General features: G+C 35.9%; 33 protein-coding genes and 1 CRISPR repeat array. Of the genes, 16 read left to right on the top strand and 17 right to left on the bottom strand.

Annotation, left to right across the window (positions count from 1 at the left end):
* The first annotated feature begins 531 nt into the window (after positions 1–531).
* From E0946_RS04185 to E0946_RS04195, 3 genes are read left to right on the top strand one after another with little or no spacing between them, the layout of a single operon-like run.
* Positions 532–4425: a CARDB domain-containing protein gene (locus tag E0946_RS04185; protein ID WP_133201223.1), complete on the top strand. Its 3894-nt coding sequence runs from the start codon at positions 532–534 to the stop codon at positions 4423–4425.
* Positions 4426–4443: 18 nt separating this feature from the next.
* Positions 4444–7791, top strand: a complete 3348-nt coding sequence (locus tag E0946_RS04190) for a FlgD immunoglobulin-like domain containing protein (protein ID WP_133201224.1) — start codon at positions 4444–4446, stop codon at positions 7789–7791.
* A gap of 12 nt (positions 7792–7803) precedes the next feature.
* On the top strand, positions 7804–9366 hold the full coding sequence (locus E0946_RS04195) for a chitobiase/beta-hexosaminidase C-terminal domain-containing protein (protein ID WP_133201225.1): 1563 nt from the start codon (positions 7804–7806) through the stop codon (positions 9364–9366).
* A 1057-nt stretch (positions 9367–10423) separates the two neighbouring features.
* Positions 10424–12591: direct repeats of the CRISPR family, unit length 37 nt; unit sequence GTAAGAATTGAATTGACCCGTTTGAGGGGATTGAGAC.
* Positions 12592–12705: 114 nt separating this feature from the next.
* On the opposite strand, the gene E0946_RS07450 is transcribed toward E0946_RS04195, so the two are convergent.
* The 14 genes from E0946_RS07450 to E0946_RS04260 form a co-directional block, all read right to left on the bottom strand.
* Positions 12706–12837 carry a hypothetical protein gene (locus E0946_RS07450; protein ID WP_277997829.1) on the bottom strand — a complete coding sequence of 44 codons (132 nt, stop codon included), beginning with the start codon at positions 12835–12837 and terminating at the stop codon, positions 12706–12708.
* 360 nt (positions 12838–13197) lie between these two features.
* Complete coding sequence (locus E0946_RS04200) at positions 13198–14451, bottom strand: type II secretion system F family protein (protein WP_133201226.1); 1254 nt, start codon at positions 14449–14451, stop codon at positions 13198–13200.
* 24 nt (positions 14452–14475) lie between these two features.
* Entirely contained in the window at positions 14476–16185 is a 1710-nt protein-coding gene (locus E0946_RS04205) for a GspE/PulE family protein (RefSeq protein WP_133201227.1), read from the bottom strand.
* 99 nt (positions 16186–16284) lie between these two features.
* A complete protein-coding gene (locus E0946_RS04210) occupies positions 16285–18540 on the bottom strand; it encodes an Ig-like domain-containing protein (protein ID WP_133201228.1) in 2256 nt (751 codons plus the stop codon).
* Position 18541: 1 nt separating this feature from the next.
* Positions 18542–20029 (bottom strand): type II secretion system protein GspD, encoded by a 1488-nt coding sequence (locus E0946_RS04215; protein ID WP_243713745.1) that lies wholly within the window; start codon positions 20027–20029, stop codon positions 18542–18544.
* Positions 20030–20031: 2 nt separating this feature from the next.
* Positions 20032–20577: a hypothetical protein gene (locus E0946_RS04220; RefSeq protein ID WP_133201229.1), complete on the bottom strand. Its 546-nt coding sequence runs from the start codon at positions 20575–20577 to the stop codon at positions 20032–20034.
* A 1-nt stretch (position 20578) separates the two neighbouring features.
* Positions 20579–21124 carry a type 4a pilus biogenesis protein PilO gene (locus E0946_RS04225; RefSeq protein WP_133201230.1) on the bottom strand — a complete coding sequence of 182 codons (546 nt, stop codon included), beginning with the start codon at positions 21122–21124 and terminating at the stop codon, positions 20579–20581.
* On the bottom strand, positions 21121–21726 hold the full coding sequence (locus E0946_RS04230; protein WP_133201231.1) for a hypothetical protein: 606 nt from the start codon (positions 21724–21726) through the stop codon (positions 21121–21123). Before E0946_RS04230 ends, E0946_RS04225 begins: the two co-directional genes overlap by 4 nt.
* 9 nt (positions 21727–21735) lie before the next feature.
* On the bottom strand, positions 21736–22806 hold the full coding sequence (pilM, locus tag E0946_RS04235; RefSeq protein ID WP_133201232.1) for a type IV pilus assembly protein PilM: 1071 nt from the start codon (positions 22804–22806) through the stop codon (positions 21736–21738).
* 27 nt (positions 22807–22833) lie between these two features.
* Entirely contained in the window at positions 22834–24711 is a 1878-nt protein-coding gene (locus E0946_RS04240) for a hypothetical protein (RefSeq protein ID WP_133201233.1), read from the bottom strand.
* Positions 24712–24740: 29 nt separating this feature from the next.
* Positions 24741–25340, bottom strand: a complete 600-nt coding sequence (locus E0946_RS04245; protein WP_133201234.1) for a prepilin-type N-terminal cleavage/methylation domain-containing protein — start codon at positions 25338–25340, stop codon at positions 24741–24743.
* Between the two features lie 5 nt (positions 25341–25345).
* A complete protein-coding gene (locus E0946_RS04250; protein ID WP_133201235.1) occupies positions 25346–25801 on the bottom strand; it encodes a prepilin-type N-terminal cleavage/methylation domain-containing protein in 456 nt (151 codons plus the stop codon).
* Entirely contained in the window at positions 25801–26859 is a 1059-nt protein-coding gene (locus E0946_RS04255) for a type IV pilus twitching motility protein PilT (protein ID WP_133201236.1), read from the bottom strand. The genes E0946_RS04250 and E0946_RS04255 overlap by 1 nt, the downstream gene beginning before the upstream one ends.
* 17 nt (positions 26860–26876) lie before the next feature.
* Positions 26877–27323, bottom strand: a complete 447-nt coding sequence (locus tag E0946_RS04260) for a prepilin-type N-terminal cleavage/methylation domain-containing protein (protein ID WP_133201237.1) — start codon at positions 27321–27323, stop codon at positions 26877–26879.
* A 171-nt stretch (positions 27324–27494) separates the two neighbouring features.
* Between E0946_RS04260 and E0946_RS04265 the strand changes: the two genes are divergently transcribed.
* From E0946_RS04265 to E0946_RS04305, 9 genes are all read left to right on the top strand, one after another.
* Positions 27495–29519 (top strand): peptidyl-prolyl cis-trans isomerase, encoded by a 2025-nt coding sequence (locus E0946_RS04265; protein ID WP_133201238.1) that lies wholly within the window; start codon positions 27495–27497, stop codon positions 29517–29519.
* A 501-nt stretch (positions 29520–30020) separates the two neighbouring features.
* Positions 30021–31478, top strand: a complete 1458-nt coding sequence (locus tag E0946_RS04270; RefSeq protein ID WP_133201239.1) for an NAD(P)-dependent malic enzyme — start codon at positions 30021–30023, stop codon at positions 31476–31478.
* A gap of 1 nt (position 31479) precedes the next feature.
* Positions 31480–32367 (top strand): lysylphosphatidylglycerol synthase domain-containing protein, encoded by an 888-nt coding sequence (locus tag E0946_RS04275; RefSeq protein WP_133201240.1) that lies wholly within the window; start codon positions 31480–31482, stop codon positions 32365–32367.
* A gap of 10 nt (positions 32368–32377) precedes the next feature.
* On the top strand, positions 32378–33676 hold the full coding sequence (gene trmFO, locus E0946_RS04280) for a methylenetetrahydrofolate--tRNA-(uracil(54)-C(5))-methyltransferase (FADH(2)-oxidizing) TrmFO (protein ID WP_133201241.1): 1299 nt from the start codon (positions 32378–32380) through the stop codon (positions 33674–33676).
* Positions 33677–33732: 56 nt separating this feature from the next.
* Entirely contained in the window at positions 33733–35061 is a 1329-nt protein-coding gene (gene hflX / locus E0946_RS04285) for a GTPase HflX (protein ID WP_243713747.1), read from the top strand.
* Positions 35062–35137: 76 nt separating this feature from the next.
* The gene (locus E0946_RS04290; RefSeq protein ID WP_133201242.1) at positions 35138–35335 is read left to right on the top strand and encodes a hypothetical protein; all 198 of its coding nucleotides are present in this window, start codon (positions 35138–35140) and stop codon (positions 35333–35335) included.
* 70 nt (positions 35336–35405) lie between these two features.
* On the top strand, positions 35406–36068 hold the full coding sequence (locus E0946_RS04295; protein WP_133201243.1) for a CoA transferase subunit A: 663 nt from the start codon (positions 35406–35408) through the stop codon (positions 36066–36068).
* Complete coding sequence (locus E0946_RS04300; protein WP_133201244.1) at positions 36065–36712, top strand: CoA transferase subunit B; 648 nt, start codon at positions 36065–36067, stop codon at positions 36710–36712. The genes E0946_RS04295 and E0946_RS04300 overlap by 4 nt, the downstream gene beginning before the upstream one ends.
* Before the next feature lie 182 nt (positions 36713–36894).
* On the top strand, positions 36895–38382 hold the full coding sequence (locus E0946_RS04305; protein ID WP_133201245.1) for a PP2C family protein-serine/threonine phosphatase: 1488 nt from the start codon (positions 36895–36897) through the stop codon (positions 38380–38382).
* 70 nt (positions 38383–38452) lie between these two features.
* On the opposite strand, the gene E0946_RS04310 is transcribed toward E0946_RS04305, so the two are convergent.
* From E0946_RS04310 to E0946_RS04320, 3 genes are all read right to left on the bottom strand, one after another.
* A complete protein-coding gene (locus E0946_RS04310) occupies positions 38453–41002 on the bottom strand; it encodes a cation-translocating P-type ATPase (RefSeq protein WP_133201246.1) in 2550 nt (849 codons plus the stop codon).
* A gap of 410 nt (positions 41003–41412) precedes the next feature.
* Positions 41413–42078, bottom strand: coding sequence for a hypothetical protein (locus tag E0946_RS04315; RefSeq protein WP_133201247.1), 666 nt, complete (start codon positions 42076–42078; stop codon positions 41413–41415).
* A gap of 57 nt (positions 42079–42135) precedes the next feature.
* Positions 42136–43389, bottom strand: a complete 1254-nt coding sequence (locus E0946_RS04320; RefSeq protein WP_133201248.1) for a DNA methyltransferase — start codon at positions 43387–43389, stop codon at positions 42136–42138.
* 302 nt (positions 43390–43691) lie between these two features.
* Here E0946_RS04320 and E0946_RS04325 point away from each other — a divergent pair, with 302 nt between their 5' ends.
* The 4 genes from E0946_RS04325 to E0946_RS04340 form a co-directional block, all read left to right on the top strand.
* A complete protein-coding gene (locus E0946_RS04325) occupies positions 43692–44540 on the top strand; it encodes a polysaccharide deacetylase family protein (protein ID WP_133201249.1) in 849 nt (282 codons plus the stop codon).
* Positions 44541–45185: a class I SAM-dependent methyltransferase gene (locus E0946_RS04330; protein ID WP_133201250.1), complete on the top strand. Its 645-nt coding sequence runs from the start codon at positions 44541–44543 to the stop codon at positions 45183–45185.
* 252 nt (positions 45186–45437) lie between these two features.
* Positions 45438–46511: a DNA-methyltransferase gene (locus E0946_RS04335; protein WP_133201251.1), complete on the top strand. Its 1074-nt coding sequence runs from the start codon at positions 45438–45440 to the stop codon at positions 46509–46511.
* A gap of 4 nt (positions 46512–46515) precedes the next feature.
* The coding region (locus E0946_RS04340) for a hypothetical protein (RefSeq protein WP_133201252.1) at positions 46516–47360 on the top strand (845 nt) is incomplete at its 3' end.

Consider the following 47360-nt stretch of genomic DNA (forward strand, 5'->3'; position numbering starts at 1 on the left):
ATTATTAATAGCAAGCTCCTTCGGAGCTTCATAAACGAGGACGTTTATGACCCCGTTATGGGGTGTGAGACGTCCTCGTCTCACCAAGCCATTAGTTATTTATAAAGGGATATCAAATTCTTAGCTCTTAAAAATCAAGTATTTCTTCCATATATTTCAAACCTTGATAAATTGAACTAAAATTTTTAAAATAAAACTTGACAGGGAAGATAGATAAATTTAAAATACTTTTGAGAATTTTGAAGATAAAAGCTTTGTGTTTGAGGAAAACATTTATGCTCCTACAAAGTGAAGGTGTGGTTATGTATAAAACAGCGAGATGGGGAATACCATCTATCTTAAAAGCCAGCTTTAGTTTAAAGCATCCTCTCATCTCAATTAGTTATTGAACCGCCATTTTCTCCGTTCTTTTGTTATGTTCTCAAAGTTTTTATTCAGTTTATATAGAAGAGAGTTACGCTAAGGATACAGACAGTACCTGTATAACCTTGAGTTATTGATTAACTACTAAACAAGCAAGGGAGATTTAAGATGAAAAGGTCTCTATTATTTATTTTAATTTTAGGTTTTATCACTTTGGGATTGGCTTCTATAACCGAGTATTATACCTTCAATCAAACCAGCGGAACCTACAATCCTTTTAACCCTGAGGAAGGGAATTTGATACCAGAATTATCAGCTAACAATGTTCTTTCTTCTCCTATTTCTATTGGCTTTATCTTTCCTTATGGTACGAACTTATATACCGAAGTTAAGATTAGTTCAAATGGTTGGCTTGGCTTAGGTTCTTCGCAGACAAATAGCTTGAATTACAACCAACTCAATTACATCTATAATTGTCCTATTCTGGCACCTCTCTGGGATGACTTAAGTTTGCAAATGGGCACTTGTTATTATAAAATTGCTGGTACTGCTCCTCATCGTGTTTTTACCGTCCAATACACTAATTTAAAATGGAATTATACTGCCAGTTCATTTTTTAATTTACAGGTAAAATTATATGAAACCGGGAAGATTGAGTTTATTTATGGATTTGCTACCGGGTCACCAAATTCTCCTTCTGCTTCAATTGGAATCAATATGCTCCCTGGAGGTTCTGAATGGTTCTATTCTGTTACTCCAGGGAATCCTGCTACGGTTTCAACTACCACGGAAAATAATCAAATCTCTATTTGGCCCGGAGAAGGAACTATATATGAATTTAATCCAGTTATCCCATTTTCCAATGATTTAGCTGCACTCTCAATTTCAGGTAATAATGTGCTTACAGTCGGAGAAAATTCTGATTATCAGATATTGATTAGAAATAGAGGTAACAATAACCAAAACAATTATCAGATAAAACTTTTACTGGACGATGAGGAAATTGCTTCCCTGAATGGCAATCCTATTCAAGCAGGTGAATTTCAGACCTATACGCTTTCCTGGATTCCTTCTTTTAATTTTATTGGTCCTGGCAATTTATCTGGGAAAGTTGTTTTATCGGGAGATGAAAATCCAGTTAATAATCAAACCTCTCCGTTACTTATTACTATTCAACCTGCTGAAATCCAAGAAGTAACTATTGGCTCAGGAAATGAATTAGCCAGAATACCTATAGATTTTAACAAAAGAAACTCACTTTATGAATGCCTTTATTATCCCGAAGAGATTGGCTTTTCCAGCGGAATTATCTACTCTATAAATCTCTATAATTATTTTGTTAATTCACCAGCTAATGGTATGACCAGAATCTGGTTAGGAACCACAGATTTGCCCGACCTAAGTTTAAATTGGATTCTTTCTAATCAATTAACTCTGGTCTTTGAAGGAAATATTGATTATCCTGCTGGAGTCAACACCATCTCCATTCCCTTACAGACACCTTATTTACACTATCCAGGTAATCTGGTGATGATGGTGCAAAGACCCTGGGACCAACAATTTTATTCCGAGAATAACAATTTCTATGCCCAGACTATAGGTTCTCATAGAGCTCGTAAAACAAACATTGATAATCAAATTTTTGAACCTTCCAGTCCTCCACCTTCTACGGTTTCCGGTCAATTTCCTAAAACCACCTTTTTATACACTAATTATTCTTTGCTCAATGATCTGAGTTGCTTGAGTATTAATGGCAACCCTGCTCCATCTATTGGCTCAAACTATTATTATACCATAACCATAAAAAATAATGGAATAGAAACTCAGAATAATTATGTAGTCAGACTAATGGCTACTGATGGAACAGAACTGAGTTCTGTGATGGGTTCAACTATAGCTCCACAACAAACATTAGAATTTGATATACCCTGGATTCCTGCCTTTGAAGGCTCTGTTTCTATCTATGGAGAAGTTATCTTGGTAGGAGATGAAATTGAGACCAATAATCAATCTCTTCCTTTAAAGATTAGAGTCTATCCTGAAGGTATTTTCTATAGTCACATTACTATTGGTGAAGGTAATTTGTGGGAAAGAATGCCTATGGATTTCTACTGGAAGAACTCCTTATTTGAAACTGTATATCTTGCTTCTGAACTGAATACAAGCGGTCTATTAACTGACATTCAAGTTTATAATTATTTTTATTTGAATTCGCCTAACGAACCAACCAAAATCTGGATGGGAGAAACTACACTCAATGACCTTTCTCAAGGTTGGATTCCATCTACTGACCTGACTTTAGTTTTTGACGGAATGGTAGATTATCCTGCCTATAATAATGATATTTTAATCCATCTGGATACCCCTTATCAATATAATGGAAATAATCTGGTAGTAATGTTCAAGCGTCCCTGGGATCCAACTTATTTACATAGTGATGGAGTTTTTCGCAATCAGACAGGTGATGTAATTAATCGCACCCTTAAAGTTGCCAGTGATGTCATAGATTATGATCCTGCCAATCCTCCTGCTAATACTACGGCACAAGCGATATTTCCTATGACTACTTTTATGATTAAGTATACTGATCCTTTTGGTGAACCTGTCACTCTTCCATCCAGTATGAATGTAGCTTGTGCTGTAACCATTGATGGACTTCCTGCATCTTCTGGAGATATTCTGGCTGCTTATGTTGATGTTAATGGAGTTCCTCAGCTAAGAGGTAAACAAACTATTCAGTTAAGTGATAATCTTGCCAGTTGTATAATTCAGATTTATACTGAGAATGATGCTGAAATAGTCCGTTTCAGGATCTGGGACCCGAATAATAATCAGATTTATCTTTCTTCAAATACGCTCAGCACTTTAGTTAATGCCACCATTGGTTCCATCCCTGATAATCCTTTTATGATTTATGGAATTAGCCCTCAAACTCAATCCTTATCATTAGTAGGTGGCTGGAATCTTATTTCCTTGAATATATCTCCACCGGATCACCGTATAATTTCTTTAATATCTGCAATTGCAAATAATGTTCAGCAAATTAAAGGAACAGAAGGAGTGTATATTTTAAACAATCCTTTTTCTTCTTTAGCTGCTTTAACGGATGGTAAAGCTTATAGTATTCTGATGTCTAGTCCAGCTAACTGGACAGTAAGTGGAGCGCCCATTCCTGTTTCTACACCCATACCCTTATCTGATGGTTGGAATCTTGCTGCATATTATCCTACTACACCTTTAGCTGTAACGGAAGCTATGAGTTCTATTTCCGAATGGCTTATCCAGGTGAAAAGTACAGATGGAGTTTATATTCCGGGTAATCCTTATTCTACCTTGACTACTATGTATCCAGGTAAAGGTTACTGGATAAAGATTAATGGAGCTCATAATCTGATTTATCCAGAACCAGCCAGAACCAGAGATAGTTCTTTATCACATGTTACTCAGAATCAGGTTAAAGACGAAGAGCAGGTGCGGATACTATCCAATAGTTTAACCCTATTGGCGAGATGCAATGCTGCAGAAGAGGGAGATTATCTCTTAGCCAGAGTGGAAGGAGAATTAAGAGGTAAGGAAAAGTTCATTTTTCCTGAGGGATTTCCTGCAGTTCTTTTGCAGGTCTACACGGAAACTGCAGGTGAAGAGATAAGCTTTAGCCTCTTAAAACCAGATGGTAGAGAGATAGTTTTAGCCACCACTCTGATAAGTGAACCAGGTGCTATTTTAGGAGATTATCCTGAGTTTGTAGTTTTGGAATCAACCGCAATTGAGGACCAAGTTATAATTCCTACTCAGTTGAAAGGTTGTTATCCCAATCCCTTTAATCCGAGTACTACCATTGTCTTTAGTATAGGAGAAGAAACTCAGGTAAATATAGATATCTATAACTTAAAAGGTCAGAAAGTTCGTCATCTAACCAATGATAGTTTCAGCAGAGGTGAACATAAACTTCTCTGGGATGGCAAAGATGACCAGGGCAGGAAAGTTGCTTCCGGCATCTATTTTGCTGAGATGAGAACACCTCATTACAAGAAACATATTAAAATGATAATGACTAAATAAGGATTTTAAGGAGGAAAAATGAATTCCAGAATTTTAGTCTTATTACTATGTATCATAGCCTTAGCTACTATATTACCAGCTAAGGAGATGGCTCCTTATTCCTATCCCAATAAAATTGAGATAGAACCACAGACAAAAGTTTATTCCTCAAGTAGAATTGCTCCAGAATATACATTCACCAGGACACCAATTCCCATAATGACTTCTTATTATGACTATATGATTGGTAGCTATCACAGTTTACCCTTACAAATTATCCCTGATAATGCAGAGGGCGGCTATTTTATGACCTATCACGGAAGAAGAATGGCAAGTGGAACTCGTCGGGTTTTTTATTCCTATATTAGTCCACAAGGCGAAATTATAGCTAATAATGAGATTAGTGATCAAAATTTAAATGAAGGCTATCCCACTTTAGCGGTTGATCCCGTTTCTGGTAAACCATTATATGCCTGGCATGGTAATTTTGATGCCGATCTTGAGTATGAGATAAAGTTTGCCTCAGATGCGTTCCTGGATGGTATTACTGGTCTTTTTCATTATCAAATTATTTTTGATAATCCTATTATAATTGATCCTCCTGATGGTCCTATAACTTATGATAACGATTTTGATTGGCCTACCGCGGTAATTGGTCCTTCACCAATAGCAGGTAAAAGAAGAATCTATGTCGTTGCCACAAATTCAGTTACTCATAGTTCATATCCTGTTGAAAATCCCTATATTGCTTATGCTGATTTCAATGAAGAAGATATTGAAGAGGGCAATGACTTGGTCTGGAGTTACACCTCCATTCCGGAACTAAATCAATGGAATGTAGATATGAACTGGCGAAGACCTTTTCATTCTATTACTTGTGATAATTCGGGTAACCTCTATTATGCTGGTTATCATACCGCTTATGCAAATGATGGAATTACCCCTATTAATGAACCTGATTTGGATGTGTTTATCTGTCCTAATTATGGGCAGGGCACCTGGAGAAGAGTTAGTAGTTCCAGTCATCTGAATATGTGGAATCCTCCAACTTCACCTACTGATAACACTGGATATTTTGTTTCTCCCGTTACCGGTCAACCTTATGGTGATAATGGGGATATCTATTTTGGCATTCATAACTCCGGTCATTTAAATGCCTCTGTAGATAATGAAGGAAGAGTTCATGTCTTTGCTATTTGGGCATTTAAAAATAGTGATGATTATTATTACCCTAATTATCAATATGTTAAAGAATTTATTTTTAATCCTCAAACTGAAACCTTCACCATTAAAGACATTTGTCCCCAGAAAGACCCAGCCGATACCTTCAATACTACTTTTTGTCCCTGGGACCTTGAACCTCCTTTTGGAGAAGTGGATGAATTTAGTAATATAGCACCTTCAAATCCTTTAATAGTGAGCGATTGGCCCTATCCCCATTGGGATGATACAGCTCATAGTGATGCTATGCAGTTCCATTATAATAATTGCAAAATCACCAACGCCAATGAAGAAGGAATGATGGCAGCAGTTTGGCAAAATTCTGAGAGAGCTCGCAGGTTTAATAAATTTGGGGATATGCAATATTTAGCTTATGCAAATACTCCAGAAATTTGGATTGCTGTCTCACCAGATAATGGCAACACCTGGAGTGAACCTATTATCCTGAATAATGTAGATACTCCTCAATTTGCTGGTCTCAAACCTATGTGGGTCTATCCTGCAAATAAGATTAAATATATAGGTATGCAAGAAGGACATAAGGTTGGAAAATTAGCTCTGATGTTCTATAACGATTACACCTGGGGTTCCAATGTAATTACTCCACCCTATCATATGAACCCTGATGGTGGACAGGTTATGTTTACTGAACTCCAGATTGTATTTCCTGTTCAACTACCTACAGAAGATCCTTTTGGAGAGCCAATTGTCTTAAGTAGCAGTATGACAGTAATGGCAGGAGTTCAGATTAATGGAGTTATGGCTTCTGAAGGAGATGTAGTGGCAGCTTATGTCAATGTCAATGGGGTTCCTCAATTGCGCGGGAAGGAAACCGTACAGGTCATAGATGGAGTTGCAGGTTGTCTTTTGCAGGTTTATACAGAGACTAATGGAGAAATCGTCTATTTCAAAGTCTGGGATGCCAGTACTAATAGAGTGTATTTTGCGGAAGAAACTCTCAATAGTATAGTCAATGGAACTATTGGAGAATATCCCCAGAACCTTTTCTGGCTAAATTTTGGAACCTCTCAGCTTCAGATTATTAATCTCCAGACTGGCTGGAATATGATTTCTCTTAATGTACATCCTGAAAGTATGGATATAACTGATATCTTTAATGATATTATGTCCAATATAGTAATGATTAAATCACCCAATGGAGTTTTTATTCCTGATAATCCTTATAATACATTAACCAATTTAGCCGACGGGAAAGGCTATTTTGTCAAGGTTTCCAGTCCCTGTAACTTGCTTGTTAACGGAATTGCAATTGATGTTGCTCAACCTATTAATTTAAATCCTGGTTGGAATCTAATCGGTTATACCCCTCAAGTTACTTTGAATACAGGTGCTGCCTTAGCTAATATTGCTACTCATCTCATTCAGATTAAAGGTGAGGAAGGCGTGTATGAAACCAATAATCCTTTCAGCAATCTAAATGTTCTCCATCCTGGAAAAGCCTACTGGATTAAAGTTAATGCCTCTTGCAATTTAGTTTATCCTCCCTCTGGGAAACAAAATATAATCTTTCAGCCTGTTCTTTCCTGTAAAAAATATGGGACTCCCATTGTGAAGACCAATAGTCAAACTGTGCTTTGTTCACTGAATGAGCTTGCTCAGGAAGGTGATATTTTAGCAACTCTGGTGAATGAAGAATTACGAGGATTATCCTATATCAAGAAAAATAATGGCATTACTGGTGCTCTTATCAATATCTTTACTGAAGAAGCTGGGGAAATAATCCAGTTTAAACTCATTAAAAAAGATAGCGATGAAGTTTATAACTTTCTGCCAGATTTATTAAGTGCACCTGGTGAAGCGATAGGAAATTATGAACAGGGGATTTTTTATAATCTTATCCCTGATCAAAATCAAATCCCGGAAATTAATACTGCTCTTATTTCTGCCTATCCTAATCCTTTCACAAATTCCACTTCTATTTCTTTGATTATGGGGAAAGAAAAATCCCCGATTCAGCTAAATATCTATAACCTCCGGGGTCAAAAAGTAAAAACTCTTTTTGATGGAACTCTTGACTCTGGAAATCATAATCTCATCTGGGATGCAACGGATGATAATGGCAGAAAAGTAGCTTCTGGCATCTATTATTGTAAATTGCACTCAGCCGGTACAAATCAACTGATTAAACTTCTGCTACTTAAGTAATTGGAGTGTGTTATGAAACCTAAAATTCTCCTTCTACTTACCTTGATTGTTCTAATAACTTCTGCTTTTGCCACTGATCCCTGGGGAGAACCTGTTGTCCTGCCAGGAAGTATGACTGTTATGGCTCAGGTTTTTATAAATGGAATGCCAGCTTCAAGTAATGATGTGTTGGCGGCTATGGTAGATGTTGCAGAGACTACGGAACTTCGTGGTAAAGCCACTATTCAAAATATCAATGGAGTTGCTGGATGTCTAATCCAAATTTTCACCGAAACCAACGGGGAAATTATTCACTTTAAACTCTGGGATGAAAGTGCTCAAATGGTCTTTAATGCTTCTCCGACTCTTAACTCCGAAGTTAATGGTATAGTTGGTAGCTATCCCAATAATATGTATCAAATATATGCTGGCTCAAATATGATTACTGACCCCTGGACAGAACCTTTAATTTTAACCAGCAGTATGACCGTCCTGGCGCAAGTCGGAATCTCCGGTAATCCTACGGAAAATAATGATATTCTGGCTGCTTTTGTAACCGTTAATGGTCAACCAGAATTACGGGGAAAACAACACATCTCTATTGTAAATGGCATCTCTGGTTGTCTTATCCAGATTTTTACTGAAACCAACGGTGAGCAGATACAGTTTAAAATATGGGATTACAGTGAACAAGAAATTGTAAATTGCACCACTACACTTCTTACTGAGGTTCAAGGTATGATAGGTTCCTGGCCAAATGACCTCTTTCCAATTCTGGGAGGTGAAATTTATACTGTGGAAAATCCTATATTGTTCCCTCCTGGTGGAATCTATCAAACTCCTCAATTTGTTTCTATAACTTGTTCCACCTTAAATGCACAAATATATTATACCTTAAATGGAACTGATCCCACTCCAACCTCTAATCAATATTCAACTCCTCTTTATTTTGGCTTGAATACTACCACAGAAGTGCGTGCTCGTGCCTATAAAAATTATTGGATGCCCAGCGATGTTTCAGTTCATATCTACACTATCACCGGAACTGTTCCTACTCCTATCTTTAATCCACCAGGTGGAGTTTATAATGATTCTATTGATGTGGTGATAAGTTGTAACCTGCCAGGAGCAGTGATTCATTATACTATGGATGGCTCAAATCCTGATGAAAATTCACCCGTTTTTTCTATTCCAATTCATCTGGCTCAGGATACGCTCATTGTCATTAAAGCTAAAGCTTATAAAACTGACTGGAATCCCAGTGAAATTGCTTCTGCTACCTATGATGTACAAGTCCCTCTGTCCGATGATATTACCCTTCCTTTAATTCCTTGTATAGTTGGTTGTTACCCCAATCCTTTTATTGATTTCACCAGTATTAAAATTAATCTCAAAGAAAACCCTCTGAACTATCGTGTGGATATTTATAATATCAAAGGAGAAAAAGTGCAACAATTTAAAGGATGTGAACGAGGTGAATTTGAAATTAAATGGGATGGTAAAGATTTTAAAGGAAATAAACTAAGCTCCGGAATTTATTTAATTTCCCTGCAGACCAAAACTTTTAGCGATATCCGGAAAATTATACTGAAATAACCTATAGCAAACATACATTAAGGTGTGCGAGAACTCCTTGTATTACATAACTATTAGAATTTTCGCCAAGGAGGTAATACCTACTCGTTTGGCAAAACTATCAGGATTTTCTATGCTATATTAGATAGTTAAATAGAAACTTATCTCTATAGCAATTGTTAACCATAAGCTCCCTGGTAAGTGGGGAAATATATCTATTTCTTACTGTTTATTGAATTATAATGCTTTATAATGATTGCCCATCACCAAGAAAATATGGCATTAATAAAAATTACTTTAAAACAATAAAAAATAAATAATAAGCTCCAGTTATTATCATTCTGAGGTGAAAACTAATTAACCCACTTTTTAAAGTAATATATTTAATAGTTTGCTTGCTAATAACAATTTATCATTCTGAGCTTTAAACTTTTCTTTCTGCATCTCTTAATTGCTATTGGTAGTCTTAATATTCGTTTCTAATGAATTTATTTTTATTTGCCTATTAAAAAACTGCATTGTATTTTTGTCCATTTTTCCGCCCATCTTTGGCGATTTGATTAATGCCTTAAACTATCTTGGCTCTCCCTTAGCTCTTTTCTTTGTAAAGTGCTAAGAGAGAGACAGATAGGAGATTGTAAATTCTATATTTATTCAATTCTATACAGGTCAATACTTTCACCTTTTCTTCTGTCAATTTATCACCTTCTAAAAGGATTATGCAATAAAATTGATTATGTTATCTACCTCATTGTCAATTGAATACGAAAATTGTTAGACTTGCAGAAAAAAATCATTGACAACTAAAATTAAGTTTATTTTAAGGAAATTAGAAGATTAAAGATGGAGTTTTGGACTGTGATTTGTCAGAGCAAAGCAATATTTGGACAACTTATTAAAAATGAAGGATTTAAGTCCATTTCAGGACAAAATCACTGTCCAAATCATATCTCACTATCTATCAATCAATTAAATAAGGTCAAAAAAAATACCCCCCACCCCCTCAACCACCTTTTTACTATCACTGTCTTTTTTGACCTTCCAACCCCTTGCTCTACAGTCACTTGAAAACGCCGCTGTAAGAATTGAATTGACCCGTTTGAGGGGATTGAGACTTATGGAACCTTTTGGTGTTAGAAAGAAGATGCCACTTACCGTAAGAATTGAATTGACCCGTTTGAGGGGATTGAGACAAAAATTGGTATTGTTGCTTAGGGTATGAGGATACCCCGGTAAGAATTGAATTGACCCGTTTGAGGGGATTGAGACAATATAGGGGATTATTGAGCAGTCATTTTTATTGCTGTCTGTGTAAGAATTGAATTGACCCGTTTGAGGGGATTGAGACTTGTCCCATCGCCTCTTTGGACCTTATCAGAGAAGTTGCGAGTAAGAATTGAATTGACCCGTTTGAGGGGATTGAGACTCTTAATCCTACTTATCATTATCTACCCAGATATGTAAGAATTGAATTGACCCGTTTGAGGGGATTGAGACCTTATAATTTCGCTACCATCAGCTCTAACTCCAACGTAAGAATTGAATTGACCCGTTTGAGGGGATTGAGACTATACGTCTTTGTTCTCCGTAAGATATAACTTGCTCAGTAAGAATTGAATTGACCCGTTTGAGGGGATTGAGACTTTACTTACTTTCCTATCCGGATCCCAGCTAAATTGTAAGAATTGAATTGACCCGTTTGAGGGGATTGAGACTTACAACTTCATAGAATCCGGTATCTAACTCACGGACAGTAAGAATTGAATTGACCCGTTTGAGGGGATTGAGACTTTCTAGGGCTAACTGAGTCTTTACCTGAGTCTTACGTAATGTAAGAATTGAATTGACCCGTTTGAGGGGATTGAGACTTGAATACCACTCTTGATTGAACTTTTCTTTGTCAGGCATGTAAGAATTGAATTGACCCGTTTGAGGGGATTGAGACATGCAAACTCAATGTCTTCCCTCAACTGGGCTTTTGGTGTAAGAATTGAATTGACCCGTTTGAGGGGATTGAGACTATAAATCGTTTTCCTTATTTATTAAAAACGATATTATATTGTAAGAATTGAATTGACCCGTTTGAGGGGATTGAGACAATCGTAGTTAATATGTTATACTATAATAACTACGATATCTGTAAGAATTGAATTGACCCGTTTGAGGGGATTGAGACCCATAGATCAATATGGAAATGGCTTCAACCCTTCTCTCTGTAAGAATTGAATTGACCCGTTTGAGGGGATTGAGACTATTCATAATAGCTGTGATTACTATGTGTTCAATAACTGTAAGAATTGAATTGACCCGTTTGAGGGGATTGAGACTATAAACTCGGATATTTTTTATTTCTAAAAATTCTAAGTGTAAGAATTGAATTGACCCGTTTGAGGGGATTGAGACTCTCATCGTCCTTGACAACGAGTATGTAATTCTTCCCTTGTAAGAATTGAATTGACCCGTTTGAGGGGATTGAGACAGTAATCCTCCAAAACGATTATAACACATCTTTCACCTCTGTAAGAATTGAATTGACCCGTTTGAGGGGATTGAGACTATTAGATGGATAGTCATCTGGTTCGATATGAACCAATTCTCGTAAGAATTGAATTGACCCGTTTGAGGGGATTGAGACCATCCTTTTCTCTAAAACCGAGAATTAGATGGTGTATCCCGTAAGAATTGAATTGACCCGTTTGAGGGGATTGAGACCAATTCCAGCATCACTTCCAGGCTCTTGAAAAAGAGTGTAAGAATTGAATTGACCCGTTTGAGGGGATTGAGACAATATATTGCTTCTTCCTCGTTATCTGGAAAAGCTGTAAGAATTGAATTGACCCGTTTGAGGGGATTGAGACAATGAGGGACGAGAATCTGGTTTGATTTCCAATAAAGCTCGTAAGAATTGAATTGACCCGTTTGAGGGGATTGAGACTCTGTCATCATACGTGGATAGATTCCAGTTCCAGTAGTCTGTAAGAATTGAATTGACCCGTTTGAGGGGATTGAGACATATTCCATCTTGAGAATCGTATGCTTCCTTATTCCATGAGAGTAAGAATTGAATTGACCCGTTTGAGGGGATTGAGACTAAGTAAGTGGGCACTTTGGTAAGCCCTCGGCAAGCCTTTGTAAGAATTGAATTGACCCGTTTGAGGGGATTGAGACTCTAGATAGCTCTCCCAGAAATCATCGTCAATAGTGTCACTGTAAGAATTGAATTGACCCGCTTGAGGGGATTGAGACATATATCTCGGTGGCTTCTTTTCCGCATAAAATTAATAAATCAAAGCTATTTACTTCAATTTCATTTCTATATATAGAGGGACTTAAAACATAAATGGTTCCTTCTATATCTAATTATTCTTGAAAGGCAAAATGTAAGTAATATCCAAATAGGGTATCTACACTCACCGTGGAAAACTGGATAACCTGGTATTCTGTATTTGTTTTAATCACACAATGTGTATAGCGAGAAAATATATATGCCAAAATAACAGAAACATATGAAGAGATGGTTTCGGTTGGTGAGAACTTAAGTAAAATTTAGGCTGGTGGTTTCAGTGAGTTCAAGGCACAGATAGGAATGTAGGTAAAGTTGAATTCTAGGGGGAAAATGTTTCTGATAATCAACGAACACTTAATGCTTATGCGTTATGAGTATAATTGATATATAACTGGAGAGCTGATAATAATAATGGCACAACTATTTTTAAGTTTTTGCAAAAATAGGTTTAGATATGATGAATGAATTGATAGAGGGGTGAAAAAAAATAGTAATAAAATAAAAAAAATCGGGAACGATATTTAAACCGATTCCCGATTTATTTATTACTAAGTTAACCTTAAATATTATCTAAGACCCTGACTCATAGCTTCACCCAGGCTGAAGATAGGCAGATATACAGTAATGATTATACTTCCCACGACCGCTGCCATAATCACTATCAATAAAGGTTCAATGAGTGAAGTTAAACGGTCTATCACTGAATCAACCAGTTTTTCGTAAAATTCTGCAGCCTTTCCCAGGAGTTTATCCATATCACCAGTTTCTTCACCAGTGCCAATCATTTGAAGAATGGTGGGTGGGAAAAGTCCTGTTCTTCTAAAGGCATTAGCTACGCCGTAACCTTCTTTAACCATAACTCGTGCACGTCTGATTCCACCTTCAATAACGGCATTTTGCACCACATTTTCCGTCAATTCCATAGTATCCATAATAGGAACTCCAGCACTCATAAGGATAGAGAAAGTGCGAGCAAATTTACTCATAATAGAATTGAGAGTAATGCTACCAATGATTGGGATCTTTAATTTAATTGAATCCCAGACATAACGTCCCCGATCAGTTAGATTAACAATCCATATCGTAGCTGCAATAGCCAGAACTATAAAGATAGCGAGGAAGATATTACTCGTTAGGAAATTACTAATAGCAATAGCGACCTGTGTGGGACCCGGTAATTCAGCATTAAAACCTGCATAAACTTCAGCGAACATAGGCACGATATAGTAGAAAAGGAAGAATACTACAATTATGAGAAATATTAAGATAAAGACAGGATAAGCCATAGCAGATCTAACTTTACGATGTGTATCTTCCATTTTTTCCAGATAGTCAGCCAATTCATTTAGCGTGGTGTGCAGAGTACCCGAAACTTCACCAGCTTTGACCAATGCTACATACATAGGATTAAAAACACCTGGATGTTGTTCCATAGCTTCCGATAGAGAATAACCTTTCCGAATGTCGTCAGCGAGTTGTTTTAATACCTTAGCGAATTTTTTATTCTTTTCGGATTTTTCCAGGTCAACGAGAGCTTTTTCAATAGTTAATCCTGCAGAATACATAGTAGCAAGTTGTCGGGTGAAGAAAACGAGGATTTTTAAACTAACGCCAGTACGCCATTTATAGATAGAAAGCATTATCTTATCAGCGAGAGATAGATTACCTTTGAAAGCACCTTCAGCTGCGGCTTTAACGGATATAATAGTGCTGCCTTCTTTAGATAATTTTTCCACCGCTTGGTCAAGAGAATCAGCCTTGACGATACCTTCTACCCTGGCACCTTTAGCGTCTTTAATTATATAGGCAAAATTAGGCATAGGGAAAAACCTTCTTTCCAGTAATTATTCAACTATAGTCATTTTTATGACTTCACGGATGGTAGTAATACCTTCTTTCATTTTAATTATTGCTGCATCATGTAATGAACGCATTCCATTTCTTAACGCAGCTTCCTCTATTAAATCCTGATTGCCTCCCTCGTAAATAATGCGACGGATTTCAGGATTGATAGTTAACAATTCAAAGATACCAGTACGGCCAGAATAACCAGTGTTGTCACAATGGACACAACCACGACCAATCTTAAAGTTAATCTGAGCAGCTTCTTCAGGAGTTATACCGCAATCATTAAGTTCCTGTTCTGTGGGATGATAGTCAGATATACAATGAGGGCATATCTTCCTGACCAATCTTTGAGCCATAACCAGACAGAGAGAAGAACCAACCAAATAGGGCTTAATTCCAATATCAATAAGACGAGTAATAGTGGAAGGAGCATCATTAGCATGGAGTGTGGTGAAAACAAGGTGTCCTGTAAGTGAGAATTTAATAGCAATATCAGCAGTTTCCTCATCACGAATTTCACCAATCAACACTATATCAGGGTCTTGACGCAGTACAGAACGTAGAGCAGAACCAAAAGTTAAGCCTATCTGCTCTTTAGTCTCAATCTGAGTAACTCCTTCTACTCGGTATTCCACAGGGTCTTCTACGGTAACTATATTAGTTTCAATATCTTCAATTTCTTTTAAGGCAGCATGAAGAGAGGTTGATTTTCCACTTCCTGTAGGGCCCGATACAATAATAATTCCATAGGGACGACGGATAATCTTTTTAAAGATTTCCATATCATCTGGTTCAAAACCGAGAGTAGTGAGTTTGAACCCGAACTCACCCTTATCCAGGAGACGCATCACCACTTTTTCACCCAAGACAGTAGGAGTGATAGAAACACGGACATCAACACTCTTAATAGAGGTTTTTAAGGATATATGACCATCCTGAGGAAGACGACGTTCTGCGATATTTAATTTGGACATAACCTTAATTAAAGAGATAATACCTGGATGCATTCCAATAGGTGGAGTCATAACTTCTCGTAAAGCACCATCAATGCGATAACGAACACGGGTATGCTTTGTTAAAGGTTCAATATGAATATCAGTGGCATTAGCTTTGATAGCTTCATTGATGATTAGATTAACGAGTTTAACCACAGGTGCATCTGCTTGTTGGGAAGCAGCAGCAATTGTAATTTCGTTTTCATCTTCATCCACAGCTACAAAGTCAAAACCACCAACTGCTTCTTCAACTTCAGTGGTAGTACGGATGCTTTTATAATATTTTTCAACGGTATCATGGAGCATAGAATCCGAAATTAGCTTGGGTTTGACATTAGTGCCTAAAATCTTTTTCAAGCTATCCAATACAGTGAGATTATCCGGGTCAGCCATAGCAACAACCATACCATCAGCATCTTCACGAAGAGCGATAACCCGATTTTCCACGGCATAAGGTTCAGGAATTCTACGCACCACTTCTATATCCAGGTCCATAAGCTCTTTTTCATCAACAATATCATAACCTAACTGCATATTAAGGGCTTTGAGAAGTTGCTCCTCGGTCAAATAACCGAGTTTTATCATTGTTTCGCCCAGTTTTAAGCCAAAGTTAGATTGCTTGATAAGAGCTTCTTTAACCTGATCTTCTGTAACATAACCTTCATGGACGAGGATCTCACCCAATCTGGCAAATTGAGGGTTAAAAGCCATTTATTAACTTCCTTTATAATTAAAATTCATTATCCTGAAAGGATGTGAAATTTATACTGAGGGATGGCTGTTATATGGGCCATCCCTCAAACCTTTATGTTAGAATGGAGGACATCCATCCCAGTAACGATAGAGAACGATACTGGTTTCAACAGAGACATTTGTGCCTAAGATACGTAGAGTAATTACACCTGTTGTTTGTCCTGGCGTTTCACTTACCCCGTCACCTACTGGGATTTCTAATTTGTGGTATTTAATCTGTCCCCAAGCCCATCCAGCTTTATCTCCTATTCCATAGCTTCCATCATCAGTTATAATTTGCCAGGGTGGATCGTAAGGGTAATTATTATGAAATCCTGGTATGGCAACAAATTGTCCTTTGGTAGAAACGCATATAATAACTGCATTACCTACTGACTTACCCTGTCCATCAGTAAGCACAGCGTAAAAATCAGCTGATTTCCAGGTGTCAGAAGAAAAGAAATTTAGGTGCTCTGGTACAACCTGAGCTTCTAATCGTGGATCATTTAAAGGCAACTGGACCGTGGCATAGCCATCAACACCTTCTCCAGCTACAGCACCGGTACTTGCCTTTATAGTAATCCAGTCATAAGTGAAATTTCCTGAATAAGTAACTGTGGTGTAAGCAACACCTGCAAGGGAGTCGTCCTCTACGCTTGTATTTCCGACAATACCAGCTGCACCAATCTGACAATTCGTCACATTATTTATTAACTCAAAAAAGACAGAGGTGCCGGTTTCTACCGGATTGCCATATCTATCCTTAACTACTGCACCCGCTACTACTCTCCAGAGGCCTCCACCCATATTCTGTCCTGTATTAAAACCACCGATAAATGGTTTCACTTCTGCGGGAGGTCCAGCATGAATGACAATATTAGCTTTAGTGGCATGTATCCATCGTCCATCTTTAGCAATACAGGAGGCACGTATTATAAGAATTCCCGATTCACTACCGCTATTTACTGAGACTTGTGCCTCTCCTCCTGTAGATATAACTAATACACTGTCCGTGACAGGTTGATTGTTTAAATTAGCTCCAGCAGGTGGATCTAAATTAACGATACGGAAATATACCTCTTGAGGATAATCAATTAAATTGCCATTAATATCCTTTAGTTTAACTCTTAAAATAGCTGAATCAGTACCACCAGTATTGGCAACATTAAGAGTTATCTGTTCCTGTTGAGTGAATGAAATGGAATAAATATCGTCAGATTTAATATTAAAAATAAGCTGAGTCTGTAGGGTGTCATTATTAGCAAATGCTTTAATAGTAGCTGCTCCTGCAGCAAGACCAGGGGTAAATCTGACCTGAGCTTCACCCATAGTATTAGTATTTAGCGTAATAGATTGAGTGGTATTCAGGAAAGAACCAAGATTGGTTTCAAAGCGGACAGGTTTTGTAGGACAGGGGTTCCCATGGGGATCATTAAGAGTAGCAAGCATATAAATATTGTTTGGACTGGCGACCGAACTGGTATCTGTTTCTATCATCTGATCTCCCACTTGGACAAAAGATTGTAAACGGATGTTAAAAGGATTGCCAGGGTAAATCATCACTTCACGAGTGCTGGATATGTCTCCAATACTTGCAGTTACATATGCGGGTTCAATTCCTGGCGTCGTTGTAGCCACAGCTCCAGCATTATAACGAGCATAAGCTCTACCGTTTAAGGTCTTTGAAACGATACTCATACCTAAATTATTTCCACTCTCATCAACAAATTTTCCTTTATTGCAACTAAAGGTTATGAGGGTGTTATCAGGCACCGTCTGTCCCAGAATATTTTTAGCAGTAGCATTAATCTCCGTGGTCTGCATAACAGTCATAGGAAAGGGATTAGCCTGTGATGAGAAATTCAGAGTAACGGATTCCACGGGTGGAACTTCATCAATAAATACTTCTACTCTGGCGGTATCAGCTGAGATTACTGTATTAGTAGTTTCTGATATATTCTGGACTACAGCCATTATGGAGGCTAATCCTTGCTCTCCATCATCCCAGAAAGTGGTTTTTGCGACTCCACTACTATCTGTAGGAACACTACGGAGTATTCTTCCAATATTGGCTCGGAAATTGACTATTTTGCCTGGTATGGCAAAACCATCACCATCTTTGACAGTGACACTTATCTGAGAAAAGGTTATGTTATTATCACAGTAAATGGTATCTGGTTCAGCTACAATTTTAGTAATTTTTACTACTTCAGAAGGTTTGACTATTCCAATTCCTGTGGGTGGTGGATTGCGTCTATCACAAGAAGTAATAACTAAGAAAAGAGCCAAAACCAGGAAAATAACTATTGGGAATAAGTTATTTAACTTTCTCATTTTATCTCCCCTTATTTTCCTCATTATTATTATTATCATTGTTTACATTTTCATACTGGATTAGACGACGAGTCATTCTCTCATCCAGTTTAGGTTCACCGAGACTCTTAAGTTCCTGAACATTAGGGTCAGGACGATATTGGTCCGCAGTAATTATACGGGGTGTGATTTCAATAATTAAATCGGAGTTATCAATTTGTTCCGTTTTATGCTGAAAGAGTTTCCCAATAAAAGGAAGATCTCCAAGTAGGGGAACTTTAGATACTCTATTGGTAATGTTAGAACTGAGTAAACCTCCGACTATAATTTTATGTTCATTTGGAACGGTTACAGTGGAATTGATACGACGGACTCTGGTGCGAGGAACATAACCACCAACTAATTCAGTGACAGAACTTACTTCTGGTGAAATTTGTGCAGTAATGAGTCCTTCATCATTAACTGTAGGAATAACAGTTAGCATAATACCAACCTGTTCACGCTCGACCTGGATTTGTTTTTCATTATCAGTTACAACATAGGGGACCACTTCACCGATATGGATATTAGCTTCGTTACCATTCAGGGCAGTCACTCGTGTATCAGTTAACAACTTTGCCGCATTATTTTCCAGTAGCCAATCTATGGTGATATCAAAAGCGGTTAATTGGCGACTGAAATGACCGATATCATTGAATCCATTAATTCTCTGGAAATACTGTTGATTGGGTAACCGTTCAAAATCCGTAGGATTACCATGGGGTAGATAACCTTCAACATCAGTATAATTATAAGGTAGACCAGTACCCACAGAATTGACTGGGTCTTCAGCAATGATTGTAGTTAAATGATTTAGTCTGCTCCAATCAATGCCATATTTTTTAGAATCAGTAAGATTAATTTCAATTAACCGGACCCTAATCTCAATTTGTTTTTGAGGGACATCCATAGATTTAACTAAATTATTAATACCTTCAAAGGTATCGGTATTAGTGTATACCATAATAGCATTTTGACCTTCCACTGGCACCACAGAGACTTGAGTATTTTCTAATGCTTTACTAACTTTTTCAGCATCAAGATAATTTAAATAAATAATGTGGCTTTGTTCACCAGCAGATTCAGAAATATTCTGTAGTGTTCCCACCAGAAAAGTATTATCGCCATAAATTTTATAGGATAATCCTGCTGATTTAGCTACGAGGGATACAGCTGTTTCAATGGGGACTTCTCTGAGATTAAGAGTAACTCTTTTTTGCTCTTTTTCTGCCATACCAGTTTGATCTGTAGCCAGCACAATATTAGTGCCACTAAGTCTTGAAAGGGTATTTAGAACAGAAGATATGGGTTCATCCATACAATTTAGAGTTACGGGTTTACGTAAGTTACTTGTTTGTGCTCCAATACTGAATACAGAACATAGTAATATCATTACCAGGGCACAAAGTATAAAGTGTTTGGACAAGGGATGGTGTATCATATTAACTCCAGCTTGGTTGTATTTTTTCATAGTTAGTAATTTTGTTCCAGGGATTTTTGTCTGGTTTCTTCTAAGGAAAAATCAGGTATTGGAGGACGAGGTTGAATAGGAATAGTTTGAGGACCACCATAATATATGCCAATATTTTGTTCGGTTATCCACATAATTTTTCGTCCTTCTACTACATCACCAACACCAGCAGTATAAATTCTATCCTGATACTCAATGGTAACTAATCTTCTTCCGGTTTCCTCATCAATATAAGTACCTGTGGGACGGAACATATTCCTTACTGCATTTTCAAATTCTTTTTGCATATCAAATCTATCTTTAATGATATTACCCTGTCGTAGAGGGTCATGAGTTACTGAGAACACAAAATTTTTTCTATCTAAGATAGAAGATTCAATGCTCATAATTTGAGCTCTGAGAGTATCAGAAACGGATTCATGCGTATATTTAGACTGAGGAGGAATCTTACGATTTGCTTCATTCAAGGAGATGAGCCTAATAGCGCAAGCAATGAGAGATATGGCAATAAGAGCCATAGCTAAGTCTTTCAGATATCTAAACTGCACTTTAAGCCTCCTTTTTAACCTTATAAATAGAAAGCTCCATAGTTATTTTATAAGTATTTGGAGCATTTGGGTCAGTTTTTCCTGAAACTTGAGTGGGACTCACATCAAGATACTGGATTTTAATGATATAATTCTGAGCTTCCAAATCGGAGATAAATTTTCCCATTTGCTGAAATGTTCCCTCTAATTCAAGGGAATAGGTATGTTCTAATAAGCCAGGTTCGTTGTATTTATTAGTATCTGATATCCTGATTAATTTCAATTTGTTATTATCTCTTAACCTTTCAATCTCTCTCCGAAAATCATTCAGTTCATCTATAGAAAAACGCTCGTTGGTTGTTAAAGTATTATCCAGGATTTCTTTAAACTGGCTTAGCTGAGCATCCATTAACATTGCACTATTAAGTTTTTCCAGAGAGGTTTTTATCCTTTTATCATACCGTTCTATCTCAGTAATATTTTTCTTAAGATTAGTGTTGGCTACCCAGAAGAAGAGGATGGTTACCAGAATCATACCAACGATGAAGAGTAGATATTTTTCTTTCATAGTTGCACCTTCTGTGGTTGTAATGGAGCAGCTTCCCGACTATAACATTCAATGATAAATTCCAGAATTTCGGTATCCTTAGAAATTTGTCGCATTTGTGGTCCTGCCTTAATTTCGGGGAAATCATTACTTATTTCCGGATTATTCTTTAATCGTTGAATAAAATTGAATATAACATCACCTTCTTGAATATTTTTACTAATTTCAATTATACCATTAAGAGTAAGAACTCCATTACTATAGGTAAATTTTCTAATGGCTAATTGTTTATCAATTTCACGACTTAAAGCTTCCAATTTCTTTGTCCAGAAAATACGGTTATTAAAGGTTTTTGCTAACTTTTCTAAATCCTTTGCAGATAGATATTCACCACTTGACTCTACTGCAGCAAGCTGAGAACTGATTTGATTGTAGAATTTGCGGCGATTATCAACTTTCTTTTTCATATCTTTATTAATATAGAAAAGTCCAACAAACAAAAGAGCCGCACAAATACAGTAAATAATAACAGCATTGCGGAAAGTTTTATTTTCTTTCTCTACTTGTAGTTTTAATTCCCCATATTTGTTTAGATTTATTTTAAAATAAAAGATATTTTCCATAATTACATCCTATTCTAAGCGCATAGCCAAGCCTATAGCTAAGGCAAGTTGCGGATCTTTTTTGTCTTCGAATTTTTCTGGCATCTCCACATTAATAAATGGGTGGAAAACATCAGTAGGGATATTAACTTTTTCTTGAATATATTCTGGTAATCCCCTTAATTTAGCAGTGCCACCCATAAGGTAGACCTTACGAAAATCGCTATTACCTGCTTCTTTGACATAGAAGCGTAGGGAACGCCTCAACTCTTCAACGATGGCGTCTTCAGTTGCTTTTTCAGAAATATCCAGCATACTAATCGTCTGAGTTCCAGCTCTACTGGGGTCATCAAGTAAGCCCCATTCCATCTTATAGTTTTCTGCCTCTTGCCATTCCATTTGGCGTTTACGCATAATATCACGAGTGAAATTATAGCCTCCATAAGGAATGTCCCGGGCAAAGAACTTGGCTTCAGGTCCCCATATAACCATATTGGTACGATGGGCACCTAAATTTAATAGAATATAAACTCCCTCTTCCACAAATGCATTTAAGATAAAACTATTTGCCACAGCCAAGGAATCTATATCAACAATATTGGGAGTTAAACCGGCAGTAGTTAGAATATTAGTATGTTCATTTAGTAATTCTTTTGAAGTGGCAGCTAATAGGATATTCATATTGTTAGTTTTTTCTTCTACGCTAATAACTTGATAATCCAGTACCATATCGGTTCCACTAATAGGGATATGTTTTTTTGCCTCAAAGAATAAAGCTGATTCCAACTCATCATCAGGGAGGAAAATGGTTTTTATTTGTTTAATGCTGGTATTATCTCCTCCCACAGAAGTGACCAGATGTTGAATTTTTTTAGGGTTGATATGCAGCGTTTTTAGTATTTCTACTATTACAGGAGCAAAACGGTCGGGACGCAGGTCACTGGGAACATATTCTACATCAATTGGTATAGTAGGTCTGATTTCGTAGTTTAATAGTTTGAAGCCTTCATGCAGTCTTTTTAAATGCACTACCTTCACACTGTGACTACCAATATCAATACCCACAGATTCTTTAAACTTGATTGCTTTAGTTTTTTTCATTGTTCCTCTATATTTTTCATTATATATTTAAAGGTATTCTGGAGGACGTTTTATAATCCAGTTAACAGCTGCAAAGGGTGTTTCATCTTTACGATTAACCTGAGGGAAATCAATAGGTGAGGTATGATAAAATCTATTATCGTAATGATAATTTTTTTTATAACCTGTACCAGACCCAGAGGTCCCCGGATAGTTAATATTGGTCAATTGAAAACCGAATACAGGGTCATTATGTTGCACTGCTGTAGGTGCACTTGAGGGTCCACAGAAATCAATAGGCTGATTCCATTCATTATTGGATGGCCATTCAGTATCATAATAACTGCGATGTACGAACCCTCTTCTTCTTTGAGAAACTGAGCCGTAGATATTAATATATCCTCGTTCCAGATAAGGTGTCCTTTCTGGCCACAGAGGATTATACCAGGGATAATCAATTTTCAGATTGCGGGGACCATTACAAGTTGCCCATTTATATGCATTACTCTGTGGGAAATGGTAACGATGAAGGTCTATTTTCGTATATAGAACATTATTATATCTATAATCAGGAACTGAAGGGTGAGGATGTTGATATTCAAAGGTAAATACTCCATCCTGATGGGTATTTCCATGTCCATCTCCTAAAGCAGCCATTGCCGCATAAATCCAGATCCCACCATAACCTGTGTCTGGTCCGCAATTATCATGGTGACGTAAAGTATCAATCGGGCTTCTATAACCGTACTTAATAACGATGGATTTCTCGGAAACTAAACCGACAACATCAGTATTATTATTGGCAGGGTCCGTACCTACAGGAGTATTTTCAAGCAAAATATCATCTACCAGAAACATTGTATCAGCACATCCCCAGGTCTGATAGGTGGCAAAAGTTCCGCGAATCCAGAGACGATTGTTTACCCAATTAGATCTATTATTCGCTGTACCATGTGCACCAAATGTCCAGACAGTATCTCTCACTTGATAAGTATTTGTAAATAAAGGTTCAGTAGCAGTAGGTGGTGGATAAGGATTATAAACATCAGCGCTTTCTAACCGAGGAGATTGTATATCCCCTTTGTAATAAGTAAAAGATGCGCCATCTACTTCTACATAAACTATCACATCGGGATTATAATTAAGCGGTCCAACTTTTTGCCCATTTCGTCTAATAAGTGTAGCACTTTCCGGAAAAACAACATAATCATATCCTTCTGAGAGGCCTCCGGGGAAGATCTGACTTTCAGAATAACTTCCCGAGTGGGATTGGATTTCACCTGCGGTGGAAACCCAACCATAAAATATTGGCCAACCACCATTAACACCCCCAGAAGTTTGCTTAATCCAGATATCAGTATTGCTATGAACACGACCATATAACATATCAGGACCGTGAAAATAGACATTAGTTCCATTAGGCGATTCATCAGTATCAGTAAAATACATAAATTTAGCAAATGTCTCGGTTTCTAAGGTATAAATTCCATATTTACGAATCATAGAAAATTTAGAATTCATAGCTGCAACTTGTCCGATGCCAGTTTTAGATTTAACCAATGATTCAACTATGGTTTGCTGTTTCTGATCACCCATAACAACTTCTTGAGAAGTTAGTAAACGTCCCTTACTAAGTAGCGACTGAATTTTAAAAGTTTTTTTCAGTGCGGAATTGGTTAATTCAATACTTCGCTCCGAAGTACGCACCGGAATTAATATAGTTCCCAGTTTTTGGGCTATTTTTTGTCCTCTATAGGCTTCACTACGTAGGAAAAGAGTACTTTGAAAATTCTCAAAATCATATTGAAAAGCCACTACATCGTTCATAGCCATACTGGATAGACTAAAACCGGACATTACTGCTATCACACTTAATAATAAGGCAATAGCAATATTTCCACTGGGATGTTTGAATATATTAAACATAAAACCTCCTCAAAAGAGGATTACTTTTTTTATTTTTTTGCCATCTTAGTTTTGAACTTAACCATTTCATATCTATCCGCACCTGTTTTAATTCTTGCGTTCAATTCTACTTGGACTACATAGACATTCGGTTCTGGATTAACCTTAGTAAAAAGAAACTTATCAATTATGATATCGTCAAGATCTTCTTCTTTCGGAAAGATATATATAGGAGAAGCAACTTGAACACCGTGATGTACATAAGTGCAACGCACAGCGCCATTATATAAATAAAAATGAGCATTATCAGATTTATATATATCTGAAGCTGATGGAGGTATTACCTTTAATCCGGTAGAAACATTCGTGGTAGTATTAGTTAGTTCCAAGGTCATCGCATTAATCACACCAATATATTCAGTATCGATTCCCGATCCTACTGGAACACCATTTTTAATAAGATTTAAGCAATTTAAAGCATCTTGTTGTAATTTAGTCCAGGCAGTTAATTCTTTATAAGTTCTAAAGAAAGTTCCAATACCTAACCCAGAAATTAATAACAATAATACCGATATCGCCATTACTACAATTAATTCTATTAAGGTTACTCCATTTTGCCGTGCTAATATAGATGATTTATGTTTTTTCATATTATCTAAATAAAGTAATCTTCTCGCATTCTAATAAACCTTTCTTTCTTCGTGTCGGGGTCTATCCAGCGAAGTGTGGCTTCCAGATAGATATAGGTTAATAACTGTTCATTAGAGCTTTCTTGGGCAGTTTTTTGTTCTATGGTCATATATCCAACTAAAATATGATTTGGATCTCTATCATCAATGATGTATTCCCTATTAACTTGCAATTCAAAAGGTTTATCATGAACATGCCGATAATATTCCATCTCCAGTTCACCAGTAACTAAAAGTGTTGCTACTCTATCTCTATAATTAATCAGTAATTGTTTTTCTGCATAAACTATGCCAATATAGATAGCCAGGACCATAACGACAATAATGACCATTACGGCTAAGACTTCCAATAAGGTCATGCCCTTTTGTTCCTGTAATAGTTTTGTTGCAGAAAAAGAATGAGCAGAATTTCTGCTATTCATCACACAAATCCTGCTCCTGTAGCAAATTGTTTAGGATTGTCGGCAAATTGCTCTGCCACAGTTCTTTCTATTAAATTATTCATTACCAGATTATATAGAGACTGATCTCGAGTTTGCATTCCTTCTTTTGTGCTAGCCTGGATGACTGAGGGAATCTGATAAGTCTTCTCTTCACGGATTAGATTTCGGACAGCAGTATTGGCAATCATAATTTCAACTGCTGGAACACGACCGGTTCCATCTTTTGTGGGCAAGAGAGTCTGAGATATAACTGCTTCCAGAGATTCTGAAAGCATAGACCTTACTTGTTGCTGTTGTTCCTTGGGGAACATATCTATAATACGGTCTATGGACTTAGTACAGCTTCCTGTATGCAGAGTTGCGAAAACCAGATGTCCAGTTTCTGCTGCTGTCAATGCTAATGACACTGTCTCTAAATCACGCATTTCACCAACTAGTATCACATCAGGATCTTCACGCAAAGCACTTCTTAAAGCAGCAGTAAAACTCCAGGTATCATGCCCTAATTCTCTTTGATTTATCAGACTGTTTTTACTCTGATGAACGAATTCAATAGGGTCTTCAATGGTGATAATATGACAATAACGAGATTCATTAATAGAATCTATCATCGTAGCCAGAGTGGTTGATTTTCCACTTCCGGTTGGACCTGTCACTAAAACGAATCCTTTTTCCTTCTGAGTAAGTCTTTTCAGGATATCCGGTAAATGAAGCTCCTCATAACTTTTAATCTCATTAGGAATGACTCTGAAGGCGCAAGAGATACCATTAATTTGATGAAAAGCATTTACCCGGAAACGAACATCGTTACTTAGTTTGGTAGAGAAGTCAATTTCCAGTTGTTCTTTGAACATATCTTGTTGAACTTCATTCATCACACCAAAAACCAGTGATTCTACTTCTTCTGGGGATAGGATGGGTAGATTAAGACGTTTCATCTTACCATTCACACGAACCATAGGGTGCGCTCCTGCAGCTATATGCAGGTCAGACGCACCCGCTTCCGCTGTGAATTGCAATAATTCATAGATAGTCAACTTACTGCCTCCACTTATTATTTCCCTGTTTCGGTTTCCATTGCCTCCGTCATAGGGTTCGTAAACTCATCTATACCGTAACCATGGAACTTTGCTTCTTGAACATCATACCAGACCTGTTTATCAGGACCGCCAGGAAATTCTTCAGTGGAAGTAGCAATGAATTTCTTCGGTGGATTGCCAACAACTTCAAATTTCCAGTTCTTTAAAGTGCTTTCACCTAAATTGGCATCTTTCATAGCCTTTTCAATAGTGTAGTCCTGCGTGGTTCCTGTGGTTTGACGGTATACATCATAAGTTTTACGAATGGCAGCTATTGCCGTCTGAGCCTCAGTGGAACGAGACTTTTCCACATATCTCAAGTATATGGGAACCGCTAAAGCGGCAAGGATGGCGACAATAATGACCACCACTAATACTTCAATCAGGGTAAATCCCTTTTGTCCTTGAAGTTTATTAAGCATTGTAATTTCCTCCTTATCGGATTTTTCTTATATTTTTTTATATTTGCACAATGCGTGCCAAATCTCAAATTTTATTTAAACCCGCAATAGAATCTTATAAATATCTTGACTCTTTTTTGTCTATACTTTTTTTGACTTTTCATATATTAATACTCAATTGAGGAGAAAATAATGCATTTAAAAAAATGGTTTATTGTAACCCTTGTATCTCTCATAGCTATTACTACCCTTTGTGCTGATAATTTAGCCCCTGTAGAGGTTTCTAAACAGAACAGAATAAATGAAACTGATATCTTAGCAGAATTTGATGGAGGAGTTATTACACGGGCTGACCTGGAAAAAAGAATTTCAATGCTTCCACCTAATGTCCAGGGAAGATACAAAACAATGGAAGGACAAAAACAGGTTTTAGATGCGATTGCTATGGAAGAAGTTTTTGCTGCCAAAGCTATGCAACTAAAGCTGAATGAAGACCCCGAAGTCCTCGCTAATATTGAAGCAACAAAAAAACAGTATCTTATTCAGGAATTTTACAAAAGAAATATAACTGACCGGGTAGTGGTCACTGAAGAAGATAAACAACGCTACTATGAAGAAAATAAAAAATTGTTCTATGTAAATCCTAATATCACTGCCAATATTATTCAATTACCAGATGAAGAAACAGCTCTTCAAGCAATTCAGGAACTCCGTTCTGGGAAAAGTTTTGAAGAGGTTTCCAATCTTTATAATATAAATAATTATATAAAGAGTTTGAAGGGTGTGGTAAAAAATATCCGGCTAAATGGAAATATTCCTGGAATCGGTAATGATTATGAACTGGAAGACCTTATTGCTAAAGCACAACCCGATACAACAGCCATTCTTGGTCCTTATAAAACTACAACTGGATGGTATGTTTTCCGCGTTATAGATTATCAACCTGGTTATCAAAAAACCTATGAGGATGTTTATTCTGAACTGGAACAACGTGCTAAACCAGAAGTGGAGAACCGTTTACTCAATGCTCTTATGAGTGATTTAAAGACCAAATATGCAGTGGTTGTTGATTCCACTCTCGTTAATCAGATTGATTTGAGAAATCCCTCTAAAAATAAAGATATTGAAGAAAAAGTCCTGGTCACTGCTTCTGAACCGGAATTGACGATTACAGTAAAATCCTTGCTGGATAGTTTTTCAAAACTTTCTCCTCAAGAACAACTCTTTTTCACTAAAGGCGGTGGAGCAAATCAATTTCTGGAACAAGAACTTATTCGCAACCTGCTTTATCTGGAGGCTAAAAATCAGAATTATGAAGAGTATCTAAAAGATAATGAAAATTATCAGCAGATGCAACGCTATTATATGCTCCAAAAAGCATATAAAATACTTGTGGTTGATTCCATTAAAATTGACAGTGAAGATACTCGTGCCTATTATGATGCACATATCAATGATTTTACTACTCCAGGCTATAGAACTATCCGGGTTCTCTGGTTTGATGATGAAAAAACTGCTGAGTCCGTTCGTAAAAAATATGCTCTTTACACTGCTTTTGATGATACTACAAGGATTAATAAATTAATTGAAAAAGAATCCAAAAAACCTAACTTATCAGTTTTAGACCATATATATAATAATGGCATAATTACTGGAATAGGACCCGATAAAGACTTTTGTGATATGGTCTGGAATAATTCCATTGGATATATTAGTCCTGTGTTCAAAACTGCCCGAGGTGATATTGTCTTTTTCCAGATTATTGCAGAAACCCCAGCCCAAGTTAAATCTTTTACAGAAGTTGAACCCAGTATCTATAATATTCTTAGAAGAGATAGACAGATGGCGCAACAGGAAAAAGTGACCCGGGAACTGTACGAAGAGTTTCATATGGTTCTTTATCCAGAGCGAATTACACTTAAAGTCAATGCAGATGAACTCTTTAAAATGGCAGATGATGCCGCAAAAAGTCGCAATTTTAACGATGCTATTGCCATTTATGACCAGATAATCCAGCATTTTCCCAATGGTTCAGATGATTATCGTGCCTTTTTTATGAAGGCTTTCATCATCGCTGAGGAACTTAAAGATGAAGAACGCGCTCTCCAGTTGTTTAAGGATTTCTTGAAAAAATATCCTCAAGGAGACCTGAATGAATCTGCTCAATTTATGATTGATGCTCTGGAAGGCAGAATTCAGTTGGAATTAGAAGAGTAATTTAAAAAACTTAATTTTATAGCCCTGTTTCGGCAGGGCTTTTTTATTTGCTCTGCCTATAATTGTGCAGCTATATTGATTCTGAAAGAATAATATTTTAATTAGGTAGACAGCATTAAATCATTATAATAAGTTTACATTATGACAATAAGATTGCTATCTTTATTTTATCCTATCTGTTACCTGCCTCTCACTTAGCTTCTCCGTCAAGGAAGAGATAGGAAAGAGCTAAGAAAGAGCTAAGGGAGAATGTATATTTATTTGGAATATAAAGGGTTAAGAAAGTGGATTTAGCAAGGTTAATAACAGAATAGAATATATTATGACAATATTTATAACTTTATTATATCTGGAATCAATCAAAAATATACTATTTTTATATTTTATATTTACCTTTTAATTGCCTATTTATCTATTGATTAGGGATTTGGAATTGTCAATCTGATTGACAATATTTACCATCCTGTTGAAAAGGAACTTATTAAATTTTTGGATTATGATATGGAAAAATTGAAAACTGACCTTTCTAATTTAGAAGAATATTTTAATTGCAATTATAATGCGGAAAAAAGAGCATCAGCTCAGACTATTTTTCTTAAAAAATTAGCTGCGCTTTCACATCGTTATTATCATGGAAAGATGCAGACCTTGCCCAAAGTTGGAATCTGGAATTTTAATTGGTTCAATGTATGGTATACTCCTGGGGTTTCTTCTATCTCTACCACTATCCGTGATAATCCTGAGGAATCCTTTGAATTAAGCAATCGTGGGAACTTAGTTGCAATTGTAACAGATAGCACCAGAGTTTTAGGGGATGGAGATTGTGGAATATATGGTGGTTTAGGTGTGATGGAAGGTAAGGCAATGTTGATGAAATACCTGGGAGGTTTAGATGCCATCTCTCTCTGTGTTAATGACCGTGATGCGAAGGGCAACCCTGTTCCTGAAAAACTTATTGATTTTGTTAAGATGTTAGAACCCAGTATTGGAGCTGTTAATCTGGAAGATATTTCCCAACCAAACTGTTATTATGTTCTGGATGAATTACTTACTGGTTGTGAAATTCCAGTGTGGCATGACGATGCACAGGGAACTGCCTGTGTAACTCTTGCTGGTTTAATTAATGCGTTAAAACTTGTAGATAAGAAGATTTTTGATATAAAAGTGGTACTTTATGGAGCAGGTGCTGCCAATACAACCATTGCTCGTTTTTTAATGAAAGAAGGATTAGACCCGGCAAATCTGATTATGTTTGATAGTAAGGGTGCTCTACATTCTGATAGAGTGGATTTAGCAAATAATCCTGATAAATTTAGACAGTGGGATTTTGCCCAGAAGACCAATCCCAAGCATTATAATACTATGGAAGAAGCAATGAAAAAAGCTGATGTTCTGATATCTCTTTCCACTCCGGGACCTGATATAATAAAACCAGAATGGATTAAATTAATGGCAGAAAAACCCATTGTCTTCGCCTGTGCCAATCCTGTTCCTGAAATTTATCCTTATGCTGCAAAATCAGCTGGAGCTTTTATTGTTGCCACGGGAAGAGGAGATTTTCCTAATCAGATAAATAATTCCTTAGGTTTTCCTGGTATCTTAAAAGGAGCTTTAATGGTTCGTTCTCGGCACATAACAGATACAATGGCTATTAAAGCAGCTTATGCTCTTGCCACTTTTGCAGAGCAAAGAGGAATATCACCAGATAATATTATCCCTCAAATGGATGAAATAGATGTCTTTCCTTATGAAGCAGCAGAAGTCGCAAGCCAGGCAATGAAAGAAGGAGTTGCCAGGAGAACTAATAGTTATGAAGGTTTATATCAACAAGCCAGAACAGATATATTACAAGCTCGGGAGAACTGTCAGAAAATGATAAAAGATGGAAGTATCCCTCCTATTCCAGAAAAATTGATTGAGGAAGCATTACAATATACAAATAAGATGATTTCTAAATAAGATGCAAAAACAGAAGAAGAAAAACAACCTGCGGGGGGTCCTTTCTTTTATTCTAAAGCTGGGTATTACTATCCTGATTATGTGGAGTATATTCAGCAAATTGAATTTAAGAGTAGTGGTCAGGGAATTTGTCACTCAACCAGTCTGGGTTATACTTGTTCTTATAGGAATTACTGTTCTGAGACACTGGGGACAATATCTAACCTGGAAATGGGCACTTCAAGTCAATCCCAATTATCATCCAGCTAAATATGAGATTTTCAATTCTTATATGATTGGACAGGCACTTCGTTTTGCCATTCCAGGAAGTTTTGGTATGATAGGTAAAATAGCTTTTGTACATAATGATAGTAAGATTAATTCTTTATATTCGTTTATTTTAGAGCGAATTTTTGTGACTTGGGTTTTGCTATTTTTTGCCAGTATGGCTCTGGTATTCGTAGATTTAGGTATTCCTTCCTGGATTTCCTGGCTCTTATTTTTAATATTTGATACTATGCCTTTCTGGATGTATTTCTTACTTTCTGTAGACCGACGTTTGAAAAAACTTCAATCAGGATATCTGAAATTAGCTCCTGCGATGGTCTTTGCCCAGATTGTTATTACTCTCCTAAATTATATACAATACTGGATTTTATTGGAACAAGTGCAACCTGTCAGTTTCTGGGAAATTATGAATAGAATGTCTCTAAGCCATCTTGCCTATAGTATTCCCATCACTTTTGCGGGATTAGGAGTGAAAGAAAAATTGGCGATACCTCTGCTTTCTGATATCGGTTATCTTTCAGAAAATATTGTAAGTACTACTCTTATCATCTTTATCATTCACGATGTGGCTGCTGCATTAATTGGAGCAGTGATATTTTTAAGAGTTAAAAGATCTAAATAGATATTATTATATGCCTGAGATTAAAATAATTGGAGCAGGTTTAGCAGGAAGTGAAGCTGCCTTATACCTTGCAGATAAGGGTTGGAAAGTTAAGCTTTATGAGATGAGACCTGCGAAAATGACTCCTGCTCATCAAACTGGATATCCAGCAGAACTGGTTTGTAGTAATTCTCTAAAATCCACCCTTTTAGACACACCTGCTGGGTTGCTTAAAGAGGAACTTCATCTGCTCGGTTCAAAACTTTTACCTGTAGCTGAAAGCTGTGCAGTCTCTGCGGGACATTCTCTGGCGGTAGATCGTAATTTGTTTGCCCAAAAGATTAACGATGAAATAATTCACCATCCTAATATTGAATTTATTCGTGAGGAAATAACCACTCTTCCAACGGAGTTAAGTATTCTGGCAACAGGACCCTTAACTTCTGATAATCTTATTCAGGAGCTCCAATCCGTGGTCGGTTCGGCTCATCTTTATTTCTATGATGCAATTGCTCCTATTGTCTCAGCTGATAGTCTAAATACGGATAAAATTTACTTGAAAGATAGATATGATAAAGGTGAGCCAGATTATCTAAATTGTCCATTTACTGAAGAGGAATACTACCATTTTGTGGAGGCTTTATTAACTGGTGAAAAACATAAACCGCATTCCTTTGAAAATGAAATGACTGAGGCTAAGCTAAAGTTCTATGAGAATTGTATACCTATTGAAGAGCTTGCCCGAAGAGGGAAAGATACCTTGAGATTCGGGGTTATGAGACCTATAGGACTGGAAAAAGAAGGTAAAACCCCCTTTGCTGTTCTGCAATTGCGTCCTGAAAATAAGGAACATACCGCCTATAATTTAGTCGGTTGTCAGACTATGCTTCGTTATTCTGAACAAAAAAGAATATTCCGACTCATTCCAGGCTTAGAAAAAGCAGAATTTTTACGCTATGGTTCACTGCATCGCAATAGTTACCTTAATGCTCCCGCAGTACTAAATCCCGAGCTCAATCTTAAGAATGCACCTCATATATATGTGGCTGGACAACTAAGCGGTGTGGAAGGTTATGTGGAATGTATTGCTTCAGGACTCTTGGTTGCTAAGATTATTTCAGAAGGTTTAGCTATGCTTCCTCCAGAAACGATTACTGGTCAAATCTGGCGTCGTTTAATTGATACCTCTATCAAGAATTTTCAACCCGTAAATGCTAATTTTGGTCTCCTTCCTGCTCTATATAATCCTCTGCGAGACAAAAAACAAAAGAAGTTAGCTCTTTCAGAAAGAAGTATTAAAGCTTTGAAAGATTTCTTGGATAATAAGTGATTGTGTTATTGACATAAAAATATGATTTGAGCTAATGACTTTCAGGAGTTAAAAATATGCTGGATGAAGAGAAAGATTATCTGGTAGAAGAATTTGATAATGAACCAGATACCTGGGAAAAAGGAGAGGAAGAGGAAAAGACTGCTTTTCTGGCTACTCTGGCTACCCGTGGTGAAAAGGAATCAGAAACTGAAGCCAGCTTAAATGAACTGGGAAAACTGGCTAAAACTGCTGGTATCGCTGTGTTGGGCAAATATACACAAAAGCGTGAAAATCCTGAGAGTAGCACCTATTTTGGAAAAGGTTTTCTGGAAGAATTGAGTAGAAAGATGCATCAGAATAATGCCGATTTCTTGATTGTTAATGATGAATTAACTCCAGTCCAGGCAAGAAACATTGAAAATGATTATGGTATTAAAGTGCTGGATAGGACAGAAATCATTCTTTCTATTTTTCATCAACATGCTCATACCAAAGAAGCAAAATTGCAGGTTCGTTTAGCGGAATTACAATATCAGCTTCCTCGTTTGCGAAGACAATCTGAAAATTATGACCAAGAACATGGCACTGTCCGTTCCCGTGGTGGTTCAGCTTCCCGTGGAATGGGGGAAAAACAGATAGAAGTTGATAAAAGAATCATTAAAGATAATATTCGCAAAATCAAACAGGCTATTGCGGAAATATCCAAGAATAAAGAAACTCAACGGAAACAACGAGAAAAGAGTAAGAAAATCTGTCTGGTAGGTTATACTAATGCAGGGAAATCAACCCTTTTTAATGCATTGACGGAAGCAGGAGTTCTGGTAGAAGACAAGCTCTTTGCCACGCTGGATTCTACCACCCGTCAATTAAAGCTTTCTACTTCCTTTCCTGTCGTTATCTCTGATACAGTTGGGTTCATCTCTCGTCTTCCACATCAATTAGTTGCATCTTTTACTGCTACTTTGATGGAAGTTGAAGATGCAGACCTTTTACTTCACATAGTAGACCTTTCCGATGAACGCTATGAATATTACATTGAACAGGTGCAATCAGTGCTAAAAGAAATTGGAGCTGATAACATTCCTCAGATACTGGTTTTTAATAAGATAGATTTAGTTGATTCTATCCAATTAAATCTTGCTAAAAAGAGATATCCCGATGCCATATTTATTTCAGCCTTGAATAAAAGCCACCTTGAAGACCTTCTGCAAAAAGTGGAAGAGAAACTTTTTCAGAACAGACTCTATCAGATGTTTTTGCCTTACGATAAGGGTTCGCTGGCATCGCTTTTACACGAGATTGGTGATATCAAAAAAGAAGAATATCAAGCAGATGGTATCTTTCTGGAAGCCATTATAAATCAAGAAGATTTACATTACTTTCAGGACTATCTGTTGACATAAAACTCTGTTGTTAATAAGCAGTATTATAGTTACTGCTTACATAATTAAAATAATGATTTTATGACTAACATTGATAATGTTTATAGAAGAAAGATTGATGCCAGTGAGTGAAACAATAATTACTGCTGATGAACATAAAGCTTACTTTGAAGAAGAGGTTATAAGCTTTTATAGATTACTGGTTGAATATATAAAAGATAGCTCTATAATATCAACATTTGAAGTGTATGATGCCACGGACTACTGGAATGAAATTATGAAAGAGGTATTTTAAACGAGACACTGGAAAAGTAAGTGGAAAAAATAAAGGTTTTTGATAAAAGACAAATATAAAGGAGACAATTATGTTTCAATTGATTAGCGCAGAAGAAGCAGCTGCGATGATTAAACCTCACAGTCGTATTGCATTAGGTGGATTTTTAGCGGTTGGGACTCCTGAAACCATCCTTGATGCTATTGTTGAAGCTGGTATCAATAATCTGCATATTATTGCTATCACTTCCGATTATATTGGCAAAGGTATTGGCAAACTGGTGGATGCGCATCTGGTGAAAAGCGTCCAAGTTTCTCATATGGGCACAAACAAAAATATTCAGGACCAGGTTAATTCCGGAGAAATTCAGTCCGAACTTATTCCTCAGGGCACTTTAATGGAAAGGGTTCGTGCTTTTGGTGCAGGTCTCGGAGGTGTTCTCACTCCTACAGGTTTAGGCACCATAGTAGCTGAAGGAAAACAAATAATTAATGTGGATGGCAAAGATTATTTATTAGAGCCAGCTATAGCAAGCGATTTTGCCCTGATAAGAGCGCATAAAGCTGATAAAGCAGGTAATCTTATATATCGTAAAACCGCTCGTAATGGCAATCCTGTTATGGCTATGGCAGGAAAAATCACTATTGCTGAAGTGGATGAAATTTTAGAAGATGAATATATAGACCCTGAAGCAGTGATAACTCCTGGGGTATTTGTCAATTATATAGTTTTAAGCAAAGAGGGGAGAAAATGACTAACGATAAACGCACTCATATTGGAAAACGTGTAGCACAAGAACTGCTGGATGGAGACTATGTCAATCTGGGCATAGGTTTACCCACTGAAGCAGCCAATCATATTCCAGAAGGAAGAAAGGTGGTCTTTCAATCAGAAAATGGCATTATGGGAGTTGGTCCTGCTCCAGCAGAAGGACAAGAAGATAAGGATATGATTAATGCTGGTGGCGGTTATATTACTGCTGTTCCAGGTGCTTCTTTCTTTGATTCTGCCACCAGTTTTGCCATAATTCGCGGTAAACATATTGATGTTACCGTACTTGGTGCATTGCAAGTAGACCAGGAAGGAAATCTGGCGAACTGGATGATTCCAGGAAAACTTATCCCTGGTATGGGTGGGGCAATGGACCTCGTGACAGGAGCTAAAAAAGTTATTGTTGCTATGGAACATTGTGATAAGCACGGCAATCCAAAAATTTTAAAAAAGTGTAACCTTCCTCTAACTGCTCCTCATTGTGTGAATCTTATCATTACTGAAATGGCTGTTATAGAGGTCACTCCTCAAGGTTTATTGCTCAAAGAAATTACTGAAGGATATACCCTGGAGGAAGTACTTAAAGCAACAGAAGCTGAATTAATTGTCCCTGATAGTCTTAAATAGAATATCTCTTGGACACTGTAAAGAAAGTAAAAACTGGAAGTGTAATAATTGTTAACTCACTGTAATTTTTCTATACACCTGATTTAATAATAAGAAATTCCTTGGAGTCAGAGTCTTTTAGAAGTTTAAAGTATATTATTTGGATTAAATAGATAGGAATCTAAAGAGCAGGAGTGTTAATTATGGCTAATAGCTCGGTTCGTTTAAGATTTGCCAGTTTAACGGTTCAGGGTAAAAATCCCGCTAAGGTTAATAATGAGGATTATTGCGGTCATTTTCAAGGCAAGTATGGTGACCTTTTCTTACTTTGTGATGGAATGGGTGGAGAAGCAGGTGGAGAAATTGCTTCTCGGATGGCAGTAGAAAGTATTAATGAATATTTTGAATCTCATTATATAGAAGGAGAAGAAAGTACTACCATTGCTCAAAGTGTAGAATATGCTCAATATAAGATAATTGAATACACCAAGCTAAATCCAGAAATGACGGGAATGGGCACCACTCTTGTACTTTTGCTAATTAAGGGAAATTCTTATTATTTTGCTAATGTTGGAGATAGTCGTATTTATCTTCGTCGTGGCGGTGCTTTATTACAACTTACCAAAGACCATTCTGAAGTTCAGAGAATGGTTGAACAAGGCTTAATTTCTCGTGAAGAAGCTGCTATTCATCCACTCAGAAATATTATCACTCGTGCCATAGGTTCACCGAGTTATAGACCAGATATATCTGGACCCCATCTCTTGCAAGAAGGAGATGTCTTTTTGCTCTGCTCTGATGGCTTGACGGAATATGTTAAAGATGAAGAAATCTTGCAGCAATTATCTGAAGAGCCACAAATTGCCACTCATAATCTGGTTGATCTCGCTCTTCATCGTGGTGGTTTAGATGATATCACTGTTCAGATTGTAGAAGTTCTTATTAGCAAGCCCGTAGTAATTCAAGAAGAAGTTCCTGCTTCCCATCCTAATCGGTTTTATCCTTCTCTTGCTCTCATCTTGACTATTGTAGTATTTTTAGTAGCTTTATTCTTGTACACTCAATCCTTGAAAAAGATACCTGAGTCCTCAAAAGTAGCTCCATTAGATACTTTGAAAGAGGAGACACTAAAAGAAGAAGAAACCATACCTCCTATTATAGAAAAGAAGGAACAAAGAGAAGAGAAATCCGTAACTGCTTTCACACAATTAGATGAGAAAGCTATTGATGCAAAGCTCGGTGCAAGTGCTGCAAATGCTCATTTTCAGGAAGTTTTTAATAAAATGAGCGATAAAAAGACCCAGGCAAAGAACCTAAAATTCTTCTCTCAAACCAGAGATAATACAGTCATCTATATCCTGCCTGGTCAAACCATTTATCTTGCATATGGAATTCTGGGCACGAAAGCAGGATATAATATGAGCCAGGAACAGCTAGAAGCTCTTCTTGCTATCGCAATTGCCAGGTCTTCCGGTGATTCTAATCTTAATACGGAAAACTGGGAACAGGAACTCTTTGCTCCAGCGAACACTCCTTTAGATGAAGCTACCTGGAAAAAAGCTCAGGAAATCTATAGCAAATATGATAAAGCTAATGCCTCATCTTTATTTAATAGCACCAAGAGGTTTGGTAAATTCAAAACTCTTATAAGAACAGGTAAATATAGCATAGCTATAAATAAATCTCACTGATAAAGCATTTGAGAGAGATAAAGGTTTTTTAGATAGTAACCCCTTTATATAAATAGCTAAATGGTTTAGCTTAACTGAGTGCTTTTTTACCCTTTACTGCTTTATAGATTTCAAACCAGAGCACGCTAATGTTTCCTGCTAACAGGCAAACAATTAATTCCACTAAATTCAGTTTAGAAAGGTGAAAGATATTTATAACAGCAGGGACATTCGTAGCTAAAATCACAATGAAAAAGACACCAAGGATAAGATATAACATTGCTGGATTAGGTGTTTTGAGGATTTTTATCAGGTTCTTTTCCCAGGAACGATTAGTGGTTATGAGCATAAGATTGGAAAATACCATCGTGGTAAAGACCATAGCCCGATTTTTAGTTGGTGTTACACCGTTATTTAAATTCCAGAAATATATTAATGCCAAAACAACGAGTACCGCTAATCCCTGAAGCATACCTAAAATAACCATCTTTTTCCCAAAAAGAGGGGCATTGGGATCACGAGGGGGTCTATCCATTATATCTTCTTCTTCCTTTTCCATTTCAAACACTATAGAACAGGCAGGATCAATTATTAATTCTAACAAAGCTATATGAACAGGATAAAAGATTAGCGGAAATTCAGTAAACAATGCCGGGATGATAGACATTCCAGAAATAGGTACATGTAGAGAAAAGACATAAGTGAAGGATTTGCGGATATTATCATATATGCGTCTTCCCATTCTTACACCACTCACGATGGAAGAAAAATCATCATCCGTAATCACAATAGCGGAGGCTTCACGAGCTACATCCGTTCCTCTTTGTCCCATAGCTATGCCTATATTTGCAGCCTTAAGAGCAGGTGCATCATTAACGCCATCGCCAGTCATAGCGACTACTTCGTTATTAGCTTTTAACGCTTGAACTATTCTTAATTTATGGGCTGGTACAACTCTCGCAAAAATGGTTACCTTCTTTACTTTCTCTTTTAGCTCTTCATTATCCATAGCATCCAATTCTGCACCAGTTATCACATTTTCTACATTTTTCAAACCAATCTGTTTCCCTATTGCTATAGCTGTTCCAACATAATCTCCAGTTATCATAATAATTCTTATTCCTGCTCTATAACATTCCTTAACTGCGGCAGGAACATTTTCCCGAATTGGATCTGCCAGACCAATGAGTCCAATGTATTGAAAATCAAAGCCAGACTGTTCTTCAGGTAAATTACCTTGATCAACTCTTGCCATTCCAACTCCTAAAACGCGCAATCCTTCTTCAGCCATTTGAGAGACTTTCTGCATTTCACTTTCTTTGGAAATAGAATCCATTTTACATAAATCCAGAACTGTTTCAGGAGAGCCCTTCATAGCAACTATAAGATTATCTGAATTTCCTTCTTTCCATACATTTGTCATAGCTCTACAACTATCTGTAAGTGGATATTCCTTCACCAATTGCAATGCTTCATAATTTCCATAAAGGGAGGGAACAACATCTTTAACTGCTTTGTGAATAGCTCTTTCCATTGGATCAAAAGGATCCTTCATACAGGCAAGCATACTGAAAAATAGCAAGTCTTGGTCCTTTTTATTGTCTCGTTCAATATCTTTAAGGGAAATAGAATGAGGATTGTCTAGTTCCCAAATCTTTTGCAGAGTCATTTTATTATAGGTAATAGTGCCAGTCTTGTCTGTACATAGAACAGTTGTTGCACCAAGATTTTCTATAGCTTGAGCTCTTCGTGCTAATACATTCTTTTTAGATAAACGCAAGGCTCCTAAAGCAAGGAAGACCGTAAGTATCACAGGAAATTCTTCGGGTAAAATGGACATTGCTAAAGTTATACCACTGAGGAAGGCTTGAATCAAATCTTTACGAGTAAAATAGAAGGCAATTACCACTATGAGACATATAACCAAGCCTAAAAGAGCAAAGTTCTTTACCAGTTTATTAGTATCACGACTGAGTTTGGTCTTCTCCTCTTGCAAACCTTCTAATGATTTACCTATTTTACCTAATTCTGTTTTTGCTCCTGTAGCATAAACTTGAGCTATACATCTGCCACTTACTACTAAAGTGCCTGAATAAACACAGGGTAAATCATCTCCTCCAGGTTGAGGTGCATTTTCTTTACCATCCCACACTCTTTTACGAACTGGTACTGATTCTCCCGTTAATAATGATTCATCTACATTTAGCTGCTCATTTTCTATTATAAAAGCATCAGCCGGAACCCTATCTCCTTCAGCTAATATTATCAAATCTCCTACTACTACTTCTCTTCCGGGAATTCGTTTCTGTTCTCCATCTCTTATGACTAAAGCTCGTGGGCTGGATAGATTTTTAAGTGCTTCTAAAGCATTATCTGTTTTATGTTCTTGGACGATATCAATTGCCATTACCAGGATAACTGAACCGACCAGAACTAAAGCATCTTCCATATTTCCTAATATTAGATACAATACAGCACAGGAAACAAGAAGAATGAACATAGGTTCACTTAAAACACCCCAAATTATTTTGAATAAACTGCGCCGTTTTGAGGTGGGTAATTCATTATAACCATCTTTTTTCAATTTTGCTTCTGCTTCTGCTTGGGAAAGTCCCCGGTATTTAGAATTCAGTTCTCCCATATTTTACTCCTATTAATAATCATTTTTTTAAAAAATTCTTTATCCGTCAAGCACATTTGGTAAGAAAGTAAATCCAAACTCATTGGGAAAAGCTGTATAAATTATAATAAAAATATTAATAACCAAAGCCAGTTATTTGTATATTATCCTGAGAGTAGATAGTTGTATGTAGATAAGTTTAGTCTCCTATTCCCTTTTGCAGTTATGATTTCATAAAGATCTGAAATAAAAGTTGGAGGTTAATATTTTGTAAGTAATAAAGATAACTATTATTTAATAATAATTTAAATTTTATAGAACAAATTAGGATGAGTCTTAATTTGTGTATTAAATCTCTATCTTCATATAAATAAAGATTTCTTTCTCTGAATTTCTAATTTTGCCGCATTTATGTAGTGCCAAGAAATAAATTATTGTATATTCTCTTCCGCAAGTATCAATTCTGGTTTATAAAGTCTACGATTATCTGAATTAAATTCATATTTCAAATCTATATCCAGGTTATAGGCATCTAATATTTTCCATCCTTTAGTTTTATAGACATTAAAATCATCTTCTCTATGGTCTTGATATATTTCAAAACACAATATAAAGTGAATTCCAGAATGAGTTATCTTAAAATCCTTAGAAGGTGACAGATAGAAAGTTCTCATAGAGGTACTTTTATTTTTAATATTGTAACTTTTACACTCTAGATAATGCCATTTATTATCAAGAACACAAAACTCTAAGTCAGGATAACCGGTACTTTTTTTCTTTCCTTGGGATGTAGAAGGTTTATCTGCCTTGTAATTGCATTTTCGGAAAGCTTGAATTACATACTTTTCTATATCATTACCAACTTCATTGGCTCTCTTTCTCTTTATTCCCTTTTTATTAATTAGTTGGCAAGAAAGCCTGGCTATTGCTTTTAATGCTTCTAAGGTTTTTTTATGATTTGAATCATCTGGATTAAATTTCTCTACTTCATAACCAGATAAAATGTTTATAATTAAATGAAAAGGTAAATTTTTTAGAGGTTTTATGAATTCTTGAATTGCCATTTCAAGTTTCTTGGTATATTCATCGTTTCCCATAACTTTCTTTTTCTCCAAAAATAGACATTATGACAAAATGCTATCATATTATCTGTTTTATTTTCTTAAAATAACAATCCGATTAGTATTAACACCTTTTAAATTATTAGTAACTCCCCATATATTGGCTGTTTTAGTGAAATTTTGCTTATTGATCATTACTGCTTCTATATTAAATCCAACTTTCTGTGCTATGGATATAACATTATCTTCAAGTTTGATCTTTCCTTTTTTAATCTCTCCAACTTCAAAAGCTATCATTCCATCAGGCTTTAGTATTCTTTTAAATTCAATAAAAGTATCATAGATAAATGATTCCCATTCCTCTAATGATTTGGTTACGGTAATTTTTTTTGTGATTTCTTCCGTATTAATATTATTAAACCAGCATCTTAACCAATTATCTCTTGCATAATCAATTACATCAAGAAATGGAGGTGAGGTTACAATCAATGAAATGGAATTATCTGCTATTTGAGGCGTATTACGAGCATCTTCTGTTAAAAATACAGCTTCTTTTGCAACGGAATGGAGGGTCCTTCTCTTTATATTATCTATATCTCGGAGCAAGCTTTGGGTTTTTATTAAGATAATATTTTTGGTGTTTTTATAAACCGGATAACGATTAAAATTCTCGTTTAATTGCTTTTGCTTTTGAGGTGATATGGCTTGATTAGGAGGTAATGTATAAACTGAAAAGAAATTAGTTGAATGACCAGTAAGTCTATTTGTAGCAACCATTCTTATCCATCTATCAATGTGGTCCTCTTTACCAGATTCATATCTTTCAATTAAATAATTTTTTAATGATAATATCTCGCTTAAGGTTTCTTCCTGATAAAACATACTCAAATCTATATCTGATTTTAAATTCTTATAATAAGGAATTGTTTCTATTCTTTCATTTATTTCTGAATATCGCGGAATTTCAATGCGAGGTTGAGTCAGTATTTTACTCAGAGGATTAATATCGTTAGCAACTATGCGACGATTATTCAAAGCAGCTTCAATAATTGTAGTCCCCCTACCACTAAAAGGGTCATAAACTACATTACCTTTTTGAGTGAAATTACTGATAAAAAAGTATGGTAACTGAGGTTTGAAACAAGCTCTATAGGAGATTTCATGAATGCTATTAGCTTTTCTTTGCTTGGATGTCCAGAATTCTCCTTCAATTATTATTATTTTTGTTTTATTCTGATATAACTTTTCCGAGATGATAAGCTGTTCTTCTACAAATAGATCAAGATTCATATCATTATAATATTGATTATTCTTAACCTTCTCAAGGAAACTATTATGCTCACTCATCTCTTATCTCTCATTGATATATTCTTTTATCCTATACTTTACTGATACTTTAAAAGCTTTGTTATGTCAAGAAAATTTATTAATTTTTAATTCACAACTTATTTATAAATTCGTTGTTAAAAAAGTATATTATAAAAGGGATGTAGGCTGTATCCTTTAATAAGAAAGGTAATATATAGATTGCTGATTGTGTCCATTATCAAAAGAAAGTAGTATGCTAAAAACAAAATTTTCATTGACATTTATCAATCTCTTTAATGTAAAAGATTTCGTAGCTTAGTAAGAACCAGGTAAAAAAAAATATGAATAAAGATCCAAAATCTATCTTCACAATTGATGTGGAAGATTATTATCATATTGTCAGTGACCGAGGAGTACCTCCAATTTCTGAATGGGATTCCTTACCGAGTATTGTAGAAAGTGGTTTTTTAAAGTTACTGGATTTGCTTGATGTATATGAAGTTAAAGCAACCTGTTTCTTTTTGGGGTACATAGCCAAAAAATATCCTTATCTGGTGAAAGAAGCCAGGACAAGAGGTCATGAAATTGCTTCTCATGGAATGTTTCATAGAGTGATAGCTCAAATGAGCAGAGAGGAATTTACGACTGATTTACATAACTCTAAAAGCTTACTGGAAGATATTTGTTCAGAAGAGATTACTACATTTAGAAGTCCCAGTTTTTCGGTAACGGATGCCACACCTTGGTTTTTTGAATCACTGGCAGAGACTGGTTATATAGCTGATTCTTCAGTTTTTCCTGTAAAGCGAGATTATGGTGGTTATCAAATAGAACAGAAAAAGCCCTATTGGATAAAAACCGATAAGGGAAATATATGTGAATTTCCTATTTCGGTAGCATCGTTATTAGGGAAAGAACTTTGTTTTTTTGGAGGTGGTTATTTGAGATTTTTCCCTAAATGGGTTATTTTGTATATGCATAAGAAATTAGCTAACAAAGGAATACCTACTCTCTATTATATTCATCCCAGAGAAATGGAACCTCAACATCCTCGTTTAAAGTTGAATAAAAAGTCATATTTTAAATGTTATGTGAACTTAAAAACAGTCAAATCTAAGCTGGAAGCAATTCTTTCCAGGGGCGAATTTGTTACCTGTCAGCAGTATTTAGAGGAAATGAAGGATAGCTAAATGCGGGAAAATAAAACGGAATCCTTTTTTGATAAATATGCCAGTGATTTTAACGCTATTTATGGAAAAGGAAATGGATTGATACAGCGTTTTATAAATAGATGGTTTCGGCAATCTATATTTATCCGGTTCCAAAAAACTATGGAAGCCTGTAAACCTTTGGAAGGGAAAACAATTCTGGATGTAGGTTGTGGTCCTGGGATGTATGCAATATCTTTAGCTAAAGGATCACCTTCTTTGGTTTATGGTATTGATTTTGCTCCTTCTATGATAGATATAGCCAGAAAAGAGGCAATAAAAGCAGGTGTGGAACATATTTGCAAATTTGAAGTTGCAGATTTTTTTGACTTACCAGAGGATATTAAGTATAACTATTTGATTTTGATGGGTTTTATGGATTATATGGAAGATCCTCGTAAAGTTATTGAGAAGACTTTGAAACTGGCTACTGATAAAATCTTATTTAGTTTTCCTTCAGACAAGGGTTTTTTAGCCTGGCAACGAAAAATCCGTTATAAATTTAAATGCCCTTTATTTCTTTATAACGAAAAACAATTACAAGAACTTTTTTCTAATATCCCCTCCTGGCATTGTACCATAGAAAATATAGGAAGAGATTTCTTTGTTACTCTGGAACATATGTAAATCAGATAAAAATATTAAAGGTTTTGTCTATTATAAGCTGTCTAAACTAAATAAAGAAGGTTTTGCCTCTTTGTATGCATATCAATAATTAGCTAAGCTTTTTGCCTAAATATGGAAAGGAACCTATAAATAGATTTTTGGACTTGACAGGGTTACAAGGCTGTATAAAAGGATTTTAAATTAAAAAGGAAAAAATATCATTAATCTAATTAATTAGACTCCAAGATAAATAATGATTTTAGAGAGTTTATTATGTCTTCAGAGCATATTATAAGATGCGAGCCAAAGGATTATAAAAATCGTTCCTATCTTTCAGCTATAGAAGCAGCTAAGTATTTAGGAACAACTGTTGAAAGATTACATTGGCTTGTAAATCAAAAGATTATTCCTGCTAAAATTTCTACGAGTGGTCAAATGCGCTTTGACTTGAATGAGCTAAAAAAAATTATCAGCGTATCTCAGGATAAAAATGATAAAGAAAATTTTCCTGAAGTTAAGACAATAGAAATAAACGACACTGAACAGACTATTTATATAAAAAATTCTATGCATATGGATGATTTAAGAGATAATAGCATTAATTTAATAATAACTTCTCCTCCTTATTTTGATGCTAAGATGTATTCTAAAGAACCAATACCAAATGACCTGGGAAACATCCATGATATTGATGAATGGTTTGAGAAGATAGGTCTGGTTTGGCGAGAATGTTTTAGAGTCTTACAACCGGGTAGAAAATTATTTATCAATATAATGAATCTTCCTATTCGTTTGGATAATGGTAAATTCAAGACATTAAATTTATCTGGTAAGACTATAGACTTATGTGAGGATATAGGTTTTATTTTTAAAAGAGATATAATCTGGCAAAAAACAAATGCAGTTAGAGCTCATTTTGGGACTTATCCTTATCCTGGTGGAATTTTAATTAACAATATGCATGAATTTATCCTGGAGTTTGATAAACCTGAAAAAAAGGGTTATAATAAGTATGCTCATTTATCAAAAGTACAAAAAGAACAATCTAAATTAGACAAGGAATTCTGGCTTACAATTAAGAAAAGTGATGTGTGGGTAATGAAACCACAAGCAAGTGGTGATAATAGAAATCATATTGCACCTTTTCCATATGAACTTCCTTATCGTTTGATTAAGGCTTTTAGTTATAAAGGAGAAACTGTTCTTGACCCTTTTGTCGGTTCGGGAGTAACTCTATTAGCTGCAGCTGACTTAAAAAGAAATGGTATAGGATATGAAATTAATCCAGAAATTGCCAGAGTGACGATAGAGAGTTTAAATAATTATCAATCTAAGATATGGGAATAATATTATGGCAATTGATAGTAAAACAGTCTATGCACAGAGCAGTGATATTAAATCTCGGACTTATTTAGAATATCGGAAAGATATGAAAAAGAAAGCGATAGCAGAATTAGAAATAATTGACTGGTTGGAAAATAAATTGAAAGAATTATATAATAATAAAATTATTAAAGTAAATAAATCAGGTGGAGATGAGTTCTTATGGTTTCTTAGAAAGGGGGGTGTTTCTCGAAAACCTGATTTCGTTGCTGATATTGATGGGGATAAAAAGGAATTTGAATTTCAATATGCTGATAAGGAAGGTTTAGAATTTTATGATTTTAAGATTTCAAAGGTGGCAAAGAGAAAAAAGGATAAAAGTCTTGAACCAATTAAAAATAAATTATTTATCTACATTTATAAACCACAAAGAAAATATGCTATAATAGAACCTGAATGGATATTTAACAATAGCAATATTGCTATGGTAGAAGCATGGAGAACAGCTGCTTATAGGGTGCCTAAAGATAAATTTGAGAAAATATTAAAATATGATCCTGGATTAGAACAAATATGTAACCAGATTGATATAAAAACTTATATTCTCAATTTTCAGCACTCTTTAATTGATATTTATAAAGATAAACTTTCCTTTCTTCTTCAAAGTGTTATTGATGAAGATAAGATTATTAATATAATCCCTAATGAATTAGAAAGCTATTTTGAAGTATGTTTCATACTGGATAATTTAAATAAGGTGCCACATAATGCCAATTTATGGCTGGTTTATCTTTTAAGCTATATAACAGAAGGCATTTCATTAAATGAAATTGCAAAAATTCTGTATTGTATAGATTTTCTATATTCTAAAAT

It is taken from the genome of Candidatus Syntrophosphaera thermopropionivorans (assembly GCF_004353895.1).
GTDB classification, from domain to species: Bacteria; Cloacimonadota; Cloacimonadia; order Cloacimonadales; family Cloacimonadaceae; genus Syntrophosphaera; species Syntrophosphaera thermopropionivorans.

Coding starts and splice junctions, on each gene's coding strand:
- E0946_RS04315 (WP_133201247.1), bottom strand. CDS start 42,078: ATGGGAAACGATGAATATACCAAGAAACTTGAAATGGCAATTCAAGAA.
- pilM (WP_133201232.1), bottom strand. CDS start 22,806: ATGAAAAAAACTAAAGCAATCAAGTTTAAAGAATCTGTGGGTATTGAT.
- E0946_RS04185 (WP_133201223.1), top strand. CDS start 532: ATGAAAAGGTCTCTATTATTTATTTTAATTTTAGGTTTTATCACTTTG.
- E0946_RS04240 (WP_133201233.1), bottom strand. CDS start 24,711: ATGTTTAATATATTCAAACATCCCAGTGGAAATATTGCTATTGCCTTA.
- E0946_RS04295 (WP_133201243.1), top strand. CDS start 35,406: ATGTTTCAATTGATTAGCGCAGAAGAAGCAGCTGCGATGATTAAACCT.
- E0946_RS04205 (WP_133201227.1), bottom strand. CDS start 16,185: ATGGCTTTTAACCCTCAATTTGCCAGATTGGGTGAGATCCTCGTCCAT.
- E0946_RS04275 (WP_133201240.1), top strand. CDS start 31,480: ATGCAAAAACAGAAGAAGAAAAACAACCTGCGGGGGGTCCTTTCTTTT.
- E0946_RS04310 (WP_133201246.1), bottom strand. CDS start 41,002: ATGGGAGAACTGAATTCTAAATACCGGGGACTTTCCCAAGCAGAAGCA.
- E0946_RS04260 (WP_133201237.1), bottom strand. CDS start 27,323: ATGCTTAATAAACTTCAAGGACAAAAGGGATTTACCCTGATTGAAGTA.
- E0946_RS04245 (WP_133201234.1), bottom strand. CDS start 25,340: ATGAAAAAACATAAATCATCTATATTAGCACGGCAAAATGGAGTAACC.
- E0946_RS04215 (WP_243713745.1), bottom strand. CDS start 20,029: ATGAAAAAATACAACCAAGCTGGAGTTAATATGATACACCATCCCTTG.
- E0946_RS04230 (WP_133201231.1), bottom strand. CDS start 21,726: ATGGAAAATATCTTTTATTTTAAAATAAATCTAAACAAATATGGGGAA.
- E0946_RS04300 (WP_133201244.1), top strand. CDS start 36,065: ATGACTAACGATAAACGCACTCATATTGGAAAACGTGTAGCACAAGAA.
- E0946_RS04250 (WP_133201235.1), bottom strand. CDS start 25,801: ATGAATAGCAGAAATTCTGCTCATTCTTTTTCTGCAACAAAACTATTA.
- E0946_RS04200 (WP_133201226.1), bottom strand. CDS start 14,451: ATGCCTAATTTTGCCTATATAATTAAAGACGCTAAAGGTGCCAGGGTA.
- E0946_RS04330 (WP_133201250.1), top strand. CDS start 44,541: ATGCGGGAAAATAAAACGGAATCCTTTTTTGATAAATATGCCAGTGAT.
- E0946_RS04305 (WP_133201245.1), top strand. CDS start 36,895: ATGGCTAATAGCTCGGTTCGTTTAAGATTTGCCAGTTTAACGGTTCAG.
- E0946_RS04335 (WP_133201251.1), top strand. CDS start 45,438: ATGTCTTCAGAGCATATTATAAGATGCGAGCCAAAGGATTATAAAAAT.
- E0946_RS04320 (WP_133201248.1), bottom strand. CDS start 43,389: ATGAGTGAGCATAATAGTTTCCTTGAGAAGGTTAAGAATAATCAATAT.
- E0946_RS04270 (WP_133201239.1), top strand. CDS start 30,021: ATGGAAAAATTGAAAACTGACCTTTCTAATTTAGAAGAATATTTTAAT.
- E0946_RS04210 (WP_133201228.1), bottom strand. CDS start 18,540: ATGAGAAAGTTAAATAACTTATTCCCAATAGTTATTTTCCTGGTTTTG.
- E0946_RS04325 (WP_133201249.1), top strand. CDS start 43,692: ATGAATAAAGATCCAAAATCTATCTTCACAATTGATGTGGAAGATTAT.
- E0946_RS04190 (WP_133201224.1), top strand. CDS start 4,444: ATGAATTCCAGAATTTTAGTCTTATTACTATGTATCATAGCCTTAGCT.
- E0946_RS04265 (WP_133201238.1), top strand. CDS start 27,495: ATGCATTTAAAAAAATGGTTTATTGTAACCCTTGTATCTCTCATAGCT.
- E0946_RS04225 (WP_133201230.1), bottom strand. CDS start 21,124: ATGAAAGAAAAATATCTACTCTTCATCGTTGGTATGATTCTGGTAACC.
- E0946_RS04290 (WP_133201242.1), top strand. CDS start 35,138: ATGTTTATAGAAGAAAGATTGATGCCAGTGAGTGAAACAATAATTACT.
- E0946_RS04195 (WP_133201225.1), top strand. CDS start 7,804: ATGAAACCTAAAATTCTCCTTCTACTTACCTTGATTGTTCTAATAACT.
- hflX (WP_243713747.1), top strand. CDS start 33,733: ATGCTGGATGAAGAGAAAGATTATCTGGTAGAAGAATTTGATAATGAA.
- trmFO (WP_133201241.1), top strand. CDS start 32,378: ATGCCTGAGATTAAAATAATTGGAGCAGGTTTAGCAGGAAGTGAAGCT.